Source organism: Sphingobium sp. PNB (assembly GCF_019873065.1).
GTDB lineage: Bacteria > Pseudomonadota > Alphaproteobacteria > Sphingomonadales > Sphingomonadaceae > Sphingobium > Sphingobium fuliginis.
This window is the reverse complement of record NZ_JAINEZ010000029.1, coordinates 1-56,676: the sequence shown is the minus strand read 5'-3', so window position 1 is coordinate 56,676 and position 56,676 is coordinate 1. Positions and strand designations below refer to the sequence as shown.

Genomic DNA, 56,676 nt, shown 5'->3' with positions numbered 1-56,676 from the left:
TTTTCTCGATTATCTCGAGGAGGAAGCGTGCCTTGCTTACGAAACGTTCGGGGACGACTGGCCAGCGTCTGAAATGTGGAAGACTTATGGTGTGATCGGCCCGGAAGTCAGTCGCCTCAAGCCGGCGGAGTTATTTGAAAGTGAGGATGATTACTGGGATCCTGATCGTGAGTTCACCTGGATCCAGCCGCCCCGCGCGATCGACAGAATAGATGTCTGGGCATCGGATGGCGCGGAGTCGTCTAGCTGCTGACCGCTCGTGGTGCATAGCTGCCGATTTCTCATGGATGAATAATTCGGCTCTGCAGAATATTAGGTTGATGGAGTGAGAGGCATAACCAATCCGGTCTTTCGCAGCGTGACGTTCATCCCGCAAAGAGCGTTTCGGTAGCCCGGGCATCCGCCGAGCGACAAACCCAATCATGCAACCAAACTGTGCATTTTGCCCTGCAGTCATGCCTTTTTCGTAATTTGCAGGGTAAATCTTGCGTTTAGCGGAATTACCCTGCATTTATCTCATACTGATGATTTGCAGGGTAATTATGAATTTCCAGCCATTTTCCGACGAGCAAGCAAGGGTGATCATCAACCTCGATCAGGCCTACCAAACCTGGATGGAGGCTTTGCGCACGCTTAACGACATGCCCTACAATATGCGCATCAAGGAAGTGTCCGGCCGCGAGTACCTCTATGAGGTAACCGACCGGCGTGGGAACATGAAGAGCAGGGGGCCGGTCGATCCACAGAGGCGAGCGGAGTTCGACCAGTATAAGGCCGAAAAGGCCGAACTGAAGAACCGCCTGGCGCTGGCCAAGGATACGCTCAAGGAGCAAGCCAGCCTATACCGAGCCCTGCGCATGCCGATGCTTCCGGCCGAAGCAGGTAAGATCCTGCGCGAGGCCGATCGCCTTCGTTTTCTAAGCGACCAGGCCATGGTGGTCGGCACGAACGCCTTGATCGCCTACGCCCTAGAGGCAAACGGCTTCATCCGCGATGCGCCAGACGCAACCCTGGATTTCGATATGGCCCTGACCGGCATGGACGCCGATGAGGACCGGCCCACTTTGTGGAAGGTCCTCAAGGAAGCCGACATGACCTACACAGTGAACACCGAGCGGCCTTTCCAAGCTCGGAACGCCAAGGCCTACGAAGTGGAAATTCTGTCGGCTCCCAGCCGCGTCGGCGGCCAGATCGCACAGGATAGACCTCGTCCGATTCCGCTGCCAGAGCAGGAATGGCTTCTGAACGGCCGCCGAGTCGATCGCGTTGTCGGCGTGCGTGACGGGGAGGCAGCGCGCCTAGTCGTTCCCGATCCACGCTGGTTTGCCCTTCAAAAGCTTTGGATGGCGGAAAAGCCGGAACGCAACCCACAGAAAAAACCCAAGGACCGTCGGCAAGGAATCGCCCTGCTCGACGCTGTGTGGCTGACTATGCGGCATTACCCGATGGGCGATGCCTTCTACGAGGAACTGCCCCACGAGTTGAAGCCGCACTTCGAACGTTGGGATGCACAAAAGCCGCAGCGGGGATGAGCGAGAGATGGCCGCACCCGCACCCACCTTCGATCAATGCGTCGTCACTCACCCCATGTCCTTTCTTTCGAATGTCGGCTTGTAGCAAGGCGCCCATCGACAGGAAACGACGGGAGTTGGCCGTTAGCCGACTGGAAGGTATCCATCGGCGATTTCAGGATAGCTGCCATTTGCCACCGACGCGATTTGGAGGTGGCTTGCGACGCAGCCCGTCGCCCAGCCTGAAATTATTCCTTCCCGAAGCGAACTCCTAGAAGTGAGGCCATGCAGCTGCCGCCGACCAGGCGAGCGCGCCGGTTGCTAGACCACCGGCAAGAAGGCGTGGGCCATGCAGGCGAGACCAAAGCAGGAAACCAGTGATCGCCATGGCGACAAGCGCACCGGCGATGCTGTCGATTAGCAAAATCCAGGCGACCCCGAGCCCGGTGCCCTTGTGCAGGTTCTTGACCACAGCAAGCAAACCGATGGTGTCGCGTTTGACCGTTACAGCTGTTCCACCCATGGGATATTCGGCGGTGAGCCTGCCATTTGGCAGATTAAATACCACACGCCAGATGGGGACCAGCGGTCGGTCCTTGCCAAGAAACTTGCCCGGCGATCCGCCGCTCGGTGGTTCGGTGACCGCGCGGGGATCGGCTGTCAGCTCAAGTTCGCGCTTCACCCATTGGCCGAGCGCCTTCTCGTCCTGGATCTTCGCGGCGCCGAGCGGCAGCGCGGCCTGGCTGAGTTCGACAGGTTCGCCCGTGTCGATCTTCATGACCGTCCGATGGTTGAGCAGGAAGCCGCTAAATCCCAGCAACATAAAGAGCGCTGCTCCCCACAAGCCGGTCCAGGCATGCACGCGTTTCAGCCAGACCAAAAAGCGTACGCGCTGAAGGCGCGCTGGTACGAAAAGCAACCGCATCGGTGTTAATGATGGTGGGAATTGGGAATAGGGGCGGTCGCAGCAGGGCCGCCGGATTGCACGACGGCGAGCGTCGCACGATGCCGCTGGCGCTCGAAGGCTGCCCCGTCGTAGATCCCCGAATCTTCCTCGCTATGGATGACCTCAAGAACATAGAGGCCGCTCCAAGGCATGGAGAAACGTATCTCGCCGCGCTCGTCCGCAACTTCCTCGCGGGTCCAACCGTTCGGCGCGTGGACGAGAACTTTGGCCTTGGACAGAGGCTGGCCCTTGAAGACCACCGTCGCGGTGGTGGGGCTATTGGGCAGGATGTCGAGCATCATCGGACGACCGACCGCTCCCCAACGTGCATGATAGAACGGCTTGACCATGCCGAGGCCGCTCGACCTCCAGTCCTTGACCGGCACCGACAGATTCTCGGCAGTCACACCTTGCGCCCCTGCGGCGCCGGTGATGGCGATCCGATCGGCAGCAAGTGAAGTCGTGGCGATGCGGTCCGCGACGGAAACCTTCGTTCCAGCCATTTCATCGAGACGGCCGGGAGATTTCTCCACGACTCCTTCCTCGAACTCGCCGAAGCGAACTGCGGGACCCGCCGCCGGATCGACCCAGAGATAATGCGCCCAGACCGGGGAAGCGGCGCACAGAAATGCCACCATCATGGAAACCGCTGCCGTTTTTTTCATCGTGCCCGCTCCTCGCCCGTCTTCGCTTATGATCTACTAAACCCGATCAGAAACGTGCCCGCAGGGACAGCTGCACGCTCCGCGGTTCGCCCGGCAGTGCGCCGATGAAGGTCGGCACACTGTACCATGTGCGGTTCGTCAGGTTGTTGACGACGAGCTGAGCGTCCCACGCTTCTTGCCGGTAGGACAGCGCCGCCCGGACCAATGTGTAGGAAGGCACCCGCAGAAGTTCGAGGGAATCCACGTAGGAAGCGCCCTTATAGGTCACGCCAGAACCGAAACCCACGCCGGCGAGCGGACCCTGCGGCACCGTGTAGTTGGCCCACAAGGCACCAGATGTTTCCGGTGTCGAACTGATGCGCTTGCCCAGCATCGACTGATTGGTGGCGAGCAGTGTCACCGACGACAGAGCCGCCGACCGATTGATCGCGTCGACATAGGCGAAATTGCCGATAATGCTGAGGCCATCGAACGGCGAGCCGACCACATCCAATTCCACGCCGCGCGAACGCTGCTTGCCGACCGGCTCGGGATTTCCGCCCGGAACTAGCGTCACGAAATATTTGTCGCGCTTCGTCTCGAACACCGCCAGATTGGCGTTGAGGCGTCCGGGGATGATCTCGGCCTTGATCCCCGCTTCGACCTGGCTGGAGCTTTCCGGGACCGGCGTAAGACTGGTGGACTCGGTCTGAATGCTGACGAACTTGCCGCGTGCATATCCACTGTAGAAAGATAGCTGCTCGCTCGCCTCGTAGACGGCTCCCACCTGCCAGCTGAAGAGGTTGGGATTGCCGGCGATGCGGCGCTGCGTGGCACCGACGAAGCCCTCGTCCACCAGCTTCACGCTATCGTAGCGCACGCCGCCGCGAAGCTTCAGGACATCGGAGATATCCATCTGCTCCTGTGCGTAAACCGACATGCTGTCCGACTGAATGCGCCGGTCGAAGCCGAGCGTCGTGACGGTTGGGATCGTCGTCTCGGGCGCATCGATCCGGCCGCCGATAATACCAGCATCAGGCAGGGCGTAGTTGCGGCGCACCGTCGTCATATCGGTACTGTTATATTCGACGCCGAGCAGGATGGTGTGCTTGATCGCGCCGGTGGTCGGGGTGATGACCGCTTCGGCCTGGGCCGTCCAGAACTCGCTGTCATCGACCTGCGTGCGCCCGTTGCGGCCAGTCGAAACACCCGCTGCATTCAGGATATTGCCGCCAGCGTTGCGCGCCACCTTGATATCGCGAGTGTCGTAAATGACCGCCGCACGCAGTTGCAGGTCGGGAAGCACTTGTGCGCGATCGCTGACGGTGAAGCGGTGCAGGGTCTGATCGGCATAGTTGAAGGGGCTGTAGAGGCGCGATTTCTCGTCGACGTCCGCCAACTTGCCTTCAACTGTGAAGGGAATGCCGTAATTGTCGACCACCGAGTGGCTGTCGCGATAGTCGTAGTCGAGAACAAGCTCGTGGCCTTCACCCAGCTTCACCGAAACGGTCGGCAGCACTTCCGTGATGCGGCGCTCAAGCCCGCGATAGCCGTCGGAATTTTCGTAGTTGCCGATCAGCCGGGCGTCGATGGCGCTCGCAAGCGAACCCGTGATATCGCCAAAGGCCGTCCAGCTGTCCCACCGGCTGCCGATCGAGCCGCCAACCTCGCCGGCCCACTCATCCTGTGGGGCCTTGGTGATCAGATTGACCGAACCGCCTGCCTCCGCGCGGCCGTAAAGCGCCGAGCCGGGGCCCTTGAGAACCTCCAGAACCGAAACGTCGGCCAGGCTGCGGCGGTAACCCATGAATGAAGGACCGTCCGGCAGGCCATCACGCAGGAATCGCATCGGCAGGCCGCGGATGAGATAATTGTCGGCAACGCCATAGCCGCCCGCGAACACTGGCGCCACGGCGCTGGCATTGGCGAGGGCGTCGTTCATCGAGTGAACGCCCTGATCGCGCAGGACGGCTTCCGGCACGGTGACGATCGCAGCCGGAATGTCCTTGTTTTCGACATTCGTCTTGCTGCCTGTGCCAGGCGCGGTAGCAGTATAGCGCTGCCCCTCGACCGTGATCAGATCATAATCGCGAGGCGACGTGCCCGGTGCCTCTGCTGCCTTCTCTGCGGCATGAGCAGTGGTTACGAACGAAACAGCCGCAGTCGCGGCCAGCATAAACTTGCGGGTCATCAGGTTCCCCTCAGGAATCGCTGTTGCGACTAATTAGTAACAGCGCGAGGGTCAATATAGGAATGCGAGGCATTCGCATCGCATGTGATGACGGAGCGGGATCGAACGTGGCCGAGACGGTCTCAAGCATCACCTGAGAAGGAGCGCGAAGATTAAGGTGATTTCATTCAACTGCGAAACGGAGCGCGTTCCGACATGGGGCAACCGAAAAGCGGACGGCCGTAGAGCGTGAAGCTTCAGGTAGCGGGTGCGGCGGATGCAAGGCGAGCGCCTCTACTGTCGGTCAGCAGCCAATTTCTGCGTCCAGAAGCGGACAATCCGGGTTCGCATTCGGGCCGGCTGCGGATATGATAACATAGGCAGTAAGTTATGGCGTCGCATTCATTATGCCTGTTCTTTATCTAGGTGGCGTGCGCACCCTAATGTGACCACGGTTCGTGCGATGCAGAGGCTTGAGCGATCAGCAGCTTTTCCTTCATGGCGGTCCGTGACGTCGAGATTACATGATCGACTCCATCGATCGTGATCGCCACCGTTCCATTCTCGGTAATCTCGATCAGGCCCTTTGCTTTCAGGTACCAAAGATGAAATTCAAAGTGATTATCGGAGCAATTTAACATCTTTTGGACATGATATCGACCAACGCCAGCGTCCTGCGCATTTTCTCGCCGCTTGGCGTAAAGTAGGACAAGAATCTTTTCGTGGGCATCTGCGTCATTATATGCAGACTGTTCGTGGTTCAACTCGTCAGTTTTAGAAAAGTCGAACCCTGTTTTTGCGGCATACAGAAGATCATATTTTGCGCGCTTTTCTGCATTCCTAAGAAGATTATATGCTTCGACAATTTCGCTGAATTTATTTGCGTCGGCCGTCTCAGTATGATCGGGATGGTACTGCTTCGCCAGCGACCGATAGGCGGCCTCCAACCCTTTCGCGCTACATTTCGGATCGACCTGCAAAATTCTGTAATGATCAACAAATGGGTGCCCGTTAATCATCGGAAAATTCCCCCCCAGATATTCTGATCCGCCGTGCCCCCCGGCTTGTTCCCCGCTGAACGATTGAAAGGCTCCGATACTGTCCGGCACACGAACGGGATTGTCAAAGGTGATCGGACAATGCTGCCCGATAGGCCCTCGCTCTCAGCAGCGGTTGCGAAGACCGCATTGCGCCACGAACGCATATCAAAATGCGAAAGTTGCAGCGCGTCATTCTGCCGACCATCCGCTGGCAGAGGAATTACTCAGCTATTCCTGGTTATGTCTTCAGATCTAGTAAGCCGAATTTGCTCGGTTTGACCGCGCCGGAAAAGTCATTCATTCATTTGTATCAAGACTGCCAAGTTATTCATCAGGAACATATAGTATCATCTGGTGTTCACCGCTCGCAGGCTTGTCTGCAGTGCGACCCAAACTGCGCCCGCCTCCTGTCAGGGAGGCGGGGCTCTTTCGTCTTACTTCGGGGAAACCGACGATTGGCGGTCGATCACAGGCTTTTCACCCTTTTCCTTGTAGATGGACATGGAGCGCGAACGTACTCGACCGTCCTTCCGAACATGAGTGTTCGTCATCGAGCGAGCCCGCTCGTCATCATCGCGCGCCGTGGCCGTGGACCGTTGGCGCGCCATGTTTTCGTTGAACTTGGCACGCGAGTCAGTGCTGGCCGTACCGCCGTCTGCAGCGGTAGCCGTGCCGCCGCCCGAGACGCCGACACTATCGGCGTCAGTCGTACCAGAGCCATAGGTTCCCGCGGAAACGTCTCCTGTGGCGGGCGTGGAGGATTGCGATCCAGCCTGGGTCTGCGCCGTAGCGGCGCCCGTTGCAAGGACGGCCGCCGCCGTCATCGTTAAGAGAGTTCGTTTCATTTTGTTCTCCGTTTCAATGGCGCTCGTCGACTGTGATCCGGCATCCCTGTGCATCCCGCGTGACTGTCACTGAGCGCCCGTCAGCACTCGAGGAAGCCGAGGCGCTGGCCGAGGACCGGGGCGCCCGTGATGACGACCCTGAACTGTGCGAAGACGACGAGGCCGACACATGCGTTGATGATCGTCCCGAACCTGATGAAGAAGCGGCGGCCGATGCGCCTCCGCCTTGATCAACTACGACCGAAGTTTCAATCCGCCCGTCCGGGAAGATATGCGTCTTTCGGCATGTGTCAGCGGGCGAAGAAGTTGCGGCTGCCGCGATTATCATGAGACCATAGATCATGACGCCTCTCCAGGGGACGACATCGCCGTCCCCTTCATGTCAGAGGATCAGCGCGGATTCGTGGAATCCGCTGTCGAGTCCCCATAAACCTCGCCGGTCGAACCATTGCGATCCGTCGATCCGTAGGCGTCGATCGAGGTGGACGTACTCTGAGAACCCGTTCCGCTAGCCGAACCGCCTGCGGTCACGCCGCCAGTGGCGCGGTTCTTGTCGGTATAGATGGTGCCAGAACCATAGGTGGACGCCGAATTGGACGTAGCGGCACCGCGACGCTCATCGCGTTTATGCCGCTTGCCGTCATGCTTGCGCGCACCTTTGTCATTGGTTCCTGCGGTCGCGCCTCCAGCGATCGAACCGTCGGGGGTGGACGCGGAAACGCCGCCGCCTGCCGTGGTTTGCGCATAGGCGCTCGTTCCCAGCAGACCCGCTGCGGCCAATGAAGCGATGATCAGTCGGCTACGCATGATTGTCTCTCCTCGTTGTTGCTACTCACCGATTTGCCTCTTGGTGACCCGCGAGGCTCCCTGACAGCGTATGGAGATCAACTAGGTTTCGTGGACAAAGCTTGACGAGAGTCTCGACTGCTGATTCAAAGCTGTCTTTTGGGAGGCAGAGTTGGGCGAGCGGATTGGAGTGTCGGACGATGAATGGTCATTGATCGGGCCATTGCTGCCATCGGAGCGAGGCCGGGGGTGTCGGCCAGCCCAGAACAACCGGCTTTATTTCGAAGGCATGATGTGGATGGCGCGGACAGGTGCCCAGTGGCGCCACCTTCCCGATGAATATGGCAAATGGAACAGCGTGTTCCGGCGCTACCGACGATGGGTCGAAACCGGGGTGTTTGATGCGATGCTCGAAACATTGGCGGAAATGGCAGGTCGCGATGGCGCCGCGGACATGATCGATAGCACCGTGGTCCGGGCACATCATTGTGCAGTCGGCATAAAAAAGGGACTCAGGAAGCCGAGGCGCTTGGCCGATCGCGCGGTGGTTTCACCACCAAACTCCACGCCAGATGTGATGCTCAGGGACGCCCACTCGGCTTCGTTCTGACACCCGGACAAACGCACGATGTACAGGGCTTTGCACCCCTGTTCCGGATGATCAGCGACAAAATCGAGGCTTTCCTCGCGGATCGCGGTTATGATGCCGACGCAATCCGCGAAGAGATCGCCAAGGCCGATGTCGAGGCGGTGATCCCCGCAAAAAGCAACCGACGCACGCCGATCCCGCACGACCGCGCCAAGTATAAATGGCGCAACCTCGTCGAGCGCCTGTTCAACAAGCTCAAGAACTGGCGCAGGGTCGCCACCCGCTACGACAAAACCCGTGAATCCTACCTCGGCTTCGTAGCGCTCGCATCAATCAAACTGTGGATACCCTTTGTCCACGAAACCTAAGTTCAACGGCCGATCGCACCTGCATCTTCGATTCATCGCATATAAACAGGGGATTAACGAGGTCGTATTGCGATGTTCATATAGAAAAAAGCCCCTCGTTCTTACGAAGGGCTTCAGTATCGACATCAGTGATTTGTCATTTCTCGCCGTTGTCGCGAACGCCGACGGTCGGAACATCGATTTCTTCCTTCTTCGTTCCAACGACCACTTCCTTGGAGTCCACGTCAACCTTGGGAACTTCGCCCCCCTTCACGCTGACCTCCGGCATGTCACCGCCTGAGACATCTGCCTTCCAGAAGCCTGTGGCGAACAGGACACCGACAACCACGAGCGCGAGAACGAGCAATATTGCCACCGTACGCCCGGCACCGCCACGCCGGACGACGACCCGCTCGCGCGGATCGCGCTCAGTATGAACTTCAACCATTACATGCGTCCTTCCTCTGTGAGACAGCATTCAATCAACAGAGCGCAGCGATGGTTCCAGAACAGCAACGTTTTGAACTTTTTGAGGTTCGCCGCCGTTGCGTTGGCTCCACTTCCAGGAGGATGCCATGAGCATGGACAGCACGATCGCCACCCTCAACAGCCTGATCAAGACGACGCTGGATAGTATGAAGGGGTTCACGGATGCAGCGCAGGACGCTGAGAGCAGCCAGTTCGCTTCCATGTTCGCCGAATTTGCGCGGGAGCGGAGCGAGGCTGCATCAGCGCTTCAGGCCGAGGTGACGCGCTTGGGCGGAGAACCGGAAACCGAGAGCAGCTTTCTTGCCGCGGCGCATCGCAGCTTCATGGATTTGAAGCAGGCTTTAACCGGCAAGGACGACAAGGCCATCATTCAGGAAGTCGAACGGGGCGAGGACTATATTAAAGGGAAGTACGAGGCCGCCCTCAAGGATAGCGACCTAGACACTTCAGCGCGGGCGGTCGTGGAGCGCGCATACCAGTCCGTCAAGGCTGGCCACGACCGGGCGAGCGCGTTGAAACATAGCATCGGGTAAACTTCCCTGGCGTGGCCCAGCTTTAAGTTGGACGAAATGCCTACTTCGCTAAGTGAAGGCCCCGCCTCCCAAGGGAAAAGAGGCGGGGCGCTGGGGGTACTCCCTTCATATCGCGCTATGGCTCGGATAGCGCCTGCTATGATGGATTATGACGAAGGATTCAGCGGCGCGCCGATTTACTGGCTACAGCTGCCCAGCTCTGCCCCGCTTGGAATGGCTCTGTTGCATGGCAAAAAAGAGTTCGCCAGCCCTCGCCACTGACGAGCTGGGGCAAAGAGGCCCTGCCTCAAGACAGGGCCAGTTTGGGTCGCACTGCAGGCTAACCTGCGCCCTCAATAGGCCATAGAACAGCGGAGACGACTATATATCTATAGTGATACTATTCAAGAAAATGTGTTTGATCTCAATCAGTTGGTGACGCCGCGTCGGTACATGAATGGCCCCGCCTGTAAGCCAGACGAGGCCATTAAGTTGTGCAGCGGATATTCTGCGGGGGTAAAATGCCTGATTTGCCGATTAGTTCACGGGCACTGAAAATAAATGGAACATCACTTTAAGTTGTATTAATCTGGATCAATACAGACTGGAGCATCCTGAATATTCATTGCCGGTTCATGGGAGCGCAGCCTCTTACAGCTTACTGCGCTGTTCTGTGCAACTTAGCCATACTCGTGGAAGAACTGGTCGCTGGCATCATGGAGAATTTGCTTGTTCAGCTGCTACCGCGCCGAGATTATAGCATTTTTTTACGATACGGCGGCAGTGCGGCAATCGTTGCCATCACCGCGCTGTTGCGGCACTCATTAGACGAGCCCCTTCTCCACTTTCCCCTCTTGCTGTTCATTCCAGCGGTTTTCTCCTCTGTGCGTTATTGTTCGACAGGGGCTCGGCCTTTTTTGCCACCCTGCTGAGTGCCGCTGTCGCAGCCTATTTTTTCATCGCCCCAGTCTTCTCGTTCAATATCGGCCTTCATAACGCACTGGCCCTTATAACCTTCATTGGCATTTGCTTCTTGATGTCTGCGGTGACAGAGCTGCTGCGCCGAGCGATTGTTCGACTGGATCAACGCGAAGCGGCAAAAGCCCTCCTGCTCGATGAACTGGCGCATCGAACAAAGAACGATCTCGCCATTATCAGTTCGGCGATTTCGCTACAGATGAGCGCCAGCAACAATCCTCAGGTACGTGATGCTCTCAAGGCAGCGAACGCCAGGATTTTGGTGGTGGCCCAAGCACAAGACCGGTTGAGGTGGGGCGGAGCTGCAGATGACGGCCTGGTTGATCTGTCAGCTTATGTCGAAGGTCTCTGCATCGGCCTCGGAGATTTGTTGAGAGATGTGCGACCGATAGCGGTTCGGGTGAAATGCGCGAACCTTAATGTCCCCAGTTCGGTAGCCGTTCATGTCGGCTTGATCGTGAATGAACTGGTCACGAACAGTTTCAAATATGCCTATCCGAGCGAGCGCGGAGGCATCGTCACCGTCGAGATTGCTGCTAGGGAAAGCCAGATTATGATAACGGTGGCTGATGACGGGATAGGCTGTCCGTCGGACATAGAGCCGGGGCTTGGATCCAAACTGGTTCGCTTGCTCGCAAAACAGCTTGGAGGAAAAGTCGAAAGGGAATCTGCCGATCCGGGATGCAGGGTCCGCGTCTTACTCGACGAAGGCACGTTGATGAAAAATCCCGGATCGGCGTGACGGCCATGGACGAAAGCCCTGCTTCAGACCATGCGCGAAATGCAAAAAGCCGGGTCAGGCACGACTGGCCGTGTTGCGCGAACCTGATTATATTTTAATGGCCGCTTCTACGAACGCCAAGATTGGAGGGAATGTCAAAAAGTGGCGCGACTTTGCCCCGGCCGATGGTCCGCGTAAAAAAATTGGCTAAATCTGGAACAGGCGCAGGTCCCAAGGTACCGGACTCGCCATGTCGTGAGTGATTTTGCCCGCGTCGGGGTGACGCAGATTTATGAGAAAGTTGCGCTCGATCCGACCGCCGGGAATTGATGGGACGATGAGTATGCACGAGCGACATTCGAGACACCATGTGGCACCGAAGGTCTTCGAAATCGAATCGTCGATCCCGTCCCAGCCCGGATGGGAAGTCTGCGGGAATTCTTCGTAGCTGACGCCCGGCGGAATCGTGATGCGGATGTAGTGCTGGTTCCCGGGAAGCACCCCGTTGAAGTGGGCGAGTTTCTCGATCAGCGCGGTCGCATAATGCTCAGAGGTGTAGAGCATCGGGCTGCTCGGGGTGTTCCAGCGTCCCGGGAAAAGGCGGGCTCCCTCGTCATCATAGATTGGATGCTTTCCTGCAGGGTCACCAATCCGGTAGCTGTAGAGAACCCTGTCAACGATCCCCGGCTTCAAGCGCCGCCGCCATAGGCCGCTCGGCCGAGGAGATTGATAACAAGATCGGCGCCAATTCCCGTGTCGGTAGCCACGTCAATCGGCCTCTGGTCCTCAAGCATTGGGTGCGAACGGTAGAGAAACTCGCGCGCCTTGATCTCGTCGTGATAGATCTCCATCGCAAATTCCCAGACCTTGGCGACGGCCGCGACACGATTGCCTTCGTCAACGGTGAGCTTTGGCTCGCTGGCGCTTTTGCGCCGCGTCAGCGTTGCACGGGGCACGAAGCGATACGGGAAGCTAGCGTCGTCCGGCGCGATCGCCTTCGACAACCGCTCTAGCGAGGAGAGCGGGAGTCCAGCCTTGATGCGGTTCGCGATCGCCAGCGGCGATCGCGGGCCTGTCTTTAGCCCGAGCGAGTCAGCGAGGCCGCATGCTTCCGCGATCATCATTTTTCTCCTTCGTTCATATGAGCCACATATATGGATCAAATGGTCAGAAGACAAGATCGAACCGGTCGGACTATGGAGCTTGTTCCTCCCTGCTACCCGAGACAGCCTCAGCTAAACGCAGCCGTGCGTTCAGGCCCTCAGAAAGAAAATTGATGCAGTACCATCTTTGTCCGGTTCCAAGTAACCACAACCGGCACTTGAATGACCGCCCTTGGCGTAACATGTTCGATGTGCAGGTCCGGTAATGTCTGGCGCGTAGCGGCTGCTTCTCCACGATTGCAGTCTGTCCGGTCGAGGATCAAAAATCTAAGAAAGCTGCCATTTCCCTTCTTAGAGATTGTTGACGAGGGCCGGCGCAAACTCTCACTCTGCGCTCCGCTAAACAGCTTGGCGCAAACCGAAAGATCACACCGCCACGGCGGACTTACCGTGTGCTGATTGCCGTCACCTCCATCCGCGCGACGTTCGAAAGGTCGCGGAAACAGAGCGTGTCATCACGCAGGCCATTGCCATCAGAAAAGCCAACACTTGGAACAATTTACATCATCCTGAGGGACAGCGCGCGCTGGTCGCGGATGGCGGCTTCGATCACGACATTGACCGTCTAGGGGATATCCTTGAGGAGCACCGCGATCCTCAGCGCGCCAACCTATTTCAGCGCATTATCAAGGCAGTCTGCCGTAGCGACAATGTCGGAACTACTGCTTTCATCGGCATCAGCCTGCGCCAGCATCACTATTGCGGCAAACGCTACGTCGGCCCGCAAGTGAGATTGTGAAAGCCCATAAACACCGTTCTTTGCTGATGCATTCGCCCCATCGCTGATACAATTTGCGACAGATATGTTATTGCGAGGCGGTCTTAGGGGTTGCGCCATTTTCTCGTATCCACGCGCCCTTTTGCTGAACAATTGCTGACTTCCCCGTTCAGAAACGCGCCAGCGTACCGCCGCAATAAACCCGATTGTGGAGGCGCAATTTGCCTGTGGAGGAAATATGGTGATACGCAAACCCCTGTTGGCTTTGTCCCTGGCGGCTTCGATGCTGGCCGGGCTGCCCTCTCTGGCGCACGCTCATGATGGCGGAGGGCGCTGGTATCGTTACGAAGAATATCATGACGACGACAATGATGACGATAACCGTCCGCGTTACCGTCGGAACTATTATGAAGAACGGGAATATCGTCGCCCGCATTATGAACCACGGCGCTATTATCGCGGTGAACGGCGTCACCGCTGCGGCGGCAGCGGGACGACCGGCCTGATCCTCGGCGGCGCGGCAGGCGCGCTGCTGGGACGCTCGGTCGATCGCTATGGGGACCGGGCACCGGGGACCATCATCGGCGCGGGTGCCGGGGCGCTGCTCGGCCGGGAAGTGGATCGAAATTCCGGCTGCTGATGGCCCTGGTCCCGATGAAGCGTATTTGAAATTCTCCTGTGGTGGGAGTGAACTGGGGCGTGGAGCGATGATCCATGCCCCTTTTTAAACTGTCGCAAAGTTCAGATCGCGTTCAGTGTGCTTGTGGTCCAATGACAACATACCCGTCGTGAGGAGCGCACGGGAGAGATGCAGGAGACTGGAGATGAAAATGCTCCGTAACGCGGCCCTCGGCTTGGCGCTGATAGCGTCGATGCCGATCAGCGCCACGCCTGCCGAAGCGCGTGACCACTATCGCCATTATTCCCGTCATTATGATGATGACGCGGCCGTCGCCTTGAGCGCGGGCATAGTGGGCCTTGCCATCGGTGCGGCGTTAGCGTCTGACAGGCCGCGCTATTATTATGACGATGACGATTATTATTATCGCGAAAGATATTATCGCCCGCATTACCGTTCCTATTATAATTATTATTATGACAGCTATCCGCGCTATTATGACAGGCGCTGGTATCGCTATAATGACCGTCATTGGCGTCACCATCACCACGACGATGATGACGACGATTGATACAGGCAGAGATGATGATCGTCGAAGGTCGGCTCGCCAATTAGCCTTGCGGTTTATTGGCGAGGCTTGGCCCTATCGGTAACCGGATTTCGATGGTGAGACCGGTCGCTGCGGGCACGACCCGCGCTTCTCCCCGATGGGCGGCGGCAATGGCGGCGACCATATTGAGACCAAGGCCATAGCCCGTTGTCGACCGGCTGTTGTCGAGCCGAGCGAACCTCTCGAAGATCCATTCGTGATCCTCATCCGCTATGCCCGGGCCATCATCGGCAACGACAAGCGCCAGCCATTCACCGCGCTCTTCCATGGAGATCGCGGCGCTCGTGCCAGGTGGCGTATGCGCCAGCACATTGTCCAGCAAATTGGCCAGGCATCTTTGAATGAGCTGCCTGTCCCCGAGAATCCTTGCCGGCTCGACCATCAGCGTGAGTGACATCGCCGCCTGTTCGAAGGCCGGGTGAAAAGCCTCGGCTATTTCCTCGATGAGTTCATCCAGTTCGATCATCTGGAAGCGGCTGCGCACCGTCTGTCCTTCGATTTCGGATATGGCCAGGATCGACGAAAACAGATCGAGCAGATCGTCGGCTTCGCGCATCGCTGCCACGAGTTTCTCCTGCTGACCTGCCTCCGTTGCCATCCGTTCCGCCGCTTCCAGCCGCCCGCGCAGACGGTTGAGCGGGGTTCGCAGGTCATGGGCAACATCGCTGGAAACCTGCTTGAGGTTGTTCATCAACACCTGAATGCGATTCAGCATGGCGTTGAGAATCATGGCCAACCGATCGAACTCCTCAGCTGAACCATCCAGCGGCATGCGGCGAGACAGATCGCCTGCCATGATCGCTTCCGCTGAATCCTCGATCGTTGAGAGCCGACTCCTGATCAAGCGACCCAATCCGATCACCGCAGCGGTGCCTACAGTCAGGATCAAGGTGAAGGCGCCCAGGAACAACCCCAGCAGTTTCATGTCCATCTGATCGACAATGGCCCGGTCAGCCGCGACAATGAGATGTCCCCCTCCAGGCAATGGCGCGTTGATGGCCTGCGCCAAGGCGGGCGTCCCGTCAGGCGCATGGAAGGGAACAAACTCGCTCCATCCAGTCGGCGGCACATTCGCAGCAAGCGATCCAGCCCGACGACGCCCGAATGCATCGGTCACGATATAACCCATGCTTCGGCCCTTGATGTCGGCGCCTTCCAGGTAGCTGACGTCTTCAGGCCCGGCATGATGGTCAAGCGTGTTGACCAGATCAACCAGCCCGGCAAAGCCATGATGCCTGTGATGAGCGAGCAAGGCATCGGCTTCGATCCTGATCCGCTGGTTGATCTGGCATTCGATCTCCTCATGGACGAACCGGTAGGTGATCAATCCGAGCAAGGCGATGATAAGGCCTGAGGTGATCGCGACGCCCAGTGACAATCCCTTGATCGAGCGGGGCAGCAATCTATGAGGCACGCGAAGCGATCATATAGCCTGAGCCGCGCACGGTGCGGATCGCGTCATCCGAAAAACCTTCGTTGAGCTTGGCCCGGAGCCTGCTCATATGGGTTTCGACGATATTGGTCTTTGGATCGAAACCAAAATTCCAGACACGATCAAGCAACATTGTCCGGGTGACAACCCGGTCGGCGTTGCGCAGCAATTGTTCCAGCAGGCTGAATTCCCTAGGTTGAAGGTCGATGATCCGATTGTCACGGCGCACTTCCCGGCGCAGCAGGTTCATGCTGATGCCGCCTGCCTCCAGCACGGTAGCGGTTGCGCAGGAAGGAAGGCGTCGCCCAAGGGCATTCACCCGGGCCGCCAGTTCCACAAAGGCGAAGGGTTTTACGAGATAGTCATCCGCCCCGGCTTCCAACCCGTCGACGCGATCCTCGATGGACGCCATGGCGGTCAGCAACATGGTTGGCGTTTGGCATCCCTGAGCGCGCACTATCCGCAATAGCGAGAGCCCATCCAGACCCGGCAGCATCCGGTCCAGCAGCAGGACATCGAACGCAGCTGTCGGAATGGCGCCCAACGCCTGCTGCCCGTCCGGGAAACATTGGACCTGATGTCCCAACTCCTGGAGACCGCGCGCGACATAGGCGCACGATTCCGGATCATCCTCCACCAGCAGAATCTTCACCGCGCGCGCTCAACTCGGCTGGGATGATCAGGCCGGGATGAATCCCTGATTACCATTTCCATACAGTTTCCCAATGTTTCCATTCTGTGCTGGACCGACCTTACAGCAAGTCGCTAACGCCGCAAATGAGAACTGTTAGCAATTTCAAGATGAGGGGCGCATATGACAAAAAAGGGAATAATCATTGGGCTTGCGGGGGCGGTCGCCGCTTCCTCGACGCCAGCCATCGCCGGTGAACCGCTATTCGGCTATGTCTACACGACGGATGTCATGCCCAAGGGCAAGACCGAGATCGAACAATGGGTCACGCTGCGCGAGGATCAGGCCAACGGCCATTTCCACGACGTCAAGCTCCGCACCGAGGTGGAGCATGGGATAACGGACAATTTCCAGATCTCCGGCTATCTGAACTCGAGCTACATCTCTGCCAATCGCAATAGCGTCACCGGCACGACCGAAGGCCTCGACATCCCGCCGGCGCATGATCCGGCGCGGCCCTATAATAAATTCCGCTTCGACACTGTATCGGCCGAAATGATCTGGCGGGTGATGAGTCCCTATAAGAAGCCGTTTGGCTTGGCCTTCTATGTCGAACCGGAGATTGGTCCGCATGAGCGCGCGATCGAACTGAAGGTCATCGCGCAGAAGAATTTCCTCGATGACCGGCTGGTGCTGGCCGCCAACGCCTTTGTCGAGTTCGAGCATGAGCATCAGGACGGAGAGACCGAAAAGGCAACGCAGCTGGAATTCGATGCCGGCGCTTCCTATCGCTTCCGCCCGAACTGGTCCTTTGGCCTTGAGTATCGCAACCATAATGAGTTTGTCGGCTACACGCTCGGTCACGGCAGTCAGGAGCACACGGCCCACTTCGTCGGACCGAACATCCATTATGCCAATCAGAAGTGGTTCTTCACCCTCTCCGCGCTCTACCAGATCCATGCCAAGGGCTATAATGACGAGCAGCGGGACAATATCGTCAATGGCCGCATCTATGGCGATGAGCATACCCGTTGGGACGGCATCCGCCTGAAGGTCGGGAGGGTGTTCTGATGTCGGCCTCCCGTCTATCCTTGGTGGCTCTGGTTCCGGTGGCGCTGATCGCGCCCCCGGCCCACGCCGCCACTTATCTCACCCTCGCGCAGGCCCAGGCGTTGATGTTCCCCGGCGAAACGCTGACGCCCGCCTTCCAGGCGCTCAACAGCACCCAGGTGGCGGCAATCCGGAAAGCCAGCGGCGTATCACCGCTCAATCGGCAACTCAAAGCCTGGCGCGCAGCCCGTGGCGGCTGGCTGATTGTCGATCAGGTTGTCGGCAAGCATGAGTTCATCACCTTCGCCGTCGCGCTCGATGCGTCCGGCGCGGTGCGCTCGGTCGAGATCATGGATTATCGCGAAAGCTATGGCGATCAGGTGCGCAATCCCAAATGGCGCGCCCAGTTCGTCGGCAAGCGGAATGGGGCTGCATTGCAACTCGACAAGGACATCAAGAACATCTCGGGCGCAACCCTCTCCTGTCGGCATGTCACCGACGGTGTCAAGCGGCTGCTGGCGACCTATGCCATCGTTCTCGCATGATAAGATCGTCACCCGTTGCCAGCCGTGGCTCGGAACCTTTGTCGAGATCAGCGTCGGCCAGGCGGATATGGATGCGGTTGATGTCGCATTCCGGGCGATCGCGCACATCCATGCGCGCATGTCCTTTCATAGCGCCGACAGTGACCTCGCGCGGCTTCGCGCTGCCCACCCTGGCGAGAGCGTCGCGGTGGACGAAGAGACGGTGGCAGTCCTGCGAACGGCGATTACGCTACACGAGGCAAGCGACGGCCTGTTCGATGTCGCGGTCGGACGGGCGCTGGTTCGCTCCCGCTTTCTGCCACGCGACGGCATAGCCCATCTCAGCCGCTTTGCAGGAACGACCGCCGACATGGAGATCCTCGATGATCGGCATATCCGATGCAGGAAGCGACTGCTGATCGACCTCGGCGGCATCGCCAAAGGACATGCCGTCGATCGTGCGGTGGCAGCTTTGCAGGCTGCTGGCGTCCAATCGGGCCTGGTGAATGCGGGTGGCGATCTGCGCGCTTTCGGTCCACGCAAGTGGCAGGTACAACTGCGCGATGCCGATGATGAGATGCACCACGCGCTCACCATTCGCGATTGTGCCGTCGCAAGTTCCGCCAACCTGCTTGACCGGCGCATAATCCGGGGGTCGCAGCACAGTCCGCACATCGGGCAGAACGGTATCCCCTCGCTTGTCGATCATCGCGTGACCGTGCTGGCCAGCCAATGCGCCATTGCCGACGCGCTGACCAAGATTGCCATGGTCGATGCCGACCTCGCCGACAGGATATTGGCGTCGCACGATGGCTATGTTCTGCGCCCTTCCATGATGAGGGAGGCCGCCTGATGCCTCATCGTCGTACCGCCCGTCTTGCCAAATGGCAGCTTGCTCTCCTGACCACCAGCGGTCTGGGCCTCTGGTTGAGCGGGATCTGCTGGCTCCTGCTCCATTATTTCGGGCAGATCGAGGGCGATTTCGGTCCGGAGGTTAATCCCGCCGAACCCTGGATGATGAAAGTTCACGGGCTATTCCTGATCGCCGCGCTCCTGGGGATTGGGGGCATGTTCGTGGCCCATATTCCGAAGGGTTGGCCGCAGCGGCATCAGCGCGTCGCGGGAATCGCTCTCAGTGTCATTCTCGGCTTCATGATCGTCAGCGGGTATATGCTCTATTATGTCGGATGGGAGGAAGTTCGTGCCTGGACAGGTGTCATCCACTGGTCCGTGGGCCTTTCAGTGCCGGTGATCTTTGCATGGCATTATCTGAACGCCCGGCGTACCCGTAAACGAAAGCATAAATGAACTATGTAATTTCGTCGGCCGACATTGGAAGCGACGGAATGACTGTCGGCAGTCCACCCCGTCCGCAGCCATGATCGGCGAAAGGGCGATTGCATTTCTGAATTGCTATTGCTAGTCGATCGCAAAATTTCTCAGGGGGTATCCGATGTACTGTTTTGTACGCCTTCAGATGAAGGCGCCCGTTCTGCAGCTTGCTGCCAGCACGGCCTTGGCGATTTCGATGGCATCTGCAGCGAATGCCGCAGCGGCGGAGGCTGACCAGAGCAGTTCGATCATCGTGACCGGCGTACATCTGAACGACGGCTATGTTCCCAAGGAAACCGGCGCCGCCAAGATCGCAATCCCGCTCAAGGATCTGCCGCAATCGGTTGCTGTCGTTCCGTCCGAAGTGCTGCGCGATCAGCGCGCATTATCCTTGCAGGATGCGCTGAAGAATGTGCCCGGCGTGGCCTTTTCCCATGGCGATGGGCAGCGCGATCAGGTTGCGATCCGTGGATTCACCGCCATTGCCGATCAATATGTTGACGGCTTCCGTGACGATGGCCTTTATTTCCGCGACCTCTCCAATGTCGAGCGCGTCGAGGTCATCAAGGGGCCGGCCGCGGTTCTCTATGGGCGCGGGTCTTCGGGCGGCCTCATCAACCGCGTCACCAAGAAGCCGAATGTCGACCTCATCAGCGGCGCCTTCACCTATGGATCGAAGGGGATCGCGCGCAGTGAAATGGACGTAGGACAGTTCGATGCGCAGTCGGGCGTCGGCTTCCGCGTCACCGGCGCATTGGAAGATAGCGACAGCTTTCGCGACCAGCAGTTCAACAAGCGTGTGGCGCTCGCCCCATCTCTATTGTTGGGCGAAGGCAAGGACACGTCGATCCTCGTCCAGGTCGATTATCTGAAGGACCGCAGGCTCACCGACTTCGGCATTCCCGCGATCAACGGCAAGGTGGTCGATGTGCCACGTTCCACCTACTATGGCGCGCCCAATGCCCGCGACGTGGATGTGAGCCGGTCCGAGGTGATTTCGCAGACGATGACGTTCGCTCACCGCTTTTCTGATGCCCTGTCGTACCGCAACGGCTTCCGACATTATCGCTATACGCTCGACCGGCATAATACCAATGCCACCGCCGTCAATGCGACCGCCGGGACCGTGACGCTATCCCATGGCGGTATCCTGCGCGACGAAGATGGGTGGTCGAACCAGTCCGAACTGACGCACAAGTTCGAACTGGGCGGCATGAAGCACACTGTCCTCTACGGCTTCGAGATCTCGCGTCAGGTCAAAGATGCGGACACCGTCCAGTCACGCGTCGTTGCGGTGACGCCGATCCTCGCGCCCGTCGTTCCCCGACTGTCCAACGCCGATTTCACGGCGCTCAGCGCCAGCTCGGTTTCGACCCTCGATACGCGCGGTCTTTATGTGCAGGATTTCATCGAGCTTGGTCATGGCTTCAAAGCGCTCCTGGGCGTGCGCCATGACTGGTTCAATCAGAAGACCCGGCTCATCATTCCGACGCGCGCTACGCCGCTGCAGAGGAAGGACCGCAAATGGAGTCCGCGCGCGGGCCTGGTGTTCCAGCCCGACGACGCGCAGTCCTATTATGCCTCATGGAGCACGAGCTTCCAGCCATCCGCCGAGACATTCGCGCTGGCCGTAAACAATGCGGACATCGCGCCTGAAAAGACCACCAACAAGGAAATTGGCGCCAAATATACGCTGTTCGACGGACGGTTGTCGCTTCAAGTGGCGGGGTTTGTTCTGCGCCGTACCGGCATCAAGGGAAGCGATCCCGCCACCCCGCAGATTCTGGTGCCGATCGGCACCCAGCGTACGCGTGGCGTCGAACTGTCGGGTGCGCTTGACCTGCCTTCGGGTTTCCGAGCCATCCTGGGCTATGCCTATCTCGATACGCGGGTAATAAAGTCGGCCAATCCCACGTTCCTCGACAAGCGAGCGACGCTGACACCCAAAAATGCCGCCAACGCTTTCCTCACCAAGACCATTGCGACCCACTATGGCGTTGGTGCCGGGGCCAACTATGTCGGAAACCGCTGGGCCGACCCGGCAAACACGACGGTCCTTGACCATTATTTCACGGCCGACGCCATGGGGTGGGCTGAAGTCGGCCCCGCGCGGCTCCAGATCAATGTCTACAATGTCTTCAACAAGAATTACATCGTGTCAGGTCATGGTACATCGGCCATCCTGAACCTGCCAGGAGCGCCCCGCACCGTGCTGGGAACAGTGAGGGTGGGCTTCTGATCCTTCTGTCGCCCGGCCGTCGCCCAATCTCACTTCCGCTTTCAGGCGTGTCCAGGTAGCTCGTGAACGGCTAGAATTGGCGCTCTGCTGCCCGGCGGCTTATCGCAAGGGGAGGAGACGCAGCGGAGCAGTGAAAGATGCTCCGCTGCATCCTTCTTATCACGATGGGCTGATTGTTGGACGATCCGTCGTCGCCATGAACACCGTCCAACTGGTTAGGCCATCCTTGAACCCCTGGTCCGAGCAGGTCGATCGGGCGTGGACTCCAAATCCGTCTGGACCAATACGACGCGCGGGCAGCATGATGTGAATGTGGCTGGCATTTGCAGAGCCCGCACGAAAAGGCATGTGCAACACCAGCAAAGCGGCAAGCTGCAACTCGCGAACAAAGTAGCCCATCACCCATTCGCGAACCTGCTCCCAACCGGTGTGGACCGGGCGGTCTACCGGAAGATCGACCGTATATTGCACATAGGCATTACGTTCGATGAGCGGCTGCGTCGCATCATAGCGCGTAAGCAGGTAATCGAGGTCCGCATATTCGCCGGCCGCTGTTGCAGGCAGCAGCAGGTCATGGCGAGCAGCTGAGTGACCGGCAGGCTGGAGCTTCGCCAGGACCGCAGTCTTGATCCCGCATTTCGGCCCATTTTCCCGCCAGAAGTACCGGGCGTACCGGAATCCGGGGTGATCGCTCGCATCGGCGATATAACGGGACAGTGCTTCGGGTTCAGGCTTCGCCACAACCTTCGTTTTGGTCTTCGTGCTCATGCCTCGACCTCCATTCGCACGTCCCAAGGGCAGGCGGTGGCCAGCCCCGCTTCGCGCTGGCGGGCGCTGGCAAAAGGTGGATGATCAGTAAGTAGGAGACCATATTGACTGGCTCTCACATAGGGACTTCCATTATCGACACAAGGAACAAACCAGAGCTCTCCGTCGGCCGACCAGCCGCGATAATGGCTGAGCCACGAGCTGCGGCTGTGCATGCAGATGTCGAAGGAAAGCTGATAGGCATCGAAACGCAGCAGCAGGATATCCAGGCCGTGCCGAGAGCAGGCATCTGCCGCCAGATCCCAGCCCAGTGGCCGGAACTGCGACGTGCCCATGACGAGCAGGTTCCGTTCCATCAGCAGAATTCCGCCTTCCGCGCCGGATAGCCTGTGGTGCGGCTCGAAATCGATCAATCCGCCGATCTGATATGCGACGGCCAGCATCCGGCGGCGCAGCGCATCGCGGACAAGCGGAGGGGTTTGCGCGCCCCCTGCAGGGCGCGACATGATGGACATGTTCATTGATGTGTACCTTGTTTTCGGGGGCATGGTCGCCGAGCCGGACCACGCCTTTTCCCAATTTCATTTCACTGCGCTCAGCTGTCTGAGCTACCTGTCTTTTTAATGATGCCGGCCGGAGGCGCGCACTCGCTGTCCGTCAACACTCTTGAAGGCGGCGCTGTCCGTGGCCGACCGATGGGCGTGAGGCGAATTCGCGGCCCAGGCTCATATGAGGTGGCCTCCCGCCATAGCCTTCCACCTGATACCGCCGACCAGCAGGCCGAGGTCGCGGGTCTCATCATCGCTGAAGGGCACCTGTTCGTTCGGGGTCATCCGCTTCCTGCTGAGGTCGAAGCAGCGCGGATCCAGATCACGGTCAGCCGGATCGGGAATCAGCCAGTTCGGGCCGTCAAAGCCAGCAGCCCACAGGCGCAGGCCCCGAAACACATGAGTCTCGCCGGCGCGGCAAAGGATAGCGGAGATTCGATAGTCGGCCCCCAGCCCGATCCACGCGGGCTCCACCAGCAGGAGGTCCAACCGCGTTTCGCGCGATGCCGTGAGAAGCCGGCCGAGCGACACATTCCTGCGCCAATGGGCGAGAACGAGGTCAGAATTTCGACAGTAGAAATATCCAGCAAGCACGGGAGGCAAGATGTTGGGGCATGGCTCTGTCTGCCAGCCTGCGATGGTAGCGAGGGCGACCGCTCCATCCTTTGCCAGCGTCTCGCGTTGCCGGTCTTCTTCGTTGATGTAGATCATGCAGTTGGTACTCGCTTGTCGGCACCGGACGGCTGCGATCCCGGCGCTCGGGAGATGTCTTTCACTTTTCAGCGACAGCCACTTCCCTCATCCAAGCTTCCCATGGGTTAGCGCTGCTCATCGCCCGATGGCAGCCAGGCCGTCGATACCGGCGCCGTCCGGTGCTTACTGCTCCTCCGAAATGGTCAGGCGCTCGACCCGTTTGAGGCCGCTGGCCGCCACGGGTCCCCAGTCGACTTCAGGATAGGCGATCCGCGCAATCGCCGCGTTCAATGTCCTGAGCCCAGCGCCGCTACCATATTTGCGCCCCACGCTCGGGGCGAAGGAGTGGCCGGTCAGGAGATCGGATATCTCTTCCTTTGTCCTGTCATCGTCGCGAAGGAAGCGTTTGAGGCTGTGCCGGAAGGAATGAAAAACGAACTCCGAATCGGCGATCCCGAAGGATCGCAGCCGCCGATTGAGCTTCTGCGAGAGGGCGGTGTAGCGCTTTGAATATTTAGTGTTGGCGGACATGTTGTCGAACAGCCACTCGGCATCGCGATCTTTCTGATGTTCGACAAATTTCAGGAAACCGGCTTTCACGATCAAGGGGTGAAGCGGGATTTTCCGCAGGCTGGTTTTGGTCTTGACCCCCTTCTGGATTCCGCCGGTTCGGGCAATCTCCTGCCGTTTGGCCTTACGATCGCGTTCGATCGCGATGAACCAGACGCCGCCTTCACACCGAACATTATAAGGGCGCAGCTGTGCCAGTTCCTCACCACGACAGCCTGTGAAGGGCGCGAGCAGGAAGAACCAGAAGATCGTGTCGTCATCGACATCCGGATCGACAAGCGTAGGCTGGCTGAAGATGAGTTGCAGCTGATCTTCATCGAAGGGGAGGCGGTCGTCGCCCATGTCATCGTCTGCCTGGATGGATACCTTCAGGCTGGGATCACTCTCGATCCATTCGTTATCGACAGCGTGAGCCAGGACGCTTTTCAAGGCCTGCAGAGCCTTCTTGGCGGATTTCGGCGAGACAAGGGGCAGTCCCTGTTCGGCTGCAAGCGCAATCTGGTCGCGCAATGGCAGTCTGCGGATGTTCGGAGCTGGCCGCGTCGGCCGGGACAGCAGCGCGGTGCTGAATTCCTTCACTATCGAGCGACTTATCAACTGGACCGGCATGTCGCCGAACAGGTCGATGAACTGGTTGATCGCCGTGGCGAACTCGTCCTTCGATTTTTCCCTTGCCTTCGACGCCACCCGCCAGTCCGCGAACACCTCGGAAACGGGGTTGCCCTTGCCAGTCAATCCGGCAGAAGGAGCCGGTGGGCTGGAAGGCACCGGCAAATCGGCTTTGGCGGGATCTGTGAGCGGCGACAGAGCATCCATCAAGCCGTCCGGCCAATGTCCGAAGCGATGCTTCGCAAGGCGATGGAGGAAATGCTTCGCTACAGCATTGTAGCGGGCCGTGCCGACCTTGAAATCCTCTCCGGCATGATGGGAGATGGCAAGTAGCGGAATTTCAATATGCGCCCAGCCTTCCTGTGCAAGCAGCCGACGAGCGAGTTGCTGGTGAATGAAACCGTCAGTCGCGCCGCGACCCTCGAAAAGTTTCGCCTGCAGGGCGAAACGATCCCGTTCCGCGTCGGTCACCAAGACGGGAACGGTGGGAGGCAAATCATCTTCGTCTGTGGAGATTGCCGAGATACGGAAGTGGCGTTCAGCGGCCTGTGCATGTTCGACGCCCCAAGACGACCGGACGTGAAGGGCGAGGATGTTGAGGAGCGCGACCATCACCGCGTCCGGCGAGCCATTGCGATCTACCATCTTCGCGATTGCCGCATCGACGAGCGCTTCTGCTGCCATCGACTCTTGCCTTGCAAGCTCATCGTCGAGGCGCTTCACCTCAGCTTTGTAGAAGGCGGTCCATTCGGCGCGCTTGATGGCGGCGACCTGCGGATCGCTGGTCTCAAGCGAATGCTGCCACGATGTCTTGCCGACAGCAGCGCGGTGGCGTGCAGGCACGTCCATCCGAAAATATTCAAACCGGGATTTCGCCTTGCGATGGGAATGCGTCATGCGGCGCCTCATTTCGTACCACCCTTTCGTACCACCGGGCAGTGAATGAAGCGTTGATTTCAGGCGTCTTCCGCACAACTCCGCCATTTCAGGCGTGAGTGGTGACCCCTACGGGAATCGAACCCGTGTTTCAGCCGTGAAAGGGCCGCGTCCTAGACCGCTAGACGAAGGGGCCACATGCAGGTCCGCTTGGGCGTCGCTGCGAAGCGAGGCGGGCATTAGGCGGTGGCTCCGGAACGGTCAACCCCCTTTTCGTCATGAAAAGAGCGCGGGGCGAAAATTTGCCGATCCGCTTCTCAATCGGCCCAGGCGGCATCCTCCAGATGCAGTTCGGCGGCAGGACGGGGGCCCCAATCGTCGATCTTCGCGCGGCCCGCTATCCACAGGCGCCGGTCGCGCGGCGCGCCGAGAATGGCCTGGCCCAGATCGGATTCCGCCTGGCGGAAGGCGATGGTCTTGATCGACCGGCCATCGTCGCCCGCCATGATCGCGCGCAAATGGCCGTTGCCGACGACATCGGCCTTGACCACCCGCATCGGGCCGGAGGCGATGAGCGGCGCAGGCCACCCCGCCCCATAGGGACCGCCGGCGTCGATGGCGGCAACAAAATCCGGATTGACCCCAGCAGGCGCCAGCACGGCGTCGATCAGCAGCGCCCGGTCGTCCCGCGCCCTGGCGACCGCGTTGGCAAGCCGTTCGTCGAGGAAGTCGGCCAGCGCATCCACCTTGTCCGCCGCGACCGTCAGGCCCGCCGCCATGGCATGACCACCACCCGCGACCAGCAGGCCGCTATCCTTCGCCGCCAGGATCGCCGCGCCCAGATCGACGCCGGAGATGGAGCGGCCCGACCCCTTGCCGACGCCTTCCTCATCCAGGGCGACGACGATGGCAGGGCGTCCCGCCTTCTCCTTGATGCGCCCGGCGACGATGCCGATCACGCCGGGATGCCAACCCGCGCCCGACACCAGCGCCACCGCCCGATTGCCCTGCGCCGCGAGCAGTTCCTCCGCCTCCGCCTGCACCGCCGCCTCTATGGCGCGGCGTTCCTCATTGAGCCGGTCCAGCTCCTGCGCGATCTTCGCCGCTTCCGCCGGATCTTCGGTGATCAGCAGCCGCACCCCCAGATCCGCCTTGCCCACGCGCCCGCCCGCATTGATGCGCGGGCCAAGCGCGAAGCCCAGATCGTGGCACAGCGGCGCCCGCGTCAGGCGGCTGGCGTCGATCAGGGCGGAAAGGCCGATATTGCGCCGCTTCGCCATGATCTTCAGCCCCTGCGCGACGAACGCGCGGTTGAGGCCCTTCAGTTGCGCCACATCCGCCACCGTGCCCAGCGCGACGATGTCGAGCAGCTCCATCAAGGGCGGCTCGGCACGCCGGTCGAACCAGCCGCGTCTGCGCAGCACGCGGATCAATGCCGCACCGAGCAGGAAGGCCACGCCCACGGCCGCCAGATGACCGTGCGCCGCAGCTTCCTCCGCTTCGTCCAGGCGGTTGGGGTTCACCAGCGCCAGCGCTTCGGGCAGGGCGGCGGCGCATTTATGATGGTCGACCACCACGACATCGACTCCTGCCGCCTTCGCCATGGCGAGCGCCTCGAACGCCTGCGCGCCGCAGTCCACCGTGACGATCAGCGTCGCCCCCTCGCCCGCCAGCCGCACCAGCGCCTCGCCGGAGGGGCCGTATCCCTCCATCAGCCGATCGGGAATATAGGGCCGCGCCGCCAGCCCCAGATCGCGCAGCAGGCGTATCAGCAGCGCCGCGCTGGTCGCGCCGTCGACATCATAATCGCCGAAGATGCGCACATCCTCCCCGCGCACCACCGCATCGGCCAGCCGTTCGGTGGCGGCGTCCATGTCTCGGAACAGGCTGGGGTCGGGCATGAAATGGCGGATGGTGGGGTTGCGGTGCGCCTCCACCGCCTCACGCGGGCAACCGCGCGCCAGCAGCAATTGCGTGACCAGATCGTCGGGCCGATAACCGGGGTCGCGCCCGTCGCCATTGCCCCCGCGCCACCGCCAGGGCTGGCCAAGGATAGAGCGGGTGATGTTGAGCGCGATGGTCATGCCGCCGGTCTAGACCGGTTGGGATTCGGAGGGAAGCACCTGCCTTCATGACGCAGGCGGAACCGAAGCAACCGCTTGCGCGTATTGGCTGTTCGCGCCCTGCACGGGCGAAGGACAAAAGGGGCAAAGCGGGTTTCCATGGGTTCAAGGCAGAAGCGGGTCCGGCGAGCCTTGGGTCTGATGATGATGGCGGCCTCTCCCCTCCCTCTGATGGCGCAGACGCCTTCGCCGCAACAGCAGGAAGAACCGATCCTGCCCGACAGCGAGTTCGAGGCGCGCCTGCCCAAGACGGGGGAAACGCCAACGGGCACCGGCGCGCCGCTGCCCTCCATAGACCAGTGGATCGACCAGCAGATGCCCGAAGCCGGCGCGGCGCAACAACTGCCGCCAGCGGTCGAGCCGCAGGAGGAGCGTGAACTGGCCCAGCCGCTGCCGCCGCTCGACAGCGTGCAGGTGCCGACGCAGGTCGCGACTGACGGCAACCCCGATGAAAAGACCCAGGCGGTGCGTTATTCGGTGGCGTTGGAGGGCTTCGGCAAGACCGGGCTGGAGCCGGCGTTCCGCGATTCCTCCGCCCTGATCGACGGCGGCGGCAAGGCCGACACGGCGGCAATGGTGCAGGCCCGGGCCCATGAGGATGAGGCGCTCGCCATAAGGCTGCTCTATGCTGAGGGCTATTATGACGCGACCGCGCTCGCATCGCTCGACCAGACGGGCGACGGGGCATTGAAGGCCGTCCTCTCGGTCACGCCGGGCAAGCGCTACAGGATCGGGGACATCGTCATCAACGCCGGGCCGACCGTGCCGCCCGGCCTGATCCGCGACAGCCTGCCGCTCAAGACCGGCGACTATATCGTCGCGGCGGCGGTCGAGGGGGCGGAGGCCAATGTCGGCGTCAAGCTGCCGGAAAATGGCTATCCCTTCGCGAAGGTCGGGCAGCGGGACATATTGCTCGACCCCGCGACGGTGACGGGAGACTATACCCTGCCGGTGGAGACGGGCCCGCGCGGATCGTTCCGGGGGATCACCACCACGGGCGAGAAGCAGGCCTTCGGCGCCGATCATATGAAGGTCATCAGCCGCTTCCGGCCGGGCGAGCTTTACGACAGCCGCAAGGTCGACGACCTTCGCCGGGCGCTGGTGGCGACGGGGCTGTTCTCCAGCATCTCGGTCGATCCGGTCAGGACCAGCGAGCCGGGACCGGACGGCACCGAATATGTCGACCTGGAAGTCGCGCAGGAGGCCGGCAGGCCGCGCACGCTGGCGGGTGAGCTGGGCTATGGCACCGGCCAGGGCTTCCGCGCGGAGGGAACATGGACCCACCGCAACCTCTTCCCGCCCGAAGGCGCGCTGATCGCCAGCGTGATCGCCGGAACGCAGGAACAGGGCGCATCGGGCACCTTCCGCCGATCCAATGCGGGCAAGCGCGACAAGACCTTCCAGACCGGCATCACGCTCAATCACCAGAATTACGACGCCTATGAAGCCTATACGGCGGGTCTCAACATCGGCTGGTCGCGGCAGTCGACGCCGATCTTCCAGAAGCGCTGGACCTACAGCTATGGCGCGGAAGTGCTGCTGACCAACGAACAGGTGGTGGTCGATCCGGCGACGGCGGACAAGACGCGGCGGACCTATTTCATCGGCGGCCTGCCGGTGCAACTCGGCTATGACCGATCCAACGACCTGCTGAACCCGACCAGGGGTTTCCGCGCCAATCTGCGCGCGGAACCGGAAGGATCGTTGCAGGGCAGCTTCTCCCCCTATCTGCGCGCGACATTCGACCTCACCGGCTATTATCCCTTGTCGGACAGCCTGGTGATCGCCGCTCGCACGCGGGTCGGCACGATCAGCGGGGTGAAGCGCGACGATGTGGCGCCCTCACGACGGATCTATGCCGGCGGGGGCGGATCGGTACGCGGCTATGGCTATCAGGAACTGGGGCCGAAGGACGCGAACAACGATCCCATCGGCGGCCGGTCCGTCAATGAATTCGCGGTCGAGGGCCGCTACCGCTTCGGGGACTATGGCGTGGTCGCCTTCGTCGATGCGGGCCAGGTCTATGAAAGTTCCATGCCGCAATTTTCCGACATCCGGTACGGCGTGGGCGTCGGCGGCCGCTTCTACACCAATTTCGGTCCCTTCCGCGCCGACATAGCCATGCCGATCAACCGGCAGCCGGGCGAATCCAAATTCGCGCTCTATATCGGCATCGGACAGGCATTCTGATGGCTGAGGAAACCGCCACCGTCGTCGTCAGGCGTCCCCTCTGGCAGAAGATCGTCCTGTGGGTCATCGGGCTGGTCGTCGCCCTGATCGTGCTGGTCGCCGGGCTGCTGCTGTTCCTGAACACCCAGCCGGGCAAGAAATTCCTGATCCGACAGATCGCCGCGCTGAAGCTGGAATCCGGCATGGGCATATCGGTCGGCCGGATCGAAGGGTCGATCTACAGCGACATGGTGATCCACGATCTGGTGCTGCGCGATCCCAAGGGGCCGTTCGCCGCCTCCCCGCGCGTCCATGTGGTATGGAGCCCGTTCCGCTACATCGACAACCATATTTCGGTGCGGCTGCTGGAAAGCCCGCTGGTGGTGCTGGCGCGCAGCCCGCAGTTCAACGTGACGAAAAGCGATCCCAATGCGCCGATCCTGCCCGACCTCGACATCGACGTCGATCGGCTGAAAATCGCGAGGTTCCTCGTCGCCAGGCCGGTGATCGGCCAGAAGCGGGAGATCGCCATCGACGGCGTGACCCATATCGCGGACGGCCGCGCCATATTGTCGGCCAATGCGGTGGTGGATAGCGGCGACCGCTTGCAGGCAAATCTGGACGCCGTGCCCGCGCAGAACCGCCTGTCCATGAAGGGCACGCTGACCGCGCCGAAGGGCGGCGTCATCGCGGCGATGAGCGGCCTGACCGACGGCTTCACCGCGACGCTGGACGGCCGGGGCACGTGGCAGGCGTGGAACGGGCGGCTGGTCGCGACGTCCGGCAAGGGCGAGTTGGCGAATATCGCGCTCGCCGCTCGCGACGGCAATTTCACCGCCAGGGGCCCGCTGCGGCCCGGGCTGGTCTTTGCCGGGACCGTCGACCGGCTGACGACGCCGTCGGTTGACGTCGACCTGTTCGCGGGCCTGAACGAGCGGCGGGTGAACCTCAAAGGCTCGCTGAAATCCCCCGCCCTGTCCGCCACCGCGCAGGGTCTGGTCGACCTTGGCCAAAGCCGGTTCAGCGCGCTCAGGATCGACGCCGCCCTGCTCACCCCCGGCGCGATCATGGAGAAGGTGAAGGGCCGCGACGTGCGCGCTTCGGTGATCCTCGACGGGCCGATGGCGACGCCCTTCATCGACTATGACATCACGGCGAAGCATATCGCCTTCGACGCCACGGGGATCGAAAATCTGAAGGCCGGCGGGCGCGCCGTGATCGACGCCGACCGCATCCGCATTCCGGTAAGCGCCACCGCCAGCCGCGTCACCGGCCTCAATGCCGCGGCGGGCGGCCTGCTCAACAATCTGCGGGTGAAGGGCGACTTCGCCTATGCCGCGGGCAAGCTCATCAGCGACAATCTGAAGATCGACAGCGACCGGGTGGACGCCACCGCCATCGTGCTGGCCGACATGGAAAACGCCATCTATCGCGGCGCGCTCAAGGGCCGGGTCAACGACTACAGGATCGACGGCGTCGGCATCGTCAATCTCAACACCGATGTGAAGCTGGTGCCGGGGCCCCGGGGCGGCTTCGGCCTGTCCGGCCGTTTCGGCGTCCGCACGGCCCGTTGGGAGAACGCCTCCGTCCGCGATTTCCTGGGCGGCAATGCCGTCGCCTCCGGCAGCATCGGCATGACGCCGGAGGGGAAGTTCACCCTTACCGGCCTGAAAGGCGCGGCGCCCAATTTCCGGATCCACAGCGGTTCGGGCAGCTATGATACCGACGGCCGGATCGCCTTCGACGCCAGGGCGACGTCCAACCAATATGGCTCGCTGGCGCTGACCGTGCGCGGCACGATGGAGCGGCCCAATGCCGTGCTCCGCGCCGCCCGGCCCAATGTCGGCGTGCAGCTTTACGACGTGGTGGCGAAGCTGAATGGCGAAGGGGCGGGCTATCGGCTCGAAGCCACGGGCGGGTCCGCCTATGGCCCCTTCTTCGCCAATGTGCTGATCCGCACTGCCAGCGGGCCGCTCACCATCGACATAGCCAGGGCGCGTTTCGCCGGCATCGACATGAACGGCCGCGTGCAGCAGAGCGCCGCCGGTCCCTTCACCGGGCAACTTGCCATGAACGGTTCCGGCATCACCGGCGCGGTCCGGCTGATGGCGGTGGGCAAGGCGCAGGGCGCGCAGTTGAGCGCCACCGCCAGCAATGCGAAACTGCCGGGCGAAGCGGATGTGGTGATCGGCCGGGCGCTGATCACGGCGAACATGGTGCTGACCGAACAGCCGCAGATCAACGCCGACGTGCAGATGGCGAACGCCGCCTATGGCGACTATATCGTGCGCAAGGCGCGCGGCCGGATCGACTATCGCGGCGGACGCGGCCGGGCGCAGTTGGTCGCTGACGGATCGACCGGCGTGCCCTTCTCCATCGCCATGAACGCCGCGTTGCGCCCGACGCTCTACGCCGTCGCGCTGGAGGGACGGGCGAGCAACATCCCCTTCCGCTTCGCCCGGCCTGCCATCATCCGGATCGAGAAGGAAGGCTATCGCCTCGAACCCTCAACGCTGGTGCTGCCGCAGGGCCGGGTCGACCTGGCGGGGCGCTTCGGCCAGCAGACGGCGATGCAGGCGCGGTTCAAGGATTTCGACCTCGCCATCGTCAACATGGCCTCACCGGGATTGGGAATTGGCGGGAAAGCGACCGGCACGCTGGATTTCGCGCAGAATGGCACCGCCTTCCCCACCGCGACCACGCGCCTCGCGATCAACGACTTCCGCCGCTCCAGCCTGACCGCCGTGTCCGATCCGGTGTCGATGGCAATCGAGGGCAAGCTGTCGAACGCAGGCGGCGACATGCGCGGCCTCATCCGGCGCGGCAATGCGACGCTGGGCCGTTTCGTCGCGACGCTGGCGCCGCCGGGACCCGGGGCGAGTTGGGCGCAGCAATTGCAATCCGCGCCCTTGGGCGGCGGCATCCGCTATGCCGGACCGGCCGATGTGCTGTTTTCCTTCGCCGGGCTGGCCGACCAGCAATTGACGGGGCCGATCGCCATAGCGGCGGATTTCGGGGGGCGGCTGACTGCCCCGCGTCTCAACGGGCTGGTCCGCGCCAATGCCCTGACCTATGAGAATGAGACCTTCGGCACGCGCGTCACGCAGATGCGGCTGGATGGGCGCTTCACCAATGACCGGCTCGACCTGCGCGACTTTTCCGGGCGGGCAGGCGAAGGCACGGTGCAGGCCAGCGGCACGGTGGGGCTGGCGGCGGAGAGCGGCTATCCGATGAACATAGCCGTGAAGCTGAACCGCGCCCGCCTCGCCCGCAGCGAAGCGATCACCAGCGTGGTCAGCGGCACGCTGGCCATCACCAACAGCCCGGCCAATGGCGGCCTGATCAAGGGCGATCTTTCGCTTCCGGAAACGCGCTACCGCGTCGCCTGGCAGGGGGGCAGCGACATCCGCCAGTTGACGGGCGTGCGCCGCAAGGGCGAAGGGACCGACCTGCTCGACCAGCGCCTTGCGGCACGACAGGCGGCCGCCAAGCCCACCCCATGGAAGCTGGACGTGCGCGTTCGCGCCGATAACGAAATCTATGTGACCGGCATGGGCCTCGATTCCGAATGGAAGACGAACATGCGCGTCACCGGCACCGCGAACGATCCGCGCGTGGTTGGCAAGATCGAGGTGATACGCGGCCGCTACAGCTTCTCGGGCCATCAGTTCGATCTGGAGCAGGGCATCATCACCTTCAACGGACCGATGATGAATCCCACGCTGGCGATCCGCGCCGAAACCCGGATCGACGATGTGACGGCAGGCATAGCCGTGGGCGGCACGGCGCAACGGCCCGACATCGCCTTCGTTTCCACGCCGACGCTGCCGCAGGACGAGATATTGGCGCGCATCCTGTTCGGGGACAATGTGGCGAACCTGTCGGCCACCCAGGCGATCCAGTTGGCGGCGGCGCTCAACGGTCTGCGTGGGGGCGGAGGCGGGCTCAATCCCATGGGCAAGCTGCAAAATGCGTCGGGCGTCGACCGGATCGGCATCGTCGGCGGCGACGAGGCGACGGGGCGCGGCACTTCCCTCGCCGTCGGGCAGCATATCTCCAACAACATCTATGTGGAGGTGATCACCGATCCCAAGGGTTTCACCGCCACCCAGCTCGAAATCTCCCTGTCCAAGACGCTCAGCCTTTTGTCGAAGACCGGCACCAATGCGGGTTCTTCAGCCAATCTGCGCTATTCGAAGGATTATTGACGCCATCGGCAGTCGGATGGAAATGTCCGGGGGCGAGTTCAAGGGGCGACTTTGCTGGATGCTTGCGGGCGGGAAACCGGGTCTGAATGCAGGGCGAGATTCCTGAGATTCACTACGCTCCTGAAGGCAGGAGCCCAGGTCTCTCTCTCATCTATCACGGCAGCGTCTGGCTTGGGTTCTTATGAGGCACTTGTCTGTTTCGAGGAACCTTTGCAGGGGCGCGGAGTGTTGGACGGCAGCATGACCAATCATCACCCAACGCCTCTGCCCGCAAAGAGAATTCCATGGATAGGACATCCCATCCGGACACCCAGGCCAAAGGTAAAAGGCCCGCTGCGCCAGTCGCGCAGCGGGCCTTTTCAGTGCGTGAAGCGGCAGGCGGGCAGAGCCGCGCTGGAGCTTTCCGGTTGATCCGGCCGGAAAGCCCGTCAGCGCCTATTCGCCATCATCCTCCGCTTCGGGTCCGGCCATCATCCCTTCGGCGACCTCCTCGGTCTTCCCGCGGATCGCCTTTTCCAGCTTGTCCGCCATTTCGGGATGTTCTTTCAGAAAGGTTTTTGCATTCTCGCGACCTTGCCCGATGCGAACCGAGTCATAGGAGAACCAGGCGCCCGACTTCTCGACCAAGCCGGCCTTCACGCCGATGTCGAGCAGTTCGCCGATCTTGGACACGCCCTCGCCATACATGATGTCGAATTCGACCTGCTTGAAGGGCGGCGCGACCTTGTTCTTGACCACTTTCACGCGGGTCGCGTTGCCGACAATGTCCTCACGATCCTTGATCTGACCGGTGCGACGGATGTCGAGGCGGACCGAGGCGTAGAATTTGAGCGCGTTGCCGCCCGTCGTCGTTTCGGGATTGCCGTACATGACGCCGATCTTCATGCGGACCTGGTTGATGAAGATCACCAGGCAGCGCGAGCGGGAGATGGAGCCGGTCAGCTTGCGCAGCGCCTGGCTCATCAGGCGGGCCTGCAGGCCGACATGGCTGTCGCCCATCTCGCCCTCGATTTCGGCACGCGGAACCAGAGCGGCGACCGAGTCCACCACCAGCACGTCGATGGCATTGGAGCGCACCAGCGTGTCGACGATCTCCAGCGCCTGTTCGCCGGTATCCGGCTGTGACACGATCAGTTCGTCGATGTCGACGCCCAGCTTCTTCGCATAGCCCGGATCGAGCGCATGTTCCGCATCGACAAAGGCCGCGATGCCGCCGGTCTTCTGCGCTTCTGCAATGGCGTGCAGCGCCAGCGTGGTCTTGCCCGAGCTTTCCGGGCCATAAATCTCCACAATACGTCCGCGCGGCAGGCCACCAATGCCAAGCGCGATGTCCAGCCCCAGCGATCCGGTCGAGATCGCCTCGATCTCGATCTTCTCGCGGCTGCCCAGCTTCATGGCCGACCCCTTGCCGAAGGCACGGTCGATCTGGGAAAGGGCCGCTTCCAATGCTTTCTGTCTGTCCATTGTCCCTGTCTTCTTGGAATCGATGAGTGAGAGCATTGCGGTCATCGGCCTATCCCCTGTCAAGCGGAACGCGCCGGTCCGGATGGCGCGTGGCCACCATGTATCCTGTTTGTTCTAATGGAACAAGAGGGGAACGAAATTTTCTTATGCGGCGCTCAGCGCCTTGTTCAGCGCGCGCTCGACCGCGCCGATCGTGAAGGGCTTGGCCAGGGTCGGCCGGTCGGCATGGCTGGTCGGCAGATCGTCCGCCATGCCGCCCGTCGCAAAGACGAAGGGTATGCCGCTCTGCGCCAATATGTCCGCAACGGGCCAGCTTTTCTCGCCATGCAGGTTGCAATCGAGCAGCGCCGCGTCGAAGCCGCCCTCGCGCGCCTTGGCGCAGGCATCATCGACCGATTCGGCAATGGCGTGCAGCCGGTATCCGAGCGTGTCGAGATAATCCTCCAGCATCATGCCGATCATTGCCTCATCCTCGACGATCAGGATGGTCTTGCCGTCAGACATGCTTGCGGTCCCCAATCTTACCCATCGCAACCCCAAAGGCCTTTTCCCACCGGCATAATCGACAAGCCGCGCGGAAGTTCATTCTTCAAATTCATTCCGCCGCAGGACGCATCGCCAGAGCATCCCGCGCCGCTTCCGCCAACTGGCTGACGGAAAAGGGTTTCGGAAGGAAAGCCACATTGGCGATGTCGATCGATTTGCGCAACTGTTCCTCGGCATAGCCCGACATGAACAAGACCGGCAGGTCCGGATGGCTCGCCCGCGCCCGCGCGACCATCGATGGACCGTCCATGTTCGGCATCACCACATCGGAAATCAGCAGGTCGATCTTCTCGTCTCCGGCCAGCACTTCCAGCCCCTGTTCGCCGTCATTGGCTGTCAGCACTTTATAGCCCTGGCGCGACAAAGCCCGTTCCGCGACGGCGCGCACCATATCCTCTCCTCCACCAGCAGCACGGTGCCGGTGCCCCAGGTTTCGCTGCGGCGCACGGGCGCCTTGGGCTGGGCGGCCTGATCGACATCGGCGCCCTGATAGACGGGCAGGTAGATGACGAAGCTCGCCCCGCGGCCAAGCTCCGATTCCGCGAAGATGAACCCGCCCGACTGCTTGACGATGCCGTAGACGGTGGAGAGGCCAAGGCCCGTCCCCTTGCCCAGTTCCTTCGTGGTGAAGAAGGGTTCGAAGATCTTCGAAAGAATGTCGGGCGGGATGCCCAGCCCCGTGTCGGACACCCGCACCGCCGTATAGTCGGCTGGCGGCAATATGTCCGACCGCATCTCCCGCACCTTGGCGGCGGGCACGCCGTAGGTCTGGATATTGAGCGTGCCGCCGTCCGGCATGGCGTCGCGGGCGTTGACGGCCAGGTTGACGATCACCTGCTCCAGCTGGCCAGGATCGGCCCGCACCGCGCCCAGATTGCGGCCATGGCTGACTTCCAGCTTGACGCTCTCGCCCAGCAAGCGCTTCAGCAGGTTGGAGACGTCCGCGACGATGTCGGGCAATTGCAATATCTGCGGCCGCAACGTCTGCTGGCGCGAGAAGGCGAGCAACTGCCGCGTCAGCCCCGCCGCGCGGTTGCTGTTCGACTTGATCTGCTGGTTGTCGTCATAATCGCTGTCGCCCGGCGTATGGCGCATCAGCATCAGGTCACAATGGCCGATGATCGCGGTCAGGATATTGTTGAAGTCATGCGCGACGCCGCCTGCAAGCTGGCCGATCGCCTGCATCTTGGTCGCCTGCGCGACCTGGCGCTTGAGCTTGCTCTCCTCGCTATTGTCCTTGAGGGAGAGCAGCACCGCCGCCTCGCCCAGCCCGCGCACGCCGGCCAGGCTGAGCGCGATCGGCTCGTCCGGTTGGTTGCGCATGCGCACGGCGACATCGCCCGACATTTGCGGCCCGACCGCAAAGCGCCGCACGGCGTCGGCCACCGCCGCCTGATCTTCCCGCACCACCAGGTCGCCGGGATAGCTGGGCTTCTCCTCGGGCTTGACGCCCGCCGCCCGCGAAAAGGCCTTGTTCATGAACAGGACGCGACCGTCGCGATCCGCCATGGCGAGGCCGAAGGGGAGCAGCGACAACAGCGTCTCGATATAGGAAAGCGCCGACGTGCCGCCCGCATTGCCCGCCGGCTCGTCGATCAGCAGCAGCAGCATCGGTCCGTCCTGCGCACCCGATTGCGCGCCCGCCGGCTGGGCGGCGCGCTTCAACGGCACCTGCAGCAGCCGCAGCGGAATGCCGCCCGATTCCTCCCGCGCCAGGAACAGCCGCGCCTTGTCGTCCACCCGCATGTGCGCGGCGAAATCGCGCCCGGTGATATTGGCGTCGATCCGTCCGGCGGCGCGCAGCAGGAAGGCGCCATTGGCGGCCCGGATGCGCCCCTCCCCGCCGATCATCACCGCCATGATGCCCGCTTCGCCCAATTGCCGCCCGGCTTCCCCGGTCAGCAGGCGGTGCACATCGTCCAGCGCGCTCGGCTGGCGCACCGGGGAAAAGCGCCACAGCAGATAATCCTCTGACCGGCCGGTACGGCAGAGGAAGGCATCCAGTCGCAGCGCACCCTGCACGATCCCTTCCACCCGCGCCTCGCCGTCGCGCCAGGCGGCGCGGGCGGCGTTGCCCAAACTGTCGGACAGGCTGCTGTCGCCGGTGACATGGGGCGGCGTGGGGAAACCGGGAAACCATTCCCCGAACAGGTCGCTGGCGCAGACCAGCCGCCCGGCGCGATCGGTGACGGCGATCGCCATGTTGGAGGCATCCGCCGCCGCGCGCGCCACGGTCCAGTCGGGCACGGCCTCACCCACGGCCACTTCCTGCGGATAGAGCCGGCGATACCACCCCAGCAGCGCCGCCCCGGCCAGCAGCGCGGCGCCGAACCCGGCGCCCAGCGCCCAGTTGCCGGCGGCATAGACCACCAGCCCGGCGGACATCAGCGCCAGCAGGATGAGCAGCGGCAGGGCCAGGGGCGACGACCTGTCGGCCGCCCAGGCGTCTCCATCCCTGATCACACGCGCGGACACGGCCCGGCTATCCCCCTGCATTCACAATGGACTGCCCGCTCCCGCCGGTCAGGCCGAAGCGACCTCCTCCAATGCGCTGCTTTCGCGTGCCTTGCCAATCCTCAATTTGCGGGCATGCCATTTCCGGCCCATGCGATGACGCCAGATCCAGTCGGCCAGGAAGTAGCCGACCACCGCAAAAGCCAGGGAAATCAGCGCCAGCCCCAGCAGCATGGCGGGCGCTGCCTCCGAAAAGAGCCAGGCGCACCATTCGCGGATCGACGCATGCCGGTCGATCAGCGCCATGAAGCCCGATGCATCCGCCGACCGTCCGAGCAGCCAGTTGCCCATATAGACCGACGCCATCAGGAACAGCGGCGTGGTCGCGGGATTGGAGAGGAAGGTCATCGCCGCCGCCAGCGGGATGTTCGCCCGGAACGGCAGCGCCAGCAGCGCCGCGCCCGCGATCTGCACGCCGGGGATCAGCAGGAAGATGCCGACCAGCAGCCCCAATGCCACGCCGCGCGGCACCGAACGCCGGGTGAAGCGCCACAGCGAGGGTTCCAGCACCCGGTGCGCCACCGGGGCCAAAAAGCGGTTGTTTTCCAGCGATTCGCGGGTAGGCGCATTGGCGTGCCACCAGCGGGAGAGCCTGTTGTCCATCAGCGATGCGCCTTCATGATGCGCTGCTGATCGCGCTTCCAGTCGCGTTCCTTGATCGTGTCGCGCTTGTCATGGGTCTTCTTGCCCTTGGCCAGCGCCAGCTCGACCTTCGCCTTGCCCCGGCTGTTGAAATAGATCGACAGCGGCACCAGCGTCATTCCCTTGCGCTCGACAGCGCCATGCATGCGGGCGATCTCCCGCTGGTGCAGCAGCAGCTTGCGGGGGCGCTTGGGCTCATGGTTGAAGCGGTTGCCATGGCTGAATTCGGGGATGTTGCTGTTGACCAGCCACACCTGCTCGCCCTTCACCTCGGCATAGCTTTCCGCAATATTGCCCTCGCCGAAGCGCAGCGACTTCACCTCGGTCCCTTGCAGGGCGATCCCAGCCTCGAACACATCCTCCAGGAAATATTCGAAACGGGCGCGCCGGTTCTCGGCGACGATCTTCTTCTTGTCGAAGGCTTCGGGACGGGGACGGGCCATTATTCTCTAACTAACTCGCTTCACCATATAGGCCCGCGGGACGATCAAACCAGTCCCGCGATCTCCAGAGCCCGGTCGACGGCGGCACGGCTCGATTCCGACGGCCAGGTGATCGGCAGGCGGACCTCGCCGGACATGTCGGGCCGAACGCGTGTAAGGGCATATTTGACCGGGCCGGGTGAAGAATCGCTGAACAGGGCATCATGCAGGGGGTAGAGACGATCCTGAAGCGCAAGGGCGCCATGCCAGTCGCCGTTTGCCATCGCCCGCTGGAATTCGGCGCAAAGGCGCGGCGCGACATTGGCCGTGACCGAAATGCAGCCCCTGCCGCCCATTGCATTGAAACCCAGCGCCGTTTCGTCATTGCCGGAAAGCTGACAGAAATCGGCGCGGCAGGCGAGGCGCTGTGCGCTGACCCGCCCCAGATTCCCGGTGGCGTCCTTGATGCCGACGATGGTCTGGAATTCCTCTGACAGGCGGTGGATGACCGGCACGCCGATGTCGGTGATCGTGCGGCTGGGCACGTTGTAGAGGATGATCGGCAGCGAACAGCGCTCCGCCAGATGCGCGAAATGCCGGTACACCCCCTCCTGATTGGGCTTGTTGTAATAGGGCGCGACCACCAGCGCCGCATCGGCCCCCGCCGCCTGCGCCGCGAACATATGCTCCAGCGCGATGCGGGTGTCGTTGGAACCGCAACCCGCGATCACCGGCACGCGGCCCGCCGCCTGGTCGACGCAGATGGCGATGACGCGATTATGTTCCTCGACCGTCATGGTCGCGCTTTCGCCCGTCGTGCCGCAAGGGACGAGCGCGCTGCTGCCTTCCCCGATCTGCCAGTCAACGAAGGCGCGAAAAGCCACCTCGTCCACCGCCCCGTTGCGGAAGGGCGTGATCAGTGCCGGAATCGACCCGGAAAACATGCAACAAACTCCTTCAATTCACCGGGATTCCGGGGCATGATAGCGTGAAACACGCGAACGGCGCGCTATAGCGCGTCATTCAGGGCCTGATAAGGATGCAATTGCGATAATGTCCAGTAGGGTATCGCTCTCCTGTCTTGAAACTGCCCCGGAAGCCCTCACGGTTCGTATGCCACTGATTGCTCTTTTGCTTTTCACAGCCGGCGCCAGCGCCCAGACCGAAACCACCGGCCCCGCGCCAGCCGCGGCCTATCCGCCCGGCGCCGTGGTGCAGCCTGTTCCCAGCTCCAGCGAGCCCAGCCCGTGGCAGCGCGCCCAAAGCCGAATCGGCGTGGCGAGCGATCCGTCGATCTCCGGCACGATCAGCCAGTGGCGCGCGCTCCAGCAGAGCGATGGCCTGGGCTCCTCCACCTATATGAGCTTCATCATGGCCAATCCCGGCTGGCCGGGCGAGGACCGGATGCGGCGGCTGGCGGAAACCGGCATCAATCCCAATAGCTACGATCCCGGGCAGGTCATCGCCTTCTTCACTCGCTTCCCGCCGCGCACCGCCACCGGCAATGCCCGCTATGCGCTGGCGCTGATGCAGCAGGGCCGCATGGGCGAGGCGCGGGTCGCCGCGCGCAACGCATGGGTCGGCGGCACGCTTTCCCCCGATGACGAGGCGCGGCTGCTTTCACTCTTCGGCGCGGGATGGACATCGGTGGAGCATGACCTGCGCGCCGACGCGCTGCTGTGGAAGGGCGACGTCATGGGCGCGCAGCGGAGGCTTGCCTATGTCTCGCCGGCCCGCCGCCCGGTCTATGAGGCGCGCATCGCCTTCCGCCAGAAGGCGCCCGACGCGGCGATGAAGATGCAGTTGGCGGAGGCTGTGGGCGCGACCGACGCCGGATTCGTCGCGGACAAGGCGACATGGCTGCTCAACACGGGCAACTGGATCGCCGGCCGCCAATATCTCGCCAACCGTCCGGCATTGACCTTCCGTCCCGGCGACGCGGAAAAATGGTATGAAACGCTGCTGACGCAGGCGCGCGCCGCCGCCAATGACAGCCAGTGGAGCTTCGCCTACGGCATCGCCAGCAAGCTGGACGACGCCTATCTGCCCGGCACCGACGTCAACAGCCGGCCCATTGGCGAGCGCGACGATTATACCAGCCTTGCCTGGCTGGCGGGATCGACGGCCTTCTACAACCTTGGCAAGCCGCTGGACGCGATGGAGATGTTCCGCCGCTACGCCACAGCCGCCAAGTCGCCGCAGACCCAGTCCAAGGGCTTCTACTGGGCGGGTCGCGCCGCGCTCCAGGCCGGCGACGCCGCGACCGCGAACAGCTATTTCGCCCGCGCGGGGGCCTTTCCGGACCAGTTTTACGGCCAGCTTGCGCTCGAACGGCTGGGCCGGCCGATCCCTGCCCCAGCGGCCGTGGAACGTCCGGTCGAAATCTCCGCCGCGGAGCGCACGGCCTTCGCCAGCCGCTCGGTCGTCCGGGCGGTGAAGGCGCTGGGCCAGATGGGCTATTGGGAAGATCAGAGCAAATTCGCCCGCGCCATCGCCAATAATGCCGACAGCGATGCCGACCATTATCTCGCCGTCGAACTCGCGCAGAGCATCGGACGGCCCGACATGGGCGTGATGGTCGGCCGCCGCGCCGTGTCGAGCGGCCTCACCGGCTATGGCGAAAGCGCCTTTCCCCGCGTGCCCGTGCCGTCGGAGGCGCAATATAACTGGACGATGGTCCACGCCATTGCCCGGCAGGAAAGCCAGTTCGACCGGCAGATCGTCAGCCATGCGGGCGCACGCGGGCTGATGCAACTGATGCCCGGCACCGCCCGCGAACAGGCGGGGAAGCTGGGAATGAGCTATGACGCCAGTTCGCTCAACGACCCCAGCTACAACATCATGCTCGGCTCCTCTTATTTCCAGCGGATGCTCGATTATTATGGCGGCAGCTATCCGTTGGCGGTGGCGGCCTATAATGCCGGGCCGGGCAATGTGAACCGCTGGATCGCCGCCAATGGCGACCCGCGCCTGCCTGGCGCCGACATGCTGCGCTGGATCGAGCAGATTCCGCTTTTCGAAACGCGCAACTATGTCCAGCGCGTGCTGGAAAACGCCGTGGTCTATGAGGCGATGAACCCGCAGCGCGCCCGCTTCCGGGGCACGACGACGCCGCTGTCCAAATATCTCGGCAAGCAGACGCCGGGCTGAACTTGCGCTATGGGCGGGGCATGAGCACTCCCCATCCCAACTATATCACTCCGGAAGGTTTCGCGAAGCTGCGCGCCGAATATGACCAGCTGCTGGGAGTCGAGCGCCCGAAGATCGTGGAAGTGGTAAGCTGGGCGGCCGGCAATGGCGACCGCAGCGAAAATGGCGACTATCTCTACGGCCGCAAGCGTATGCGCGAGATCGACGGCCAGTTGAAGCGCCTCTCGCGCAAGATGAAGGACGCCAAGGTCGTCGACCCGCGCCAGCAGCCCGACAAGAGCAAGGTCTATTTCGGCGCCACCGTCACCATCGCGGACGAGGACGACAACCACCGCACCGTCACGCTGGTCGGCAATGACGAGACGGACGCCGCCGCCGGCCGCATCGGCTGGAGCACGCCCATCGCCCGCGCCCTGCGCGGCGCTGCCGTGGGCGACCTGCGCCGCGTGGTGCTGCCCGCGGGCGAGCGGGAATATGAGGTGATGGCGATCAGCTATCCGGCGTGATGATCGGCCATGCCAAGACAAACCGCCGGAGCAGCCCGCTAATCGTCCCGCCGCAATATCACGTTGAGCCGCTCCATCACCTCGGCGATCGGCTCGATCACGGTGACGCTGCGTCCCTCTCCGAAGCGGATGCGGGTGCCGTCCGTCACCGATGACACGAAGGTGACCTGCGCGGCATTGACGGCGGTTTCGGTCCGGTCGGCGCCCACGAACATGACGAGCATGCATCCTCTCCTTCTTTCTGGAAGGAGAGCCTAACCCGAATTCCGCCCGAAGCCAGCCCTTTTCCCGTCAGGCGGCCTGAATTGCGCGGATGAAGGCGCTGGCGCGGTCATCCAGCCGATGCGCTTCTTCCGACAGGCGGCTCGCCGCTTCGCGCATCGCCTGCGCATCCGCCACCGCATCGCCCGCATTGACGCTGATCTGACTGGCGCTGGCGCGGACATGCCCGCTCGCCTCGCCCGCCTCCGCCACGCTGTCCGCAATCGCCCGGCTGAATGCGCCATGCCGCGCCACCGCCGTAAAGACGGAGGCCGAAAGCCGATCCGCCGTCGCGATCGCCGCATCCATATGCGCATGGCCCTGCGCGACATGGCCGACGGTCGCGCGGATATGGTCGATCCGCCGCGCAATCTCCGCCGCCGCATCGCGTGTCTGGCCCGCCAGCGTCTTGACCTCCCGCGCAACCACGGCAAAGCCCCGCCCGGCGTCCCCGGCCCGCGCCGCCTCTATCCCGGCATTGAGCGCCAGCGTCGTCGTCGCCCGCGCAATCGCGTCGATCAGCGCGGTCACTTCCCCGATCCCGTCGGCCTGCGCGCTCAGCATCCTTGTCTGCGCCGCACCCGATTGCGTCTGGTCGACGGCGGCGCGAATGGCGGCCCCCGCCTCGCGCACTTCGTCCTCCATCGCCTGGAACAGCAGCCCCAGCTCCCGCCCGGACCCGGCGATGCCGGCCAGATTGTCGGCGGTCTGCGCCGCCGCCACCGCCATGCCGGCCGACGCATGCCCGTTATGCGCGGACCGTTCCGCCGCATCTTCGGCCAGACGCGACAGCATGTCCGCCATCGCCACCATGTCCCCTGTCAACGCCTGGACATCGGCCCGGAACGTCGCGCTCTCCCGCGTCACCCGTTCCAGCCGCTCGACCCTCGCCAGCGCCACACGTGCGTCCCGCTCCGCCGCCAGCCGGAGCAGAAGCTGCCCACCCGCGACCCCGGCATAGCGATCCCCGTCCACCACGATCAGGCCTTCGCAGCCCTGCCCCTGCGCGGCATAGAGGTCGATCAGCGTCTCGATGCTGGCGCGCCGCTCGACCGTCGCGCAGTGCCGGACATGATCGTCCAGCCGCCCACCGAAGCTGGGATTGCGCAACAGGGCATGGCCGAAGGGATTGAACAGGATGCGCCGCATGTCGCATTCGTAGATCGCTCCCACGGGCCTGTCGGCAGCATCGAGTACCGGCAGCAGCCGCAGCGCCGGGTCATGCTGGAAATGATCGACCGCCTCGCTGAGCGGCCGCCCCAGCCGGATCGCCGGGCTGGGCGTCATGAGGAGCGGACCTGCCGAATGGTCCAGGGATCGATCGAGCATCGGGGGTGCGTACATAGGGGCCGGTTAAGCCCATAATGGTAAATGAGCCGTTAGATTTTGATGACAATTTTGTTACAAGATGTTGATTTTCAGTGATTTTATTACGGAACCCTATAGCCGTAGGCCTTGGCGGCCAGCTTCACCACTTCCGGATCGGCTTCCGGAAAATCCATCGGCACCAGCTTTTCCAATCGCTTGGCGACATAGGAGAGCGCCGCGATCCGACCCGCCCGACGGTGATTATTGTCGATGGCATGCCAGGGCGCCACCTTGGTGTCGGTCTTGCGGAACATGTCGTGCATGGCGTCCAGATAATCGGCCCGCCTTGCGCGGTTGCGATAATCGTCCGCGCCGGTCTTCCACCGCTTCCACGGCGTGTCGAGCCGCTGGGCGAGCTGTTCGTCCTGCGTCTCTTGCGTGATGTGGACGAACAGCTTGACGATGTTGGTCCCGGCGTCGACCTGCTGCCTTTCGAAGGCGTTGATCTCTTCATAGGCGCGCTTCCATTCGCCCTTGGAACAGAAGCCCTCGACCCGCTCGACCAGCACCCGGCCATACCAGCTCCGGTCGAAGATCGCGATGTTGCGCCCCGCCGGCAGCCGCGTCCAGAAACGCCAGAGGAAGTGGCGGTCGCGCTCCTCCTCCGTCGGGGCGGAAATGGGGTGGACCTTGTAATAGCGCGGGTCCCAGTCGGCGGTCATGCGCTTGATGATGCCGCCCTTGCCCGCCGCATCCCACCCCTCCAGCAGGATGACGCTGCGCCGGTCGTGGATGATGTGCGCGACCTGGATCTTGGCGAGCCGCTCCTGCAATTCGGCCAGCTTCGCCTCATAATCGCCCTTGAATGTCGCGCCCTTCTCATAATCGGCAAGGTCGATGGTCATGTCTGCACCTTCCACTGGCCCCGGCGGCAAAGCACGAGCTTATACCAAAGCACCGAACCCGCAATCTGGGCGGCGGTTGCAATCAGGCCGGGCCGCCCCTCCCCGGCATCGAGCCAGCTGGTCCAGACCACATAGGCCAGCGCAAGCAGGGTGACGACCGGGGCAAGCGGATAAAGCGGCATGCGATAGGGCGCATGGGCGCTCGCCCCGCTGCGCCGCCCGGCCATGGCGGCCAGCGCGATGCCGCCATAGATCGCCACCAGCCCGGTGCCGTTCAGCACCAGCAGCATGGATAACGGCAGGAAGCAGGCGAGCGTTCCCATCCCGCCGACGATCAGCGTCCCGATCCAGGGCGAATCGAAGCGCGGATGGATCGCCACCAGCCAGTCGTCGATGCGCGGAATCCAGGCCCGGTCCCGCCCGGTCGAATAGAAGAAGCGGGCGCAGGCCAGCACGCAGGCGATGATCGCGTTCACGATCGCAAGCACGATGCCGACCGACACCAGCGCCGAAAGGCCGGCGCTCCCCCGCTGCCGCACCAGCAGGCCAAAGGGATCGTCGACGGTCAGCAGGGTCGCAAGGTCGATCCTCGCCAGCAGCAGCGCGAGCAAGGGCACGCCTTCGAACAGCAGCGCGAGGCCGAGGGCGGCGAGGATGGTTCCGGCGATCCGTCTGGGCGCCTCGTGCATCTCCTCCCCGAAATAGACCGCCATGCCATAGCCGTTGAGCGCGAAGATCGCGATGGTCGTCGCCACCCCGATGGAGGCGGCGCTGGCCGGGACGAAGCCCTGCCCCGTCGCTGCCACCACCGGATGGGTCAGGAATTCCAGCGCCGGCCGCGCATGGTCGGCAAAGCCCAGCACCATCACCACGGCCACGGCTGCCAGTTCGACCAGCAGGAACAGCCCGGTGATGACCGCATTCACGCGGATATTGAGGATCGCGACCAGCGTCGATCCGATCATCACCGCCACCGCGACCGGCACGGCGGGCAGGCCCGGCGCCACCGTCGCCATGACCGATGCGATGCCCAGCGCCGCGACAGGCGGGAAGAGCACATTGTTGAAGACATTGACGCCCAGCATGACGAAACCGGCCATCGGCCCCAGCGTCTGCGCCACCGCGACATATTCCCCGCCCGCCACCGGCCAGGCGGAGGAGAGTTCGGCATAGATGAAGGCGGTGGTGACGCAGATCAGGCTGGCGAGGATCATCGCCCAGATCGCGCCGGTCCCGGCCTCCTGCAACATGCCGGGTATGATGACGAAGACGGAGGATGCCGGGGTGGTCGCGGACAGGGTCAGGAACAGGACGCCCGCCACGCCCAGGCTGCGCGCCAGGGCCGGCGGTTTGTCCGGCAACATCTGTTCGTCGAGCATGGCCTGTCCCCCTTGCCCGTCCTTACATCGAAGGTTCAGCGGGAGTGCAAGCCTCTCCTGTCGTTCGGGCTCAGGGCGAGCGCAGGTTGGGAATCAGGCCTTCGCCTGCGGCTCCACGACGCGGATGTGCAGTTCGCGCAACTGCTTGAACTCCGCCGGGCTGGGCGCCCCCATCAGCAGGTCTTCCGCACGCTGGTTCATCGGGAACAGCGTGATCTCGCGCAGGTTCTGCGCCCCGCAAAGCAGCATCACGATGCGGTCCACGCCCGCCGCCATGCCGCCATGGGGCGGCGCGCCATATTGGAACGCGCGATAGAGGCCGCCGAAGCGCTCCTCCACATCGGCCTGGCTGAGGCCCACCTTCTCGAACGCCTTGACCATCAGTTCCGGCGACTGGTTGCGGATCGATCCCGAGGCGATTTCATAGCCGTTGCAGACCATGTCATATTGATAGGCCTTGAGGCTCAGCGGGTTCTGATGCTCCAGCGCATCCAATCCCCCCTGCGGCATGGAGAAGGGGTTGTGCGCGAAATCGATCTTCTTCTCATCCTCGTCATATTCGTAGAAGGGGAAATCGACGATCCAGCACAGTTCGAAACGATCCCTGTCGATCAGGTCGAGCTGCTCGCCCACGCGGATGCGCGCCAGACCCGCCAGCTTGGCCGCCTGGCTTTCCTTGCCCGCCGCGAAGAAGACGCCGTCATTGGGGCCAAGGCCCAGCGCCTCGATCAGCTTCGCCGTCCGTTCCTCGCCATGGTTCTTGGCGATGGGACCGCCGGGCACGCCGTCCTTGATGTTGATATAGCCAAGGCCCGAATAGCCTTCGCTGCGCGCCCAATTGTTCATGTCGTCGAAGAATTTGCGGCTGCCCGCGCCAGCGCCCGGTGCGGGAATAGCGCGGATCACGCTGCCGCTCTCCACCAGCGAAGCGAAGATGCCGAAGCCGCTGCCATGGAAATGCTCGGTCACATCGCTGATCAGGATCGGGTTGCGCAGGTCGGGCTTGTCCGACCCATATTTCAGCATCGCCTCGGCATGGGGGATGCGCGGAAAGCTGCCCGCTGGCGTCACCGGCCTGCCGTCGGCGAACGCCTCGAACACCTGCGCAATCACCGGCTCCATGGTGTTCCACACGTCTTCCTGGGTGACGAAGCTCATTTCGAGGTCAAGCTGGTAGAATTCGCCCGGCAGGCGGTCGGCGCGCGGGTCCTCGTCGCGGAAGCAGGGCGCGATCTGGAAATAGCGGTCGAAGCCCGCAACCATCAGCAACTGCTTATATTGCTGCGGCGCCTGGGGCAGCGCGTAGAATTTGCCCGCATGGATGCGGCTCGGCACCAGAAAGTCTCGGGCGCCTTCGGGGCTCGACGCCGTCAGGATCGGCGTCGAATATTCGGTGAATCCTGCATCCTCCATGCGGCGGCGCATGTCCCGGATGATCTGCGTGCGCTTGACGATGTTCGCGTGCAGCGTCTCGCGCCGCAGGTCGAGGAAGCGGTAACGCAGGCGGATGTCCTCCGGATATTCCTGCTCGCCAGCCACCGGCAGCGGCAGGTCGGCGGCGGCGGACAGCACCACCGCATCCAGCGCGCGAATCTCGATCTCGCCGGTCGGCAGGTTGGGGTTCACCGCTTCCTTCGCCCGGGCGACGACCTTGCCCGTCACGGTCACGACGCTTTCGGCCCGCAGCGACTCGATCACCCTGAACACCGGCCCATCCACCTCGGTGACGATCTGCACCATGCCATAATGGTCGCGCAGGTCGATGAACACCAGGTCGCCATGGTCGCGCTTACGGTGCACCCAGCCGGACACCCGCACCTCATTGCCGACCTCCGCCGTCGTAAGGGCGCCGCAGGTGTGGGTGCGATAGGCATGCATGGCGTTTTTGGTCTTTCAGCTTCGTTTTACGGAAATGACAAATTGTTGCAGCGCCGCTATGGGCAGTCCTGTCAAGCATTGACGAGCCCGTGCGCGACGGGCCAGCCCATAATAAGATCGAAGACCATATGCAAATCCATCCGCTGATTACCGACAGCAAGACTCTCGCCCAATTCTGCGCCCGGATCGCCAAATCGCCCTATATCGCGGTCGATACCGAATTCATGCGCGAAAACAGCTATTGGCCCGATCTCTGCCTGGTGCAGGTCGCGGACGAGCATGAGGCGGCGGCCATCGATCCCAAGGCGCCCGGCCTCGACCTTTCGCCCCTGCTCGACCTGATGGTCGACAATGAGGATGTGCTGAAGGTCTTCCATGCGGGCGGTCAGGACCTGGAGATCATCTACAACCTGACCGGCAAGACCCCCCATCCGATGTTCGACACGCAGATCGCGGCGATGGCGCTGGGGCTGGGCGAACAGATCGGCTACGGCAATCTGGTCGACGCCTGGCTGGGCGTGCAGCTCGACAAGGGCGCGCGCTTCACCGACTGGGCGCGCCGGCCGCTCGACAAGCGGCAGATCGATTATGCGATCGGCGACGTCACCTACCTGATCCAGATTTTCCCCAAGATGCTGGAGGAACTGCGCCGGACCGGCCGTGGCGACTGGCTGGATCAGGAGATGGAGCGGATCAGCGATCCCTCCAATTATGAGAACAGGCCCGACGAGGCCTGGCAACGCGTCCGCATCGCCAGCCGCAAGGCCGATGTGCTGGGCCGCCTGAAGGCGCTGGCGGCATGGCGCGAGATGGAGGCGCAGGACAAGAATCTGCCACGCGGCCGCATCGTCAAGGACGAGACGCTGGCCGACATCGCCAGCCACCCGCCGCGCACGCAGGAGGATCTGGGCAAGGTGCGCGGCCTGTCTGCCACCTGGAAGACCAACGACATCGGCAATCGGCTGATGCTCGCCCTTGCCGCGCACAAGCCGCTGGCCAAGGAGGAAATGCCGGAGCGCGACCCCAAGCGGCCGGGCCTGGGAAAGGATGGCGCGCTGGTGGCGGACCTTCTGAAGCTGCTGCTGAAAATCCGTTCGCGCGACATCAACGTCGCCGCGCGCCTCATCGCCCGCAGCGACGACATCGACGCGCTGGCGGCCGGCGTGCGGGAAGACCTCGCGATCCTGGAAGGCTGGCGCTATGAACAGTTCGGCCGCGATGCGGTCGACCTGGTCGAGGGCCGCCTTGCCTTCGCGGTCAAGAATGGCCGCCTCAAGATGACCCGCACGCAATAGGAGTTCAGGACGGATGCGAACCGCCATGCTTCCCCTTCTCTCCCTGCTTGCCGCCTGCGCCGGCGCGAACGGCGAAGGCCCCGCCACGCCGCCGCACACCGCAGAAGGACCATGCCGCGACGAGGGGCTGGACCGCTTCATCGGCCAGACCGCCAGCGAGGCGACCGGCGCCGAGTTGCTCAGGCTTTCAGGCGCGCGCACGCTGCGCTGGGGCGCGCCGGGCATGGCGATGACCATGGATTTCCGCCCGGACCGGCTGACCGTCAGCTATGACGGGAAGATGGCGATCACGACCGCGCGCTGCGGCTGAGGATCGCAATGGAATAAACCTTACCGCACAGCCGTATCCCATCCGGCGCCGGTCGCGATCCCCCTGATCGCGGGCGGCCAGCCCCACGGGTGGTCCCCAAAGGGCGGCGTAGCGGTGGCGCGGGGAGGCAGGCCCCTCCTGGCACCATCGCTACGCCATTCCCGTTTCGTTGCGATCCGTTTAGGGTGCCGGGCAAGAGGAGCGGCCCGATGAACGACACTGACTCTCCCTCCGCGCGGATCGACCGGCGCATCGCGGAACTCAGCGATTGGCGGGGAGAAACGCTTGCCCATGTCCGTACGCTGATCAGGGAAGCCGATCCGCAGGCGGTAGAAGAATGGAAATGGCGGGGCGTCCCGGTCTGGTCGCATGGCGGCATCCTCTGCACCGGGGAAAGCTACAAGGCGGTGGTCAAGCTGACCTTCGCGAAGGGCGCTTCGCTGGAGGACCCGGCGGGCCTGTTCAACGCCAGCCTGGACGGCAATGTGCGCCGCGCCATCGACATAAGGGAAGGCGAGACAATCGATGCCGACGCGTTCAAGGCGCTGATTCGCGCCGCCGCGGCGCTCAACATGAGCAGGCTGAGGAAGAAAAGTCAGATGACATCTGAATAATGGAAGAGCGGCGTGCCCATAACCAACGGATCAGACAACAGCGCCGCCCACGCCCCATCAACATTCCAGCCCGATCAGCGTCCCGCTGCCGATCCGCCCGACATAACGCTTCCCGTCGATCTCCAGCCAGTCGGGCGTCACTTCCAGCCGCCGCCCCCTGATCGTGGTGCGCAGATGCTCGACGGCAATGCGGTTGCGCGCCACGATGCGCAGCACCGCCAGCCCCTCGCCCCGCGCCGCCATCATGCTGTAGCGGTCGCCGCGCAGCAGGAAGTGCCAGCTACCGTCCGTCGGCATCCACTCATTGCCGTTCACGACCTGCACCGGCTCGCCATCGGGGCCACCCATGCGCACGCTGATGCGGGTCGCGCCATTGCTTCGGCGCGGCGGCGCGAAGATCAGGATCGGCTCCCCCTCCAGCGTCAGCGGGATCGGCGTGTCCCTCAGCAATTGCGAGCCGCCCATGATCAGCGTCGGCAATTCCGGCGAGAAGGGCAAGCGATCCCGTGCGAAATGGCGCTGCCGCACGACGGGATTGGCATGGAAGCCCTGCACCTGCATCGGCGTCAGGCGCCCTTCCTCCACCAGCCCATGGCAGGTGGGGCAGAGCAGCGTCACCCCATGACTTTCGGGCAAGCGAAGATAGCGGTAGATGGTCACGCCACAGCGGACGCAGGCGAAACCGCAAGCCTGACGCACTTCGTCCTGCTGCTGCGCGGTCAGTTCTGGCAGCGACGGCATCACACGCAAGCCCATGCACGACGACCCCTTGCTCACCTGCCCGCGCCACTGCGGACCGGCGTTCCTCCGGCGTCCTTCCTGCTGGCCGTGGGCGCTCCAAAGCACCCCTTCTCGCTATTGCACTATCGTTGAAATAAATGCGGACAAGTCAAGAGGCTGTTCACCATTCTCCTACCGCTGGGGCAGCAGGTCGAGATTGCGCGAAGCCGCGATCGCCCGGATGCGGTCGGGCCGCGGCATGGACCTGATCGCGATTTCCGCCATGTCCCCGGCGCTGAACAGTTCCACATTGCCGACGTTGAAGATGCGCTGGCCCAACGTCTGGGTGATGCGCACGCTGCGGATGCTGGAAAGCGCGATCTCCGTCCGCTGCTTGGCCAGAAGGCCCCGTTCCAGCAGCACTTCCCGGTCGGAAAGCGCCAGCCGCTCCCCCTTGTGCAACACCCACCACACGCCGATGGCGAGGATGCCGACGACAGAGATCAGCAGGAGGATGAACAGGAAAGGATGCGCGCGGAACATCGCGGGATGCTCGTCATACAGCCATGTCTCGCTCATGCCGGTCCCCTGCGGTTGGTTGTGAGCATTGACCATGGACGCCCCGCCGCCGTCAAGGCCGCCGGGCTTGCACCGCGACCGGATAATGGTTATAACATCCGTATGAACACACCGCTCAAGATCACGAAGATCGGCAATTCCGCCGGGGTCATCCTGCCCAAGGAGGTGCTGGCGCGGCTGCGCGTCGGCTTGGGCGACAGTCTTTATGTCAGCGAAGCGCCCGACGGTATCCGGCTGACCGCCAATAATCCCGACTTCGAGGCGAAGATGGCTCTTGCCGAACAGATCATGCGCGAGGATCGCGATATTCTGCGCGTGCTGGCGCAGTAAGCCTGCTTCATGGCCGCCGACGACAGGGTGGAGCCGATCTGGCTCGACACCGACATAGCCAATGCCGTCCATGACCGCCAGCTAGCCGAGCATGGCGGCGGCAGGGGCGTGCGCGATGCCGGAATGCTCGACTCCGCCCTTGCAAGGCCGATCAACCGTTGGACCTATGGCGAGGATGATCCTTGCGCCTTGGCGGCGGCATACGCCTTCGGGATTGCGCGCAATCATCCTTTCGTCGACGGCAACAAGCGCACCGCCTGGGTGCTTGCGCGTCTTTTCCTGGCTCTGAACGGCGTCGCTCTGCGTTTCGCGCCGGAAGACGCCATAGGCATGATGCTCGCTCTCGCGGCCGGAGAACTGAGCGAGGAGGAAACCACCGCCTGGTTTCGGGACCATCTGGCGGCGGAATGAAGTCCCTTTCGTTCGGACAGGAATAGCGTACTCCTGCACCGGCAGGAGCCTCAGTTCTCATCCCCCATGCGCAGCGCGGCGATGAAGGCTTCCTGGGGAATCTGCACGGACCCATATTCGCGCATCCGCTTCTTGCCCTCCTTCTGCTTCTCCAGCAGCTTCTTCTTGCGGGTGATGTCGCCGCCATAGCATTTGGCGGTCACATCCTTGCGCATCGCCGCGATGGTCTCGCGGGCGATCACCTTGCCGCCGATCGCCGCCTGGATCGGAATCTTGAACAGGTGGCGGGGGATCAAATCCTTCAACCGCTCGCACATGCCGCGCCCGCGTGATTCGGCGGTGCCCCGGTGGACGATCATGCTGAGCGCGTCCACCGGCTCATTGTTGACGAGGATGCTCATCTTGACGAGGTCGCCTTCCCGCGCCCCGATCTGATGATAGTCGAAGCTGGCATAGCCGCGCGAAATCGACTTCAGCCGGTCGTAGAAATCGAACACCACCTCGTTGAGCGGCAGTTCATAGGTCACCTGCGCGCGCCCGCCGACATAGGTCAGGTTCTTCTGAATGCCGCGCCGGTCCTGGCAGAGCTTCAGGATCGACCCCAGATATTCGTCGGGGCAGTAGATCACCGCCTCGATCCACGGTTCCTCGATATAGTCGATATGGTTGGCGTCGGGCATGTCGGCGGGGTTGTGCAGATGCCGGACCGTCCCGTCATTCATGTGAATCTCGTACACCACCGAAGGCGCGGTGGTGATGAGGTCCAGATCATATTCCCGGCTCAGCCGCTCCTGAATGATCTCCAGATGCAGCAGGCCCAGGAAACCGCAGCGGAAGCCGAAGCCCAGCGCGGCCGACGTCTCCATCTCGAAGGAGAAGCTGGCGTCGTTCAGCCGCAGCTTGGAAATCGATTCGCGCAGCTTCTCGAAATCATTGGCGTCGACCGGGAACAGGCCGCAGAACACCACCGGCTGCACTTCCTTGAAGCCGGGCAGCGGTTCCTTCGCCGGATTCTTGACCGTGGTGATGGTGTCGCCGACGCGGGTCTGGCTGATGTCCTTGATCTGCGCGGTGATGAAGCCGATCTCGCCCGGCCCCAGTTCGCCCAGTTGCTCGATCTTCGGCCGGAAACAGCCGACGCGGTCGATCAGATGCTCGGTGCCGCCGATCATGAACTTGATGTTCTGGCCCTTCTTGATGACGCCGTTGACGACGCGCACCAGGATGACGACGCCCAGATAGGGGTCGTACCAGCTATCGACCAGCATCGCTTCCAGCGGCGCGTCCCGGTCGCCCTTGGGCGCGGGGATCTTGGCGACCACCGCTTCCAAAATGTCGTCGATGCCGATCCCGGCCTTGGCGCTCGCCAGCACCGCTTCCGACGCGTCCAGACCAATCACTTCCTCGATCTCCGCCTTCACCTTCTCCGGCTCGGCGGCGGGCAGGTCGATCTTGTTGATGACGGGCACGATCTCATGGTCATGCTCGATCGACTGGTAGACGTTGGCCAGCGTCTGCGCCTCTACCCCCTGCGCGGCGTCCACCACCAGCAACGCGCCCTCGCAGGCGGCGAGCGAGCGGCTCACCTCATAGGCGAAGTCGACATGGCCCGGCGTGTCCATCAGGTTCAGCTCATAGGTCTCGCCATTCTTCGCAACATAGTCGAGGCGCACGGTCTGCGCCTTGATGGTGATGCCGCGCTCCTTCTCGATATCCATGTTGTCGAGGACCTGCGCCGACATTTCCCGGTCGGTCAGGCCGCCGGTGCGCTGGATCAGGCGGTCGGCCAGGGTCGACTTGCCATGGTCGATATGGGCGATGATCGAGAAATTGCGGATGTGCGAGAGATCGGTCATGGCCCGCGCCGATAGCAGCCATTTGAGGGCCTGTCAGCAGGCTCGCACATCCCAGGCCCGTTAAGGCTATGGCGGTGATAACCGTTCGCATTACTTGCGCGCCCGCGCGGTTGTGCTAGAGCATGGTGCAAATATCGGGGCGCCACAAAATCAAAACGACTTCAGCAACTTTCAGGGGTGCATGACAATGCGTGTGTTCGCGAAGTTCGTCGCTGCCGCAGCCGGTCTGGCTGTCGCGGCTTCTCCGGCGATGGCCGCCGACAAGGGCTCGTCCGCCCGGCAGCAGCAGGCCAAGAAAACCGCCGAAATTCCTCATTGCACCCGGCGCCTCGGCACGGTGGCCATCGTCGAGCCGGACAACCAGTGGTGGCGTGAGCTGAACCTGGGCAGCCCGGAGGCGATCCTCAAGGTGTTCATCCAGCAATCGGGCTGCTTCGGCATCGTCAACCGCGGCCGCGCCATGGCCAGCCGCAATATGGAACGCGCCATGGCGGACTCCGGCGAATTGCAGGCGGGGTCCAATCTGGGCAAGGGCCAGGTGAAGGCGGCGGATTATTATCTGCAGCCCGACATCGTCTCCTCCAACAAGAATTCAGGCGGCAATGCGCTGGGCGGCATGCTCGGCGGCTTCCTGGGCGGCCGGACCTTCGGCGCGCTGGCGGGCGGCATTTCGGTCAAGAAGAGCGAGGCCAATGTGACGCTCTCCATCGTCAACGCCCGCACGACCGAGGAAGAGGCGCTGACGGAGGGCTATGCGCGCAAGTCGGACCTGAGCTTCGGCGGCGGCGGCGGCGCCGGCTGGTGGGGCGGCTTCGCTGCGGCCGGCGGCGGCGGCTACCAGAATACGGAGATCGGGCAGGTGATCGTGCTCGCCTATCTCGACGCCTATACCAAGCTGGTGACGCAGCTTGGCGGCCTGCCCGCCAATGCGGCCGCAGCGGCGCCCCGCGCACAATAAAGGACGGTTTTGAAGGGATGGGCGCTGCCGGAGCTTCCGGTGGCGCCTTTTTTTCACTGGTCTCGCCATCCTGCTGCGCGATACTCTAGGGTTTGTGGGGATTCATCGTGAGTTGATGATGGCTGCGGCGAGATAGATCATTGCAGAGAAGCTCTGGTCGGTTTTGCA

At 62.5% G+C, this 56,676-nt stretch carries 51 protein-coding genes, 1 tRNA gene and 2 pseudogenes (1 of these 54 only partly in view); 23 read left to right on the top strand and 31 right to left on the bottom strand.

The annotated features are described in order from the left end of the window. Both K7W03_RS11935 and K7W03_RS11930 read left to right on the top strand, forming a co-directional pair. On the top strand, nt 1-253 hold part of the coding region annotated (locus K7W03_RS11935; protein WP_222886414.1) for a hypothetical protein (this coding region is incomplete at its 5' end). Its footprint begins 115 nt before the window's first position; 253 of 368 annotated nt are visible. 289 nt (nt 254-542) lie between these two features. Continuing rightward, entirely contained in the window at nt 543-1,532 is a 990-nt protein-coding gene (locus K7W03_RS11930; protein ID WP_222886413.1) for a GSU2403 family nucleotidyltransferase fold protein, read from the top strand. Between the two features lie 250 nt (nt 1,533-1,782). On the opposite strand, the gene K7W03_RS11925 is transcribed toward K7W03_RS11930, so the two are convergent. The 6 genes from K7W03_RS11925 to K7W03_RS11900 all read right to left on the bottom strand — a co-directional run bounded on the left by K7W03_RS11925 (nt 1,783) and on the right by K7W03_RS11900 (nt 7,963). Then, nucleotides 1,783-2,436 carry a PepSY-associated TM helix domain-containing protein gene (locus K7W03_RS11925; RefSeq protein WP_222886412.1) on the bottom strand — a complete coding sequence of 218 codons (654 nt, stop codon included), beginning with the start codon at nt 2,434-2,436 and terminating at the stop codon, nt 1,783-1,785. Nucleotides 2,437-2,441: 5 nt separating this feature from the next. Next, nucleotides 2,442-3,122, bottom strand: coding sequence for a DUF4198 domain-containing protein (locus K7W03_RS11920; protein ID WP_222886411.1), 681 nt, complete (start codon nt 3,120-3,122; stop codon nt 2,442-2,444). Nucleotides 3,123-3,168: 46 nt separating this feature from the next. Further along, a complete protein-coding gene (locus K7W03_RS11915) occupies nt 3,169-5,292 on the bottom strand; it encodes a TonB-dependent receptor (protein WP_222886410.1) in 2,124 nt (707 codons plus the stop codon). A 419-nt stretch (nt 5,293-5,711) separates the two neighbouring features. After that, nucleotides 5,712-6,380: a J domain-containing protein gene (locus K7W03_RS11910; protein WP_222886409.1), complete on the bottom strand. Its 669-nt coding sequence runs from the start codon at nt 6,378-6,380 to the stop codon at nt 5,712-5,714. 365 nt (nt 6,381-6,745) lie between these two features. Then, nucleotides 6,746-7,156 carry a hypothetical protein gene (locus K7W03_RS11905; protein ID WP_222886408.1) on the bottom strand — a complete coding sequence of 137 codons (411 nt, stop codon included), beginning with the start codon at nt 7,154-7,156 and terminating at the stop codon, nt 6,746-6,748. A 390-nt stretch (nt 7,157-7,546) separates the two neighbouring features. After that, complete coding sequence (locus tag K7W03_RS11900) at nt 7,547-7,963, bottom strand: hypothetical protein (protein WP_222886407.1); 417 nt, start codon at nt 7,961-7,963, stop codon at nt 7,547-7,549. A gap of 169 nt (nt 7,964-8,132) precedes the next feature. Between K7W03_RS11900 and K7W03_RS11895 the strand changes: the two are divergent. Then, nucleotides 8,133-8,899 (top strand): annotated as a pseudogene (locus K7W03_RS11895) (IS5 family transposase). 136 nt (nt 8,900-9,035) lie between these two features. Here the strand turns inward: K7W03_RS11895 and K7W03_RS11890 are convergent. Then, nucleotides 9,036-9,326 carry a hypothetical protein gene (locus tag K7W03_RS11890; protein ID WP_222886406.1) on the bottom strand — a complete coding sequence of 97 codons (291 nt, stop codon included), beginning with the start codon at nt 9,324-9,326 and terminating at the stop codon, nt 9,036-9,038. 127 nt (nt 9,327-9,453) lie between these two features. Between K7W03_RS11890 and K7W03_RS11885 the strand changes: the two genes are divergently transcribed. Further along, nucleotides 9,454-9,900 (top strand): ferritin-like domain-containing protein, encoded by a 447-nt coding sequence (locus tag K7W03_RS11885; RefSeq protein ID WP_222886405.1) that lies wholly within the window; start codon nt 9,454-9,456, stop codon nt 9,898-9,900. Between the two features lie 751 nt (nt 9,901-10,651). Then, nucleotides 10,652-11,599, top strand: a complete 948-nt coding sequence (locus K7W03_RS28230; RefSeq protein ID WP_319024310.1) for a histidine kinase dimerization/phosphoacceptor domain -containing protein — start codon at nt 10,652-10,654, stop codon at nt 11,597-11,599. Nucleotides 11,600-11,785: 186 nt separating this feature from the next. Here K7W03_RS28230 and K7W03_RS11875 read toward each other — a convergent pair whose 3' ends face one another. Together K7W03_RS11875 and K7W03_RS11870 are read right to left on the bottom strand one after the other, a co-directional pair. Further along, on the bottom strand, nt 11,786-12,271 hold the full coding sequence (locus K7W03_RS11875) for an RES family NAD+ phosphorylase (RefSeq protein WP_065847315.1): 486 nt from the start codon (nt 12,269-12,271) through the stop codon (nt 11,786-11,788). After that, complete coding sequence (locus K7W03_RS11870) at nt 12,268-12,702, bottom strand: antitoxin Xre/MbcA/ParS toxin-binding domain-containing protein (RefSeq protein WP_222886403.1); 435 nt, start codon at nt 12,700-12,702, stop codon at nt 12,268-12,270. The genes K7W03_RS11875 and K7W03_RS11870 overlap by 4 nt, the downstream gene beginning before the upstream one ends. Before the next feature lie 995 nt (nt 12,703-13,697). On the opposite strand from K7W03_RS11870, the gene K7W03_RS11865 reads away from it, so the two are divergent. Then, on the top strand, nt 13,698-14,099 hold the full coding sequence (locus K7W03_RS11865) for a glycine zipper 2TM domain-containing protein (RefSeq protein ID WP_222886402.1): 402 nt from the start codon (nt 13,698-13,700) through the stop codon (nt 14,097-14,099). A gap of 184 nt (nt 14,100-14,283) precedes the next feature. Next, entirely contained in the window at nt 14,284-14,649 is a 366-nt protein-coding gene (locus K7W03_RS11860) for a hypothetical protein (protein ID WP_222886401.1), read from the top strand. Nucleotides 14,650-14,689: 40 nt separating this feature from the next. Here K7W03_RS11860 and K7W03_RS11855 read toward each other — a convergent pair whose 3' ends face one another. Next, on the bottom strand, nt 14,690-15,697 hold the full coding sequence (locus K7W03_RS11855) for a sensor histidine kinase (RefSeq protein ID WP_226870087.1): 1,008 nt from the start codon (nt 15,695-15,697) through the stop codon (nt 14,690-14,692). 21 nt (nt 15,698-15,718) lie between these two features. Between K7W03_RS11855 and K7W03_RS27795 the strand changes: the two genes are divergently transcribed. Continuing rightward, nucleotides 15,719-16,042 (top strand): hypothetical protein, encoded by a 324-nt coding sequence (locus K7W03_RS27795; RefSeq protein WP_226870086.1) that lies wholly within the window; start codon nt 15,719-15,721, stop codon nt 16,040-16,042. Between the two features lie 49 nt (nt 16,043-16,091). Here the strand turns inward: K7W03_RS27795 and K7W03_RS11850 are convergent, their stop codons facing one another. Beyond that, nucleotides 16,092-16,772: a response regulator transcription factor gene (locus K7W03_RS11850; protein WP_222886400.1), complete on the bottom strand. Its 681-nt coding sequence runs from the start codon at nt 16,770-16,772 to the stop codon at nt 16,092-16,094. Between the two features lie 162 nt (nt 16,773-16,934). Between K7W03_RS11850 and K7W03_RS11845 the strand changes: the two genes are divergently transcribed. The 5 genes from K7W03_RS11845 to K7W03_RS11825 all read left to right on the top strand — a co-directional run bounded on the left by K7W03_RS11845 (nt 16,935) and on the right by K7W03_RS11825 (nt 21,896). Next, on the top strand, nt 16,935-17,822 hold the full coding sequence (locus K7W03_RS11845) for a DUF6662 family protein (RefSeq protein WP_222886399.1): 888 nt from the start codon (nt 16,935-16,937) through the stop codon (nt 17,820-17,822). Continuing rightward, nucleotides 17,822-18,346, top strand: coding sequence for an FMN-binding protein (locus tag K7W03_RS11840; protein WP_222886398.1), 525 nt, complete (start codon nt 17,822-17,824; stop codon nt 18,344-18,346). Before K7W03_RS11845 ends, K7W03_RS11840 begins: the two co-directional genes overlap by 1 nt. Then, entirely contained in the window at nt 18,327-19,178 is an 852-nt protein-coding gene (locus tag K7W03_RS11835; RefSeq protein WP_222886397.1) for an FAD:protein FMN transferase, read from the top strand. The genes K7W03_RS11840 and K7W03_RS11835 overlap by 20 nt, the downstream gene beginning before the upstream one ends. After that, the gene (locus tag K7W03_RS11830; protein ID WP_222886396.1) at nt 19,178-19,633 is read left to right on the top strand and encodes a hypothetical protein; all 456 of its coding nucleotides are present in this window, start codon (nt 19,178-19,180) and stop codon (nt 19,631-19,633) included. The genes K7W03_RS11835 and K7W03_RS11830 overlap by 1 nt, the downstream gene beginning before the upstream one ends. A 220-nt stretch (nt 19,634-19,853) precedes the next feature. Then, nucleotides 19,854-21,896 carry a TonB-dependent receptor gene (locus K7W03_RS11825; protein ID WP_226870085.1) on the top strand — a complete coding sequence of 681 codons (2,043 nt, stop codon included), beginning with the start codon at nt 19,854-19,856 and terminating at the stop codon, nt 21,894-21,896. A gap of 159 nt (nt 21,897-22,055) precedes the next feature. Here K7W03_RS11825 and K7W03_RS11820 read toward each other — a convergent pair whose 3' ends face one another. From K7W03_RS11820 to recJ, 6 genes are all read right to left on the bottom strand, one after another. Then, a complete protein-coding gene (locus K7W03_RS11820) occupies nt 22,056-22,664 on the bottom strand; it encodes a MobA/MobL family protein (protein ID WP_222886395.1) in 609 nt (202 codons plus the stop codon). Then, entirely contained in the window at nt 22,661-23,212 is a 552-nt protein-coding gene (locus K7W03_RS11815; RefSeq protein ID WP_226870084.1) for a hypothetical protein, read from the bottom strand. Before K7W03_RS11815 ends, K7W03_RS11820 begins: the two co-directional genes overlap by 4 nt. 177 nt (nt 23,213-23,389) lie before the next feature. Next, a complete protein-coding gene (locus K7W03_RS11810; RefSeq protein WP_222886394.1) occupies nt 23,390-23,923 on the bottom strand; it encodes a hypothetical protein in 534 nt (177 codons plus the stop codon). 165 nt (nt 23,924-24,088) lie between these two features. Then, nucleotides 24,089-25,981 carry a site-specific integrase gene (locus tag K7W03_RS11805; protein WP_222886393.1) on the bottom strand — a complete coding sequence of 631 codons (1,893 nt, stop codon included), beginning with the start codon at nt 25,979-25,981 and terminating at the stop codon, nt 24,089-24,091. Nucleotides 25,982-26,080: 99 nt separating this feature from the next. After that, nucleotides 26,081-26,156 (bottom strand) — tRNA-Glu (locus tag K7W03_RS11800). A gap of 121 nt (nt 26,157-26,277) precedes the next feature. Continuing rightward, complete coding sequence (recJ, locus tag K7W03_RS11795; protein ID WP_222886392.1) at nt 26,278-28,044, bottom strand: single-stranded-DNA-specific exonuclease RecJ; 1,767 nt, start codon at nt 28,042-28,044, stop codon at nt 26,278-26,280. A gap of 138 nt (nt 28,045-28,182) precedes the next feature. Here recJ and K7W03_RS11790 point away from each other — a divergent pair, with 138 nt between their 5' ends. Both K7W03_RS11790 and K7W03_RS11785 read left to right on the top strand, forming a co-directional pair. Further along, a complete protein-coding gene (locus tag K7W03_RS11790) occupies nt 28,183-30,273 on the top strand; it encodes an autotransporter assembly complex protein TamA (RefSeq protein WP_222886391.1) in 2,091 nt (696 codons plus the stop codon). Continuing rightward, nucleotides 30,273-34,460, top strand: a complete 4,188-nt coding sequence (locus tag K7W03_RS11785) for a translocation/assembly module TamB domain-containing protein (RefSeq protein WP_222886390.1) — start codon at nt 30,273-30,275, stop codon at nt 34,458-34,460. The genes K7W03_RS11790 and K7W03_RS11785 overlap by 1 nt, the downstream gene beginning before the upstream one ends. A 435-nt stretch (nt 34,461-34,895) precedes the next feature. On the opposite strand, the gene recA is transcribed toward K7W03_RS11785, so the two are convergent. The 6 genes and pseudogenes from recA to dapA form a co-directional block, all read right to left on the bottom strand. Continuing rightward, nucleotides 34,896-35,969 carry a recombinase RecA gene (gene recA / locus K7W03_RS11780; protein ID WP_025547442.1) on the bottom strand — a complete coding sequence of 358 codons (1,074 nt, stop codon included), beginning with the start codon at nt 35,967-35,969 and terminating at the stop codon, nt 34,896-34,898. 99 nt (nt 35,970-36,068) lie between these two features. Further along, complete coding sequence (locus K7W03_RS11775) at nt 36,069-36,428, bottom strand: response regulator (protein WP_025547444.1); 360 nt, start codon at nt 36,426-36,428, stop codon at nt 36,069-36,071. Between the two features lie 91 nt (nt 36,429-36,519). Continuing rightward, nucleotides 36,520-38,966 (bottom strand): annotated as a pseudogene (locus tag K7W03_RS11770) (ATP-binding protein). A 27-nt stretch (nt 38,967-38,993) separates the two neighbouring features. Next, nucleotides 38,994-39,587: a DUF2062 domain-containing protein gene (locus tag K7W03_RS11765; RefSeq protein WP_025547448.1), complete on the bottom strand. Its 594-nt coding sequence runs from the start codon at nt 39,585-39,587 to the stop codon at nt 38,994-38,996. After that, nucleotides 39,587-40,069, bottom strand: a complete 483-nt coding sequence (gene smpB / locus K7W03_RS11760) for an SsrA-binding protein SmpB (protein WP_007683053.1) — start codon at nt 40,067-40,069, stop codon at nt 39,587-39,589. Before smpB ends, K7W03_RS11765 begins: the two co-directional genes overlap by 1 nt. A gap of 44 nt (nt 40,070-40,113) precedes the next feature. Next, nucleotides 40,114-40,992, bottom strand: coding sequence for a 4-hydroxy-tetrahydrodipicolinate synthase (gene dapA / locus K7W03_RS11755; protein WP_222886389.1), 879 nt, complete (start codon nt 40,990-40,992; stop codon nt 40,114-40,116). Between the two features lie 169 nt (nt 40,993-41,161). Here dapA and K7W03_RS11750 point away from each other — a divergent pair, with 169 nt between their 5' ends. After that, entirely contained in the window at nt 41,162-43,198 is a 2,037-nt protein-coding gene (locus K7W03_RS11750) for a lytic transglycosylase domain-containing protein (protein ID WP_222886388.1), read from the top strand. A gap of 20 nt (nt 43,199-43,218) precedes the next feature. Beyond that, nucleotides 43,219-43,704, top strand: a complete 486-nt coding sequence (gene greB / locus K7W03_RS11745; protein ID WP_222886387.1) for a transcription elongation factor GreB — start codon at nt 43,219-43,221, stop codon at nt 43,702-43,704. Between the two features lie 38 nt (nt 43,705-43,742). Here greB and K7W03_RS11740 read toward each other — a convergent pair whose 3' ends face one another. The 5 genes from K7W03_RS11740 to aspS form a co-directional block, all read right to left on the bottom strand. Beyond that, nucleotides 43,743-43,928, bottom strand: a complete 186-nt coding sequence (locus K7W03_RS11740) for a hypothetical protein (RefSeq protein WP_025547459.1) — start codon at nt 43,926-43,928, stop codon at nt 43,743-43,745. Nucleotides 43,929-43,995: 67 nt separating this feature from the next. Next, on the bottom strand, nt 43,996-45,309 hold the full coding sequence (locus K7W03_RS11735; protein ID WP_222886386.1) for a methyl-accepting chemotaxis protein: 1,314 nt from the start codon (nt 45,307-45,309) through the stop codon (nt 43,996-43,998). An 86-nt stretch (nt 45,310-45,395) separates the two neighbouring features. Further along, a complete protein-coding gene (locus K7W03_RS11730) occupies nt 45,396-46,178 on the bottom strand; it encodes a polyphosphate kinase 2 family protein (RefSeq protein WP_025547463.1) in 783 nt (260 codons plus the stop codon). Further along, on the bottom strand, nt 46,175-47,557 hold the full coding sequence (locus tag K7W03_RS11725) for an APC family permease (RefSeq protein ID WP_226870082.1): 1,383 nt from the start codon (nt 47,555-47,557) through the stop codon (nt 46,175-46,177). Before K7W03_RS11725 ends, K7W03_RS11730 begins: the two co-directional genes overlap by 4 nt. Nucleotides 47,558-47,650: 93 nt before the next feature. Further along, on the bottom strand, nt 47,651-49,435 hold the full coding sequence (gene aspS, locus K7W03_RS11720; protein ID WP_222886385.1) for an aspartate--tRNA ligase: 1,785 nt from the start codon (nt 49,433-49,435) through the stop codon (nt 47,651-47,653). A gap of 128 nt (nt 49,436-49,563) precedes the next feature. Between aspS and rnd the strand changes: the two genes are divergently transcribed. The 3 genes from rnd to K7W03_RS11705 all read left to right on the top strand — a co-directional run bounded on the left by rnd (nt 49,564) and on the right by K7W03_RS11705 (nt 51,654). Next, the gene (gene rnd / locus K7W03_RS11715) at nt 49,564-50,730 is read left to right on the top strand and encodes a ribonuclease D (protein WP_025547468.1); all 1,167 of its coding nucleotides are present in this window, start codon (nt 49,564-49,566) and stop codon (nt 50,728-50,730) included. 13 nt (nt 50,731-50,743) lie between these two features. Continuing rightward, nucleotides 50,744-51,040 carry an I78 family peptidase inhibitor gene (locus K7W03_RS11710; RefSeq protein ID WP_222886384.1) on the top strand — a complete coding sequence of 99 codons (297 nt, stop codon included), beginning with the start codon at nt 50,744-50,746 and terminating at the stop codon, nt 51,038-51,040. Nucleotides 51,041-51,249: 209 nt separating this feature from the next. Then, nucleotides 51,250-51,654: a DUF1801 domain-containing protein gene (locus K7W03_RS11705; RefSeq protein WP_222886383.1), complete on the top strand. Its 405-nt coding sequence runs from the start codon at nt 51,250-51,252 to the stop codon at nt 51,652-51,654. A gap of 57 nt (nt 51,655-51,711) precedes the next feature. Here K7W03_RS11705 and K7W03_RS11700 read toward each other — a convergent pair whose 3' ends face one another. Together K7W03_RS11700 and K7W03_RS11695 are read right to left on the bottom strand one after the other, a co-directional pair. Continuing rightward, nucleotides 51,712-52,395, bottom strand: coding sequence for a hypothetical protein (locus tag K7W03_RS11700; protein WP_025547473.1), 684 nt, complete (start codon nt 52,393-52,395; stop codon nt 51,712-51,714). 171 nt (nt 52,396-52,566) lie between these two features. Beyond that, nucleotides 52,567-52,953, bottom strand: a complete 387-nt coding sequence (locus K7W03_RS11695; RefSeq protein WP_025547475.1) for a PH domain-containing protein — start codon at nt 52,951-52,953, stop codon at nt 52,567-52,569. Nucleotides 52,954-53,055: 102 nt separating this feature from the next. Between K7W03_RS11695 and K7W03_RS11690 the strand changes: the two genes are divergently transcribed. Together K7W03_RS11690 and K7W03_RS11685 are read left to right on the top strand one after the other, a co-directional pair. After that, entirely contained in the window at nt 53,056-53,283 is a 228-nt protein-coding gene (locus K7W03_RS11690) for an AbrB/MazE/SpoVT family DNA-binding domain-containing protein (protein ID WP_222886382.1), read from the top strand. A gap of 9 nt (nt 53,284-53,292) precedes the next feature. After that, complete coding sequence (locus tag K7W03_RS11685) at nt 53,293-53,694, top strand: type II toxin-antitoxin system death-on-curing family toxin (protein WP_222886381.1); 402 nt, start codon at nt 53,293-53,295, stop codon at nt 53,692-53,694. A 50-nt stretch (nt 53,695-53,744) separates the two neighbouring features. On the opposite strand, the gene lepA is transcribed toward K7W03_RS11685, so the two are convergent. Next, a complete protein-coding gene (gene lepA, locus K7W03_RS11680) occupies nt 53,745-55,550 on the bottom strand; it encodes a translation elongation factor 4 (RefSeq protein ID WP_061937857.1) in 1,806 nt (601 codons plus the stop codon). A gap of 187 nt (nt 55,551-55,737) precedes the next feature. On the opposite strand from lepA, the gene K7W03_RS11675 reads away from it, so the two are divergent. Further along, nucleotides 55,738-56,508 carry a CsgG/HfaB family protein gene (locus K7W03_RS11675; RefSeq protein ID WP_025547481.1) on the top strand — a complete coding sequence of 257 codons (771 nt, stop codon included), beginning with the start codon at nt 55,738-55,740 and terminating at the stop codon, nt 56,506-56,508. Nucleotides 56,509-56,676: the final 168 nt, after the last annotated feature.

What these genes read in the sequence shown, in the direction of transcription:
- recA (WP_025547442.1), bottom strand. Translation starts at nt 35,969, where the DNA reads ATGACCGCAATGCTCTCACTCATCGATTCCAAGAAGACAGGGACAATG.
- K7W03_RS11765 (WP_025547448.1), bottom strand. Translation starts at nt 39,587, where the DNA reads ATGGACAACAGGCTCTCCCGCTGGTGGCACGCCAATGCGCCTACCCGC.
- K7W03_RS11775 (WP_025547444.1), bottom strand. Translation starts at nt 36,428, where the DNA reads ATGTCTGACGGCAAGACCATCCTGATCGTCGAGGATGAGGCAATGATC.
- K7W03_RS11840 (WP_222886398.1), top strand. Translation starts at nt 17,822, where the DNA reads ATGTCGGCCTCCCGTCTATCCTTGGTGGCTCTGGTTCCGGTGGCGCTG.
- K7W03_RS11845 (WP_222886399.1), top strand. Translation starts at nt 16,935, where the DNA reads ATGACAAAAAAGGGAATAATCATTGGGCTTGCGGGGGCGGTCGCCGCT.
- rnd (WP_025547468.1), top strand. Translation starts at nt 49,564, where the DNA reads ATGCAAATCCATCCGCTGATTACCGACAGCAAGACTCTCGCCCAATTC.
- aspS (WP_222886385.1), bottom strand. Translation starts at nt 49,435, where the DNA reads ATGCATGCCTATCGCACCCACACCTGCGGCGCCCTTACGACGGCGGAG.
- K7W03_RS11860 (WP_222886401.1), top strand. Translation starts at nt 14,284, where the DNA reads ATGAAAATGCTCCGTAACGCGGCCCTCGGCTTGGCGCTGATAGCGTCG.
- K7W03_RS11705 (WP_222886383.1), top strand. Translation starts at nt 51,250, where the DNA reads ATGAACGACACTGACTCTCCCTCCGCGCGGATCGACCGGCGCATCGCG.
- K7W03_RS11700 (WP_025547473.1), bottom strand. Translation starts at nt 52,395, where the DNA reads ATGCCGTCGCTGCCAGAACTGACCGCGCAGCAGCAGGACGAAGTGCGT.
- K7W03_RS11890 (WP_222886406.1), bottom strand. Translation starts at nt 9,326, where the DNA reads ATGGTTGAAGTTCATACTGAGCGCGATCCGCGCGAGCGGGTCGTCGTC.
- K7W03_RS11735 (WP_222886386.1), bottom strand. Translation starts at nt 45,309, where the DNA reads ATGTACGCACCCCCGATGCTCGATCGATCCCTGGACCATTCGGCAGGT.
- K7W03_RS27795 (WP_226870086.1), top strand. Translation starts at nt 15,719, where the DNA reads ATGGAAGGGAACAAACTCGCTCCATCCAGTCGGCGGCACATTCGCAGC.
- K7W03_RS11900 (WP_222886407.1), bottom strand. Translation starts at nt 7,963, where the DNA reads ATGCGTAGCCGACTGATCATCGCTTCATTGGCCGCAGCGGGTCTGCTG.
- K7W03_RS11885 (WP_222886405.1), top strand. Translation starts at nt 9,454, where the DNA reads ATGAGCATGGACAGCACGATCGCCACCCTCAACAGCCTGATCAAGACG.
- lepA (WP_061937857.1), bottom strand. Translation starts at nt 55,550, where the DNA reads ATGACCGATCTCTCGCACATCCGCAATTTCTCGATCATCGCCCATATC.
- K7W03_RS11870 (WP_222886403.1), bottom strand. Translation starts at nt 12,702, where the DNA reads ATGATGATCGCGGAAGCATGCGGCCTCGCTGACTCGCTCGGGCTAAAG.
- K7W03_RS11925 (WP_222886412.1), bottom strand. Translation starts at nt 2,436, where the DNA reads ATGCGGTTGCTTTTCGTACCAGCGCGCCTTCAGCGCGTACGCTTTTTG.
- K7W03_RS11810 (WP_222886394.1), bottom strand. Translation starts at nt 23,923, where the DNA reads ATGATCTACATCAACGAAGAAGACCGGCAACGCGAGACGCTGGCAAAG.
- K7W03_RS11825 (WP_226870085.1), top strand. Translation starts at nt 19,854, where the DNA reads ATGGCATCTGCAGCGAATGCCGCAGCGGCGGAGGCTGACCAGAGCAGT.
- K7W03_RS11820 (WP_222886395.1), bottom strand. Translation starts at nt 22,664, where the DNA reads ATGAGCACGAAGACCAAAACGAAGGTTGTGGCGAAGCCTGAACCCGAA.
- K7W03_RS11905 (WP_222886408.1), bottom strand. Translation starts at nt 7,156, where the DNA reads ATGAAACGAACTCTCTTAACGATGACGGCGGCGGCCGTCCTTGCAACG.
- K7W03_RS11785 (WP_222886390.1), top strand. Translation starts at nt 30,273, where the DNA reads ATGGCTGAGGAAACCGCCACCGTCGTCGTCAGGCGTCCCCTCTGGCAG.
- K7W03_RS11805 (WP_222886393.1), bottom strand. Translation starts at nt 25,981, where the DNA reads ATGACGCATTCCCATCGCAAGGCGAAATCCCGGTTTGAATATTTTCGG.
- K7W03_RS11710 (WP_222886384.1), top strand. Translation starts at nt 50,744, where the DNA reads ATGCGAACCGCCATGCTTCCCCTTCTCTCCCTGCTTGCCGCCTGCGCC.
- K7W03_RS11675 (WP_025547481.1), top strand. Translation starts at nt 55,738, where the DNA reads ATGCGTGTGTTCGCGAAGTTCGTCGCTGCCGCAGCCGGTCTGGCTGTC.
- recJ (WP_222886392.1), bottom strand. Translation starts at nt 28,044, where the DNA reads ATGACCATCGCGCTCAACATCACCCGCTCTATCCTTGGCCAGCCCTGG.
- smpB (WP_007683053.1), bottom strand. Translation starts at nt 40,069, where the DNA reads ATGGCCCGTCCCCGTCCCGAAGCCTTCGACAAGAAGAAGATCGTCGCC.
- K7W03_RS11690 (WP_222886382.1), top strand. Translation starts at nt 53,056, where the DNA reads ATGAACACACCGCTCAAGATCACGAAGATCGGCAATTCCGCCGGGGTC.
- K7W03_RS11725 (WP_226870082.1), bottom strand. Translation starts at nt 47,557, where the DNA reads ATGCTCGACGAACAGATGTTGCCGGACAAACCGCCGGCCCTGGCGCGC.
- K7W03_RS11865 (WP_222886402.1), top strand. Translation starts at nt 13,698, where the DNA reads ATGGTGATACGCAAACCCCTGTTGGCTTTGTCCCTGGCGGCTTCGATG.
- dapA (WP_222886389.1), bottom strand. Translation starts at nt 40,992, where the DNA reads ATGTTTTCCGGGTCGATTCCGGCACTGATCACGCCCTTCCGCAACGGG.
- K7W03_RS11750 (WP_222886388.1), top strand. Translation starts at nt 41,162, where the DNA reads ATGCCACTGATTGCTCTTTTGCTTTTCACAGCCGGCGCCAGCGCCCAG.
- K7W03_RS11730 (WP_025547463.1), bottom strand. Translation starts at nt 46,178, where the DNA reads ATGACCATCGACCTTGCCGATTATGAGAAGGGCGCGACATTCAAGGGC.
- K7W03_RS11835 (WP_222886397.1), top strand. Translation starts at nt 18,327, where the DNA reads ATGCCATCGTTCTCGCATGATAAGATCGTCACCCGTTGCCAGCCGTGG.
- K7W03_RS11790 (WP_222886391.1), top strand. Translation starts at nt 28,183, where the DNA reads ATGGGTTCAAGGCAGAAGCGGGTCCGGCGAGCCTTGGGTCTGATGATG.
- K7W03_RS11930 (WP_222886413.1), top strand. Translation starts at nt 543, where the DNA reads ATGAATTTCCAGCCATTTTCCGACGAGCAAGCAAGGGTGATCATCAAC.
- K7W03_RS11830 (WP_222886396.1), top strand. Translation starts at nt 19,178, where the DNA reads ATGCCTCATCGTCGTACCGCCCGTCTTGCCAAATGGCAGCTTGCTCTC.
- K7W03_RS11920 (WP_222886411.1), bottom strand. Translation starts at nt 3,122, where the DNA reads ATGAAAAAAACGGCAGCGGTTTCCATGATGGTGGCATTTCTGTGCGCC.
- K7W03_RS11815 (WP_226870084.1), bottom strand. Translation starts at nt 23,212, where the DNA reads ATGCCCCCGAAAACAAGGTACACATCAATGAACATGTCCATCATGTCG.
- greB (WP_222886387.1), top strand. Translation starts at nt 43,219, where the DNA reads ATGAGCACTCCCCATCCCAACTATATCACTCCGGAAGGTTTCGCGAAG.
- K7W03_RS11740 (WP_025547459.1), bottom strand. Translation starts at nt 43,928, where the DNA reads ATGCTCGTCATGTTCGTGGGCGCCGACCGGACCGAAACCGCCGTCAAT.
- K7W03_RS11915 (WP_222886410.1), bottom strand. Translation starts at nt 5,292, where the DNA reads ATGACCCGCAAGTTTATGCTGGCCGCGACTGCGGCTGTTTCGTTCGTA.
- K7W03_RS11685 (WP_222886381.1), top strand. Translation starts at nt 53,293, where the DNA reads ATGGCCGCCGACGACAGGGTGGAGCCGATCTGGCTCGACACCGACATA.
- K7W03_RS11695 (WP_025547475.1), bottom strand. Translation starts at nt 52,953, where the DNA reads ATGAGCGAGACATGGCTGTATGACGAGCATCCCGCGATGTTCCGCGCG.